The organism is Krasilnikoviella flava, from assembly GCF_900167525.1.
GTDB classification, from domain to species: Bacteria; Actinomycetota; Actinomycetes; order Actinomycetales; family Cellulomonadaceae; genus Isoptericola; species Isoptericola flavus.
This window is the reverse complement of sequence record NZ_FUZQ01000004.1, coordinates 293,838-349,266: the sequence shown is the minus strand read 5'-3', so window position 1 is coordinate 349,266 and position 55,429 is coordinate 293,838. Positions and strand designations below refer to the sequence as shown.

General features: G+C 74.3%; 54 protein-coding genes (2 of these 54 only partly in view). 22 read left to right on the top strand and 32 right to left on the bottom strand.

The annotated features are described in order from the left end of the window. The 8 genes from B5Y66_RS12530 to B5Y66_RS12495 all read right to left on the bottom strand — a co-directional run. Nucleotides 1-1,385: the 5' portion of a DUF3375 family protein gene (locus tag B5Y66_RS12530; protein ID WP_176168860.1), read on the bottom strand. Its footprint begins 235 nt before the window's first position; the window shows 1,385 of its 1,620 coding nt (coding positions 1-1,385); the start codon lies at nt 1,383-1,385; its stop codon lies off the left edge, out of view. 2 nt (nt 1,386-1,387) lie between these two features. Beyond that, nucleotides 1,388-4,333 (bottom strand): leucine--tRNA ligase, encoded by a 2,946-nt coding sequence (leuS, locus tag B5Y66_RS12525; RefSeq protein ID WP_079574815.1) that lies wholly within the window; start codon nt 4,331-4,333, stop codon nt 1,388-1,390. A gap of 43 nt (nt 4,334-4,376) precedes the next feature. Next, nucleotides 4,377-5,039 carry a vitamin K epoxide reductase family protein gene (locus tag B5Y66_RS12520; RefSeq protein ID WP_245807089.1) on the bottom strand — a complete coding sequence of 221 codons (663 nt, stop codon included), beginning with the start codon at nt 5,037-5,039 and terminating at the stop codon, nt 4,377-4,379. A 55-nt stretch (nt 5,040-5,094) separates the two neighbouring features. Then, a complete protein-coding gene (locus B5Y66_RS12515; RefSeq protein ID WP_079574814.1) occupies nt 5,095-6,312 on the bottom strand; it encodes an MFS transporter in 1,218 nt (405 codons plus the stop codon). Between the two features lie 105 nt (nt 6,313-6,417). Further along, nucleotides 6,418-7,128, bottom strand: coding sequence for a metal-dependent transcriptional regulator (locus B5Y66_RS12510; RefSeq protein WP_079574813.1), 711 nt, complete (start codon nt 7,126-7,128; stop codon nt 6,418-6,420). 9 nt (nt 7,129-7,137) lie between these two features. After that, entirely contained in the window at nt 7,138-7,365 is a 228-nt protein-coding gene (locus B5Y66_RS23275; RefSeq protein ID WP_245807088.1) for a tyrosine-protein phosphatase, read from the bottom strand. Between the two features lie 145 nt (nt 7,366-7,510). After that, nucleotides 7,511-9,217: a metallophosphoesterase family protein gene (locus B5Y66_RS12500; protein WP_079574811.1), complete on the bottom strand. Its 1,707-nt coding sequence runs from the start codon at nt 9,215-9,217 to the stop codon at nt 7,511-7,513. A gap of 82 nt (nt 9,218-9,299) precedes the next feature. Further along, nucleotides 9,300-10,856: an MFS transporter gene (locus B5Y66_RS12495; RefSeq protein ID WP_079574810.1), complete on the bottom strand. Its 1,557-nt coding sequence runs from the start codon at nt 10,854-10,856 to the stop codon at nt 9,300-9,302. 103 nt (nt 10,857-10,959) lie between these two features. On the opposite strand from B5Y66_RS12495, the gene B5Y66_RS12490 reads away from it, so the two are divergent. Beyond that, the gene (locus B5Y66_RS12490) at nt 10,960-11,517 is read left to right on the top strand and encodes a TetR/AcrR family transcriptional regulator (RefSeq protein ID WP_079574809.1); all 558 of its coding nucleotides are present in this window, start codon (nt 10,960-10,962) and stop codon (nt 11,515-11,517) included. A gap of 13 nt (nt 11,518-11,530) precedes the next feature. Here B5Y66_RS12490 and ku read toward each other — a convergent pair whose 3' ends face one another. From ku to B5Y66_RS12470, 4 genes are all read right to left on the bottom strand, one after another. Beyond that, nucleotides 11,531-12,523: a non-homologous end joining protein Ku gene (gene ku, locus B5Y66_RS12485; RefSeq protein ID WP_079574808.1), complete on the bottom strand. Its 993-nt coding sequence runs from the start codon at nt 12,521-12,523 to the stop codon at nt 11,531-11,533. 90 nt (nt 12,524-12,613) lie between these two features. Further along, entirely contained in the window at nt 12,614-12,835 is a 222-nt protein-coding gene (locus tag B5Y66_RS12480; protein WP_079574807.1) for an SCO4848 family membrane protein, read from the bottom strand. A gap of 41 nt (nt 12,836-12,876) precedes the next feature. Then, nucleotides 12,877-13,569, bottom strand: coding sequence for a response regulator (locus B5Y66_RS12475; protein ID WP_245807087.1), 693 nt, complete (start codon nt 13,567-13,569; stop codon nt 12,877-12,879). Then, the gene (locus B5Y66_RS12470) at nt 13,566-14,696 is read right to left on the bottom strand and encodes a sensor histidine kinase (RefSeq protein WP_079575029.1); all 1,131 of its coding nucleotides are present in this window, start codon (nt 14,694-14,696) and stop codon (nt 13,566-13,568) included. The genes B5Y66_RS12475 and B5Y66_RS12470 overlap by 4 nt, the downstream gene beginning before the upstream one ends. 113 nt (nt 14,697-14,809) lie before the next feature. On the opposite strand from B5Y66_RS12470, the gene B5Y66_RS12465 reads away from it, so the two are divergent. Continuing rightward, nucleotides 14,810-15,769 (top strand): ABC transporter ATP-binding protein, encoded by a 960-nt coding sequence (locus B5Y66_RS12465; protein ID WP_079575028.1) that lies wholly within the window; start codon nt 14,810-14,812, stop codon nt 15,767-15,769. After that, nucleotides 15,766-16,614, top strand: a complete 849-nt coding sequence (locus tag B5Y66_RS12460; protein ID WP_079574806.1) for an ABC transporter permease — start codon at nt 15,766-15,768, stop codon at nt 16,612-16,614. The genes B5Y66_RS12465 and B5Y66_RS12460 overlap by 4 nt, the downstream gene beginning before the upstream one ends. A 38-nt stretch (nt 16,615-16,652) precedes the next feature. Here the strand turns inward: B5Y66_RS12460 and B5Y66_RS12455 are convergent, their stop codons facing one another. From B5Y66_RS12455 to B5Y66_RS12440, 4 genes are all read right to left on the bottom strand, one after another. Beyond that, a complete protein-coding gene (locus tag B5Y66_RS12455; RefSeq protein WP_079575027.1) occupies nt 16,653-16,931 on the bottom strand; it encodes a glutaredoxin family protein in 279 nt (92 codons plus the stop codon). Nucleotides 16,932-16,987: 56 nt separating this feature from the next. After that, entirely contained in the window at nt 16,988-17,764 is a 777-nt protein-coding gene (locus tag B5Y66_RS12450) for an SDR family NAD(P)-dependent oxidoreductase (RefSeq protein ID WP_245807086.1), read from the bottom strand. 169 nt (nt 17,765-17,933) lie between these two features. After that, entirely contained in the window at nt 17,934-18,818 is an 885-nt protein-coding gene (locus B5Y66_RS12445; protein WP_079574804.1) for an LLM class flavin-dependent oxidoreductase, read from the bottom strand. Then, the gene (locus B5Y66_RS12440; protein ID WP_079574803.1) at nt 18,815-20,203 is read right to left on the bottom strand and encodes an MFS transporter; all 1,389 of its coding nucleotides are present in this window, start codon (nt 20,201-20,203) and stop codon (nt 18,815-18,817) included. The genes B5Y66_RS12445 and B5Y66_RS12440 overlap by 4 nt, the downstream gene beginning before the upstream one ends. Before the next feature lie 50 nt (nt 20,204-20,253). Between B5Y66_RS12440 and B5Y66_RS12435 the strand changes: the two genes are divergently transcribed. Beyond that, nucleotides 20,254-20,730, top strand: coding sequence for a MarR family winged helix-turn-helix transcriptional regulator (locus tag B5Y66_RS12435; protein ID WP_079575026.1), 477 nt, complete (start codon nt 20,254-20,256; stop codon nt 20,728-20,730). Nucleotides 20,731-21,129: 399 nt separating this feature from the next. On the opposite strand, the gene B5Y66_RS12430 is transcribed toward B5Y66_RS12435, so the two are convergent. Further along, entirely contained in the window at nt 21,130-22,242 is a 1,113-nt protein-coding gene (locus tag B5Y66_RS12430) for a serine hydrolase domain-containing protein (protein ID WP_079574802.1), read from the bottom strand. A gap of 214 nt (nt 22,243-22,456) precedes the next feature. Between B5Y66_RS12430 and B5Y66_RS12425 the strand changes: the two genes are divergently transcribed. Together B5Y66_RS12425 and B5Y66_RS12420 are read left to right on the top strand one after the other, a co-directional pair. Continuing rightward, nucleotides 22,457-23,170: a class I SAM-dependent methyltransferase gene (locus tag B5Y66_RS12425; protein WP_079574801.1), complete on the top strand. Its 714-nt coding sequence runs from the start codon at nt 22,457-22,459 to the stop codon at nt 23,168-23,170. Nucleotides 23,171-23,258: 88 nt separating this feature from the next. After that, nucleotides 23,259-23,801, top strand: coding sequence for a DUF402 domain-containing protein (locus B5Y66_RS12420; protein WP_079574800.1), 543 nt, complete (start codon nt 23,259-23,261; stop codon nt 23,799-23,801). A gap of 368 nt (nt 23,802-24,169) precedes the next feature. Here B5Y66_RS12420 and B5Y66_RS12415 read toward each other — a convergent pair whose 3' ends face one another. The 4 genes from B5Y66_RS12415 to B5Y66_RS12400 are packed head-to-tail and all read right to left on the bottom strand — an operon-like array spanning nt 24,170 to nt 27,777. Further along, nucleotides 24,170-24,856, bottom strand: a complete 687-nt coding sequence (locus B5Y66_RS12415; RefSeq protein WP_079574799.1) for a response regulator — start codon at nt 24,854-24,856, stop codon at nt 24,170-24,172. Between the two features lie 5 nt (nt 24,857-24,861). Beyond that, nucleotides 24,862-26,067: a sensor histidine kinase gene (locus tag B5Y66_RS12410; RefSeq protein WP_079574798.1), complete on the bottom strand. Its 1,206-nt coding sequence runs from the start codon at nt 26,065-26,067 to the stop codon at nt 24,862-24,864. Nucleotides 26,068-26,077: 10 nt separating this feature from the next. Next, entirely contained in the window at nt 26,078-26,851 is a 774-nt protein-coding gene (locus tag B5Y66_RS12405) for a hypothetical protein (protein ID WP_079574797.1), read from the bottom strand. Beyond that, on the bottom strand, nt 26,851-27,777 hold the full coding sequence (locus B5Y66_RS12400; RefSeq protein WP_079575025.1) for an ABC transporter ATP-binding protein: 927 nt from the start codon (nt 27,775-27,777) through the stop codon (nt 26,851-26,853). The genes B5Y66_RS12405 and B5Y66_RS12400 overlap by 1 nt, the downstream gene beginning before the upstream one ends. A 114-nt stretch (nt 27,778-27,891) precedes the next feature. On the opposite strand from B5Y66_RS12400, the gene B5Y66_RS12395 reads away from it, so the two are divergent. Further along, a complete protein-coding gene (locus tag B5Y66_RS12395) occupies nt 27,892-30,498 on the top strand; it encodes an ATP-dependent DNA ligase (protein ID WP_079574796.1) in 2,607 nt (868 codons plus the stop codon). Between the two features lie 12 nt (nt 30,499-30,510). Here B5Y66_RS12395 and B5Y66_RS12390 read toward each other — a convergent pair whose 3' ends face one another. From B5Y66_RS12390 to B5Y66_RS12380, 3 genes are all read right to left on the bottom strand, one after another. Then, entirely contained in the window at nt 30,511-31,140 is a 630-nt protein-coding gene (locus tag B5Y66_RS12390; RefSeq protein WP_079574795.1) for a response regulator, read from the bottom strand. Further along, complete coding sequence (locus tag B5Y66_RS12385; protein WP_217700794.1) at nt 31,137-32,294, bottom strand: sensor histidine kinase; 1,158 nt, start codon at nt 32,292-32,294, stop codon at nt 31,137-31,139. The genes B5Y66_RS12390 and B5Y66_RS12385 overlap by 4 nt, the downstream gene beginning before the upstream one ends. Nucleotides 32,295-32,441: 147 nt before the next feature. After that, the gene (locus tag B5Y66_RS12380; RefSeq protein ID WP_079574794.1) at nt 32,442-33,086 is read right to left on the bottom strand and encodes a GntR family transcriptional regulator; all 645 of its coding nucleotides are present in this window, start codon (nt 33,084-33,086) and stop codon (nt 32,442-32,444) included. Nucleotides 33,087-33,136: 50 nt separating this feature from the next. On the opposite strand from B5Y66_RS12380, the gene B5Y66_RS12375 reads away from it, so the two are divergent. After that, complete coding sequence (locus tag B5Y66_RS12375) at nt 33,137-34,345, top strand: YncE family protein (protein ID WP_139820868.1); 1,209 nt, start codon at nt 33,137-33,139, stop codon at nt 34,343-34,345. Then, nucleotides 34,342-35,556 (top strand): amidohydrolase, encoded by a 1,215-nt coding sequence (locus B5Y66_RS12370; RefSeq protein WP_079574792.1) that lies wholly within the window; start codon nt 34,342-34,344, stop codon nt 35,554-35,556. The genes B5Y66_RS12375 and B5Y66_RS12370 overlap by 4 nt, the downstream gene beginning before the upstream one ends. Before the next feature lie 22 nt (nt 35,557-35,578). Here the strand turns inward: B5Y66_RS12370 and B5Y66_RS12365 are convergent, their stop codons facing one another. Then, complete coding sequence (locus B5Y66_RS12365; RefSeq protein ID WP_079574791.1) at nt 35,579-36,187, bottom strand: isochorismatase family protein; 609 nt, start codon at nt 36,185-36,187, stop codon at nt 35,579-35,581. A gap of 113 nt (nt 36,188-36,300) precedes the next feature. Between B5Y66_RS12365 and B5Y66_RS12360 the strand changes: the two genes are divergently transcribed. The 3 genes from B5Y66_RS12360 (at nt 36,301) to B5Y66_RS12350 (ending at nt 39,464) form a co-directional block, all read left to right on the top strand. After that, nucleotides 36,301-37,284: a GlxA family transcriptional regulator gene (locus B5Y66_RS12360; RefSeq protein ID WP_079574790.1), complete on the top strand. Its 984-nt coding sequence runs from the start codon at nt 36,301-36,303 to the stop codon at nt 37,282-37,284. Nucleotides 37,285-37,354: 70 nt separating this feature from the next. After that, the gene (locus B5Y66_RS12355; RefSeq protein WP_079574789.1) at nt 37,355-38,278 is read left to right on the top strand and encodes an NADP-dependent oxidoreductase; all 924 of its coding nucleotides are present in this window, start codon (nt 37,355-37,357) and stop codon (nt 38,276-38,278) included. A 40-nt stretch (nt 38,279-38,318) separates the two neighbouring features. Then, on the top strand, nt 38,319-39,464 hold the full coding sequence (locus tag B5Y66_RS12350) for an aminopeptidase P family protein (protein WP_079574788.1): 1,146 nt from the start codon (nt 38,319-38,321) through the stop codon (nt 39,462-39,464). Nucleotides 39,465-39,476: 12 nt separating this feature from the next. On the opposite strand, the gene B5Y66_RS12345 is transcribed toward B5Y66_RS12350, so the two are convergent. Next, nucleotides 39,477-40,346, bottom strand: a complete 870-nt coding sequence (locus B5Y66_RS12345) for a siderophore-interacting protein (RefSeq protein WP_245807085.1) — start codon at nt 40,344-40,346, stop codon at nt 39,477-39,479. 59 nt (nt 40,347-40,405) lie between these two features. Here B5Y66_RS12345 and B5Y66_RS22730 point away from each other — a divergent pair, with 59 nt between their 5' ends. Genes B5Y66_RS22730 through B5Y66_RS12330 form a run of 3 tightly spaced genes read left to right on the top strand, consistent with a single transcriptional unit; the run spans nt 40,406 to nt 42,200 of the window. Then, on the top strand, nt 40,406-41,257 hold the full coding sequence (locus B5Y66_RS22730) for a DUF2599 domain-containing protein (RefSeq protein ID WP_245807084.1): 852 nt from the start codon (nt 40,406-40,408) through the stop codon (nt 41,255-41,257). A gap of 30 nt (nt 41,258-41,287) precedes the next feature. After that, the gene (locus B5Y66_RS12335; RefSeq protein ID WP_079574787.1) at nt 41,288-41,641 is read left to right on the top strand and encodes an ArsR/SmtB family transcription factor; all 354 of its coding nucleotides are present in this window, start codon (nt 41,288-41,290) and stop codon (nt 41,639-41,641) included. Nucleotides 41,642-41,699: 58 nt separating this feature from the next. Continuing rightward, nucleotides 41,700-42,200: an SRPBCC family protein gene (locus B5Y66_RS12330; RefSeq protein WP_079574786.1), complete on the top strand. Its 501-nt coding sequence runs from the start codon at nt 41,700-41,702 to the stop codon at nt 42,198-42,200. Nucleotides 42,201-42,282: 82 nt separating this feature from the next. Here B5Y66_RS12330 and B5Y66_RS12325 read toward each other — a convergent pair whose 3' ends face one another. Next, nucleotides 42,283-43,050: an SDR family NAD(P)-dependent oxidoreductase gene (locus B5Y66_RS12325; protein ID WP_079574785.1), complete on the bottom strand. Its 768-nt coding sequence runs from the start codon at nt 43,048-43,050 to the stop codon at nt 42,283-42,285. Nucleotides 43,051-43,222: 172 nt separating this feature from the next. After that, nucleotides 43,223-44,236 (bottom strand): NAD-dependent epimerase/dehydratase family protein, encoded by a 1,014-nt coding sequence (locus B5Y66_RS12320; protein WP_079575021.1) that lies wholly within the window; start codon nt 44,234-44,236, stop codon nt 43,223-43,225. Nucleotides 44,237-44,328: 92 nt separating this feature from the next. Here B5Y66_RS12320 and B5Y66_RS12315 point away from each other — a divergent pair, with 92 nt between their 5' ends. Continuing rightward, complete coding sequence (locus B5Y66_RS12315) at nt 44,329-44,916, top strand: HD domain-containing protein (RefSeq protein WP_079574784.1); 588 nt, start codon at nt 44,329-44,331, stop codon at nt 44,914-44,916. Nucleotides 44,917-44,945: 29 nt separating this feature from the next. Here B5Y66_RS12315 and B5Y66_RS12310 read toward each other — a convergent pair whose 3' ends face one another. Next, nucleotides 44,946-46,010 (bottom strand): DUF2804 domain-containing protein, encoded by a 1,065-nt coding sequence (locus tag B5Y66_RS12310; RefSeq protein WP_245807083.1) that lies wholly within the window; start codon nt 46,008-46,010, stop codon nt 44,946-44,948. 35 nt (nt 46,011-46,045) lie between these two features. On the opposite strand from B5Y66_RS12310, the gene B5Y66_RS12305 reads away from it, so the two are divergent. Continuing rightward, nucleotides 46,046-46,510, top strand: coding sequence for a GNAT family N-acetyltransferase (locus B5Y66_RS12305; RefSeq protein WP_079574783.1), 465 nt, complete (start codon nt 46,046-46,048; stop codon nt 46,508-46,510). Here the strand turns inward: B5Y66_RS12305 and B5Y66_RS12300 are convergent. Further along, nucleotides 46,494-47,909 (bottom strand): MFS transporter, encoded by a 1,416-nt coding sequence (locus B5Y66_RS12300; protein WP_176168848.1) that lies wholly within the window; start codon nt 47,907-47,909, stop codon nt 46,494-46,496. The two genes, B5Y66_RS12305 and B5Y66_RS12300, sit on opposite strands and share 17 nt — an antisense overlap. 61 nt (nt 47,910-47,970) lie before the next feature. Here B5Y66_RS12300 and B5Y66_RS12295 point away from each other — a divergent pair, with 61 nt between their 5' ends. The 5 genes from B5Y66_RS12295 to mqo all read left to right on the top strand — a co-directional run bounded on the left by B5Y66_RS12295 (nt 47,971) and on the right by mqo (nt 52,905). Beyond that, on the top strand, nt 47,971-49,200 hold the full coding sequence (locus B5Y66_RS12295) for a GNAT family N-acetyltransferase (RefSeq protein ID WP_176168859.1): 1,230 nt from the start codon (nt 47,971-47,973) through the stop codon (nt 49,198-49,200). Nucleotides 49,201-49,250: 50 nt separating this feature from the next. Continuing rightward, nucleotides 49,251-49,835 (top strand): TetR/AcrR family transcriptional regulator, encoded by a 585-nt coding sequence (locus B5Y66_RS12290; RefSeq protein WP_079574781.1) that lies wholly within the window; start codon nt 49,251-49,253, stop codon nt 49,833-49,835. After that, nucleotides 49,832-50,521, top strand: coding sequence for a pyridoxine/pyridoxamine 5'-phosphate oxidase (locus tag B5Y66_RS12285; RefSeq protein ID WP_079574780.1), 690 nt, complete (start codon nt 49,832-49,834; stop codon nt 50,519-50,521). Before B5Y66_RS12290 ends, B5Y66_RS12285 begins: the two co-directional genes overlap by 4 nt. Further along, nucleotides 50,518-51,240, top strand: a complete 723-nt coding sequence (locus B5Y66_RS12280; RefSeq protein WP_176168858.1) for a maleylpyruvate isomerase family mycothiol-dependent enzyme — start codon at nt 50,518-50,520, stop codon at nt 51,238-51,240. The genes B5Y66_RS12285 and B5Y66_RS12280 overlap by 4 nt, the downstream gene beginning before the upstream one ends. Nucleotides 51,241-51,348: 108 nt before the next feature. Continuing rightward, the gene (gene mqo / locus B5Y66_RS12275; RefSeq protein ID WP_281252001.1) at nt 51,349-52,905 is read left to right on the top strand and encodes a malate dehydrogenase (quinone); all 1,557 of its coding nucleotides are present in this window, start codon (nt 51,349-51,351) and stop codon (nt 52,903-52,905) included. 39 nt (nt 52,906-52,944) lie between these two features. Here the strand turns inward: mqo and pntB are convergent, their stop codons facing one another. Continuing rightward, nucleotides 52,945-54,375: a Re/Si-specific NAD(P)(+) transhydrogenase subunit beta gene (pntB, locus tag B5Y66_RS12270; protein ID WP_079574777.1), complete on the bottom strand. Its 1,431-nt coding sequence runs from the start codon at nt 54,373-54,375 to the stop codon at nt 52,945-52,947. After that, nucleotides 54,372-55,429 carry the 3' portion of a Re/Si-specific NAD(P)(+) transhydrogenase subunit alpha gene (locus B5Y66_RS12265; protein ID WP_079574776.1) on the bottom strand. The gene runs 508 nt beyond the window's last position, so 1,058 of the gene's 1,566 nt are visible here — the last part of the coding sequence; its start codon lies off the right edge, out of view; the stop codon is at nt 54,372-54,374. Before B5Y66_RS12265 ends, pntB begins: the two co-directional genes overlap by 4 nt.

The following is a 55,429-nucleotide window of genomic DNA, read 5'->3' as shown; positions in this document are numbered from 1 at the left end:
ACGGGCCGGCGGAGCTCCGCGGGCGCCGCGGAGAACACCTCGTCCGCCGTCGCGTCGCCGCGCTCGCGCAGCACCCGCACCGCGTGGGCCGTCGTCTCGTCGTAGCGCGGGCCGCCCATACCCAGCAGGCCGCCCAGGATCTCCCGGGGCTCGCCGCCCGCGTCGTGGCCGGGGTCGTCGAGGTCCGCCAGCGCGTCGGGCGGCGTGTCGGGGCGCAGGTCGTGCAGCTGGGCGCGGAACCGCCCGAGGCGCGCACGCTCCAGCCAGCGCAGAGGCTCCACGCGCGCGGCGCGGCCCGACACCGGGAACCATTCGGCCATCGCCGCGGTGGCCTCGCGCAGCGCGGAGTCCAGCTCGCGGTCGCGCAGCGGGTTGTGCACCGTGAGCTGCTGCGTGATGGTGCGCGAGGCGCGCGCCTGGGCGTCGAGGACGCCGTCGACGGCGGCCAGGAGCTGCGAGTACAGGGCACGCACGGACTCGCGGCGGTCGGCGGGCAGGTCCCCGGCGAACGGGTGCGCCAGGACGGCCCGCACCCGCTCGTCCACCTGGCCGAGGAGCTGCGGGTCGCGCAGCAGCTCCATCGCGCCGGAGAAGGCGCGGCCCTCGGGCGTGCGCTGCATGAGGGTGTCGGAGGCGTCGAGGTAGGCGCCCAGCACCTCGCCGGTCGGGCGCTCGTCCTGGCGCAGGCTGGTGACGATGCTGCGCTGCAGCTCGGCGATCGACTCGGCCACGCGGGCGAAGTCGGCGGGAAGCTCGCGCACCAGCGCGGCCACGTTGTCGAACTGCTCGACCAGGCGTTCCGTCGGCGCCTGCACGACGGGACCGCCGGCGTCGAGCCGCGCCAGCTCGGCCTCGGCGGCCGCGATCTCGTCGCGGGCGCGCGCGGCCTGCTCCCGCAGCGCCCGCTGCTGCGACTCGCGGTCGGGGCGGGCGTCTCGCGCGAGCCCGTCCAGGGCCACGAGCAGGGTGCGGATGCGCGACTCGCTCACCAGGGCGCGCGCGCCCTGGGTGCGGTCGACGAACGCCAGCGCCTCGGCCGCGTGCGAGCTCACCTGGTACTGCTCGACGCCGTCGTCGTCGAGCGCCCGCACCAGCCAGCGGCCGGCAACCCAGCGCGAGCACAGCGCGCGGGCGGCGTCGTCGGGCAGCTCGTGACCGGCGGACCGCGCCTCGGCGAGCAGGTCCTCGACCTCCACGTGCATCTGCTCGGTCGGCACGGTGGCCCGACCGGGCGTGAAGATGAGGGACAGCAGGGCCACGACCAGCGGCCCCTCCTTGCGGTGCAGCAGGGCGAGCGCGGGCGTGCCGAAGGCGCCCTGGCTGCGTGCCAGGGCGCCCTCGAGTCGGGACCCCGCCGTCCGGCGGCCCGTCAACGGCGTCGACAAGCTCAGACGACGATGTTGACGAGCTTCGGTGCGCGCACGATCACCTTGCGCACCGGGGCACCGTCGATCGCGCGGACCACGTTCGGCTCCGCCAGCGCGGCGGCCTCCAGGTCGGCGTCCGAGATGGACGGCGGCACCTCGAGGCGCCCGCGCACCTTGCCCTTGACCTGCACGACGCACGTCACCGTGTCCTCGACCAGGTACTGCTCGTCGGCCGCCGGGAACGGCTCGCGCGCCAGCGAGCCGTCGTGCCCGAGCCGCAGCCACAGCTCCTCCGCGATGTGCGGGGCGATCGGCGCGACCATCAGCACGAGCGGCTCGACCGCCGCGCGCGGCACCCGGTCCAGGGACGTCAGGTGGTTGTTGTACGTGATGAGCTTCGCGATCGCCGTGTTGGGTCGCATGTGCTCCATCTCGACGTGCACGTCCGCGATCGCGCGGTGCATGGCACGCAGCGTGGCGGTGTCGGGCTCGTCGTCCGTCACGACGAGAGCGCCCGTCTCCTCGTCCACGACGTTGCGCCACAGACGCTGCAGGAAGCGCTGCGAACCGACGACGGCGCGAGTCTCCCACGGCCGCGACAGGTCCAGCGGGCCCATCGACATCTCGTACACCCGGAACGTGTCCGCGCCGTACTTCTCGTACATCTCGTCCGGCGTGACGACGTTCTTCAGGGACTTGCCCATCTTCCCGTACTCGCGGTCGACGGGGCTGCCCTCGAAGGTGAAGCCGGCCTGCTCGTCCCCCTCGACCTCCGCGGCGGGCACGTAGAAGCCCCGGTCGTCCGTGAAGGCGTACGCCTGGACGTAGCCCTGGTTGAACAGCTTGCCGAACGGCTCCAGCGAGGACACGTATCCGAGGTCCAGCAGCACCTTGTGCCAGAACCGCGCGTACAGCAGGTGCAGCACGGCGTGCTCGACGCCGCCCACGTACAGGTCGACGCCGCCGGCCGGGCCGGAGGTCGCGTTGTGGCGCGGGCCCATCCAGTACGACTCCAGCTCGGGGTCGACCACCGCGGTGCCGTCCGACGGGCCGTCGGTGGAGTCCGTGGGGTCCAGGTAGCGCAGGTAGTACCAGCACGACCCGGCCCAGTTCGGCATGGTGTTGGTGTCCCGGCGGTACTGCTGCGGCCCGTCGCCGAGGTCCAGGGTGACGTGCACCCAGTCCTCGTTGCGGCCCAGCGGTGCCTCGGGCGTGGAGCCGGCGTCCTGCGGGTCGAAGGTGCGCGGCGCGAAGTCGGGCACCTCGGGCAGCTCGACCGGCAGCAGGTGGCGCGGGATGGCGACCGGGCGGTCGTCCGCGTCCCACAGGATGGGGAACGGCTCACCCCAGTAGCGCTGGCGGCTGAACAGCCAGTCGCGCAGGCGGTACGTGGTGGTGCCCTCGCCCGCGCCGCGGGCCTGCAGCCACGCGACGATCCGCTCCTTGGCCTCGGCCACGCCCAGCCCGTCCAGGCTGACCTCGTCGTTCGTCGAGTTCACCGCCACGCCGTCGCCGGTGTACGCGCCGGCGAAGTCCTCGGGCAGCCCGCCCGCGGGCTCGACGGTGCGGATCACCGGCAGCGCGAACGCCTCGGCGAAGTCGAAGTCGCGCTGGTCCCCGCCCGGCACGGCCATGATGGCGCCGGTGCCGTAGCCCATCAGCACGTAGTCGGCCGTGAACACCGGGACGGTCGACCCGCTGACGGGGTTGACGGCCAGGTGCCCGGTGAAGACGCCGGTCTTCTTGCCAGCGTCGGCCTGTCGCTCGACGGCTGTCTTCGAGGCCGCTTCGCGGCGGTACGCCGCGACGGCCTCGGCCGGCGTCGCGTGCCCGCCGGTCCACACGTCGCGGGTGCCGTCGGGCCATGCCGCCGGCACCTCGTCCAGCAGCGGGTGCTCGGGCGCCACGACCATGAAGGTCGCGCCGAACAGCGTGTCCGGGCGGGTGGTGAACACCTCGACCTGCGCGCCCGCGCCGGCCGCGTCGTACTCGCCGGCGACGACGTCGAAACGGACGTTCGCGCCCGTGGACCGGCCGATCCAGTTGCGCTGCATGGACTTGACCTTCTCCGGCCAGTCGATGAGCTCCAGGTCGTCGGTCAGGCGGTCCGCGTAGGCCGTGATCCGCATCTTCCACTGGCGCAGGCTGCGCTGGAAGACCGGGAAGTTGCCGCGCTCGGAGCGACCGTCGGAGGTGACCTCCTCGTTCGCGAGCACCGTACCCAGGCCGGGGCACCAGTTCACGACGGACTCGTCCACGTACGCCAGCCGCTGCGCGTCGAGCACGTCGCGCCGCTCGACGTCGGACAGCGCGGCCCACGACCGGCCGTCGGGCAGCGCGCGAACGCCCGAGGCGTACTCCGCCTCCAGCTCGGGGATGCGGCGCGCGCGACCCTGGCCACCGTCGGCCTCGGTGTCGTACCAGGAGTCGAAGATCTGCAGGAAGATCCACTGCGTCCAGCGCACGTAGTCGCTGTCGATCGTCGCGAAGCTGCGGCGCGGGTCGTGCGCCAGCCCCATACGGCGCAGCTGGCGCTGGTAGACCTTGATGTTCCGCTCGGTCACCAGCCGCGGGTGCTCGCCGGTCTGCACCGCGTACTGCTCCGCCGGCAGCCCGAAGGCGTCGAACGCCATCGCGTGCAGTACGTTGTCGCCGCACATCATGCGGAACCGGCCCACCACGTCCGTGGCGATGAAGCCGAGCGGGTGCCCGACGTGCAGCCCCGCCCCCGAGGGGTACGGGAACATGTCCATGATGAAGTACGGGGAGCCGGCGGCCTGCGCGCCGTCGCCGTCCGTGAGCGCCCCCGACGGGTTGGCCGCCCAGAAGGTGCCCTGCTCCTCCCACAGGTCCTGCCAGCGCTCCTCGATCTGCTGCGCGAGGGCGGGCGTGTAGCGGTGTGCGGGCTCGTGGGACGAGGCGGCCGGAGCCTCGGATCGGGCGGGTGCGGTGTCGGGCGTGCTCACCCGGCGAGTCTAACGGCCGGGACCGCAGGCCCCGGCCGTGTTTTCACAGGCCGAACGACTCGACGAGCGGGCCTCCGACGGCCAGGAGCAGCCAGCCCACGGCGACCACGTAGCCGATGACCAGGACGAGCCCGCGGTTGCGCACGACGGCCCGGCGCAGCCCGTCGCTCGCGGGCAAGTGCCCCTCCTGCACGGCGTGCACCACCTGGAACCACAGCAGCGGCCACAGGATGGTCCACACCACCATGCAGGCCGGGCACAGCCGCACCAGCGCGTAGAAGCTCGACCACATGAGGAAGAAGATGAGCAGCTGGGCTGCGACCGTCACGGCGAGCAGGCTCCGGTGGTACCACCGCGGCAGCCGGGCACCCGTGAGCAGCACCACGCCCGTGGTGATCACCACGGGGAAGGCCGCCACGCCGAGGTACGGGTTGGGGAAGCCCAGCAGCGTGCCCTGCCACGACGCCATCGCGACGCCGCAGTCGAGGAAGACGTTGAAGCTGCAACTCGTGACGCGGTTCGGGTCGAGCAGCTTGAGGTACTCCTCGATCGCCAGCCACGACGCCGCGCCGAAACCGATCGCGCCCAGCACCGTCAGCAGCGTCGCGTAGGCGCGGGACGACAGGCCGCGCGGGCCTGCCGGGAGGACCGCCCCGGCGTCGTCGGGGGTGTCGTCGTGGGTCTCGTCGCGCACGCTCGGGCTCACGGGCGCGACGGTACCGCACGTTCCTGGGGCCGCCCGCCCGTGGCCTTCGACGCCGTCAGGCCGCGTGCGTCACACGCTGGCGCCCGAACGCGAGCACCATCGCCAGGCCCACGAGGGTGAGCGCGAGGCCGACCCATGCCGGCGCGAGGTAGCCGTAGCCCGCGGCGATGACGAGGCCCCCGAAGAACGCGCCGCTCGCGTTGCCGACGTTCAGCGCGGAGTGGCACAGGGCGGCGCCGAGGGACTGCGCCCGCGGCGAGAGGTCCATGAGCCGGGTCTGCATCGCGAGGCCGAGGGTCTGGGAGGTGACGGCGATCGCGAACAGGCCCAGCACCGCCGGGACCGGGGAGGTGCCGACCAGGGCGAACAGCACCAGGGACAGCGCCGTGGCGACGAACCCCCCGATCACGGTGCGCAGCACGTTCCGGTCGACGAGGCGGCCGCCGAGCAGCGTGCCCACGGTCATGCCGACGCCGAAGACGGCGAGCACCCAGGGCACGGCGCTCTCGGGCATGCCCGCCACCTTGGTGACGGTGGGCGCGACGTAGGTGTAGACGGCGAACAGCCCGCCGAAACCGATGGCGCCGGCGGCGAAGGAGATCCACAGCGGCCCGTTGCGCAGGGTGCCCAGCTCCTGCCGGACGCTGGAGTCCACGGGCCCGTGCTCGGGCACGAAGCGCCAGATGCCGAGCAGCGTGACGAGCCCGAGGACCCCGATCACGACAAAGGCGGCGCGCCAGCCGAGGTTCTGGCCCACGGCGGTCGACAGGGGCACGCCGACGACGTTCGCGATCGTGAGGCCGGTCATCATCATGGACACGGCGTGCCCGCGGCGCCCGGGCCCGGCCACCGCGGCGCCCACGGCGGCCCCGACGCCGAAGAACGCGCCGTGCGGCAGGCCGGCGAGGAACCGCCCCACGACGAGGCTCTCGATGCCGGGCGCGGCGGCCGACAGCACGTTGGCCACCGTGTAGAAGCCCATGAGGCACAGCAGCAGCCGCTTGCGCGACATCCGCGCCGCGGCGACGGTCAGCAGCGGCGCACCGACGACGACCCCGACGGCGTACGCGGTGATCGCGTGGCCGACCACCGGGTCGCTGACACCCAGGTCCGCGCCGATCTGCGGCAGCAGGCCCATGGTGGCGAACTCGGTGGTGCCGATCGTGAACCCGCCGACGGCGAGCGCGAAGAGCGCCGCCCCGACGTGCTCGGGGCGGGGTGCGCGGCCGGCGCCGGCCGCGGCGCCGCTCGCGGACGTGGTCGTCGAGGTCACTCGCCTCTCCTCGTGAGTGGGACCGCGGACGGTCGAATCGTTTCGAGACGGGGCGGCGACGACGGTGCGCCGTCAGCGCTCACGTCGTCGGGGAACCGGGACAGCCTACGCGCGCACGACCCAGATGCGCGACGCCGCCAGCAGCCCGAGGTCCACCGTGACCTCACGGCCGTCGGCCTCCCACGCCACGCCGACCGTCCCCGCGAACTCCCGGCGCGACGTCAGCCGCACCGGCAGGTCCAGGTCGATGCCGAGGTCGGCCAGGTACCGCAGGGCCTCCGGGTCGGCGTCGGAGATCCGGGCGACGACGCCCGACTCCCCCGCGCCGAGATCGACGAGCGGCACGGCCTCGGGCCGCAGGACCTGGCCGTCGGGGAACGGGATCGGGTCGCCGTGCGGGTCACGCTCCGGATGACCGAGCCGCGCGGCGATGCGCTCCACGAGGCGGTCCGAGACGGCGTGCTCCAGCACCTCGGCCTCGTCGTGCACCTCGTCCCACGCGTACCCGAGGTCGCGCACCAGCCACGTCTCCAGCAGCCGGTGCCGTCGCACCATCACCAGCGCATAGCGTCGGCCGAGCTCGGTGAGCCACACCCCGCCGTACGGCTCGTGGCCCAGCAGGCCCTGCGTCGTCAGGCGGCGCACCGTCTCCGAGACGGTGGACGGGCCCACGCCCAGCCGGTCGGCCAGCAGCCCGGTCGTGACCTTCTCGTCCGACCACTCCTGCGCGGACCACACCGCCTTGAGGTAGTCCTGGGCGACGGGGGTCAGCTCGTCCGGGTCGACGGTCGGGGCGGGTGAGGTGGGATCGGGCACGGTCCGAGCCTATCCGCCACGATCCACGTGCTTCCCGGTCAGCGGCGCGCGGACGCCATCGGCGCCGACACCGGCGACAGCCAGCATCAGCGCGACGAGGACGCCTGTCCGGTCCTTGCCGGCCTGACAGTGCACGACGACGGTCCCGGCGGGTGCGTCGGCGACGGTGCAGAGCGCCCTGCCGATCCGCCGCCGTTGGTGGTCCACCATCGGGGCACAGGTGTCCGGGTCGGGCACGTACGCCAGCGTGCCGCCCAGCACGGGCACGTGCCGATAGACGGCGTCTGCGACGAACGGGCTCGGCCGCTCGTCGCACTCCCGTCGACGGTCGGGACGCCGCCGAGGTCGCGGGCGTTGCGACATCCTGACCAGTCGACGACGGTCACGACCCGAGCGCGTCGTCGGCGGGCGGCACGACGTCGGGCACCGGCTCGCGCTCGCCGACCGTCGCCGCGCCGTCGGGCGTGACGCTCACGACCTGCACGTCGACCATCGTGCGCGTCGCGGGGTCGAACCGCAGCACCGTCATCTCGGCGGTGCCGTGCAGCGGCCCGACGGTCGGCTGGCTGGGCGCCGCCCCGGCCGTGGAGCCGTTGACGTACCGGATCCCCTGCCCGACCTGCCCCGGCCCGGACCGGCTGTGGGTGTGGCCGGAGACCTGGAACGGCACGCATCCCGTCTCGAGGGCGTCGAGGCCCACGGCCGGCGTGTGGATCAGCAGCAGGTCGACACCGTCGTCGTCGCAGGCCGTCGTCGCGAGGTCGGCGGCCTGCTGCTCGGGGGTCCGCTCGCGGGCGACGTTGGTCCCCTCGCCGACCCGGGTCTCGAGCGCGTCCCGGTCGCCGAGGATGCGCATGCCGTCGACCTCGACCACCTGGCCGTCGAGGATCGTCTGGCCGTGCGCGGCCTCCTGGTCCGACGTGATCTGCGAGTCGTGGTTGCCGTCCGCCACGACCATCGGCACGCCGCGCGGGACGGCCGACGCGAACGAGTCGACGCACACCTTCTCCACCGACGTGCCGTTCATGGTGGTGTCGCCCGCGTTGAGCACCACGTCGGCGCCCGAGCGCTCGACCGTCGTGCGGATCAGCGGCGTCATGCCGGTGTTGCAGTGCAGGTCGGAGATGACGACGAGCGTGACGAGGCCCTCCTCGGCGCTCCCGCCGGGCACGGCGCGCGGCGGCGCCACCGGCGCGGTGGGCTCGGCCGGGGCCGGCGAGGCGAACAGGGTCCCCGCGTCCGCGGCCGACGTCACCGCCTCGGAGGCCAACCGTGCGTCCCACGCGGCGGACAGGGCGTCGTCCGCGCCGGTGTAGAAGTTCTCGTTGTCCTCGTAGAGCTTCACGAGCTGCCCGCCGTAGGTGTCGATCACCCCGGCGAGGCGGCCCGTGATCCGCGCGCCCTCGAGCGCGGTGCCGGCGAAGACCGGTGACGCGGGCTGCCCCTGGCCGGCGCTGCCGGCGCCGGCGGACGAGAGCGTCGTCACGACGAGCCCGACGACCACCACGCCGGCCGCGATCTCCCCCGTCCGGGGACCGAGCGAGTCGGCGAGCTCGCGCCGGCGCAGGGGCCCGAGCAGCCAGCGCAGGGCGAACCCGGCCCCGACCAGCACGGCGGCGGCTCCCAAGGAGCGCCAGAGCGCGTTCTCGATCAGCGCGAGCGCGACGCTGCGCACCGCGACGTCCGGGCTGGAGAAGAACTGCAGGTAGCTCTCGAGGTCCTCGCCCAGGGCGGCGAGGGTGTTGGCCGCGCCCACCGTGGTCAGGTCGGCGGGGATCTCCTTGACCTCCACGTCCACGCCCAGCCCGAGCGGGAGCGGCGAGTCGATCTCGAGGGTGCCGAGGGGGCCGAGGTCGACCACGACCTGGCTGTCGTTGGTCACCGAGTACACGGCCTCGTGCGGCCCGAAGCCGAGCTGCGCGGTGGCGGTGCTCACCCCGAAGACGAGGCATGCCACGGCCGCGGTCACGCCGGCGAGGGTCCAGCGCACCCAGCGCGGGGGTGTCCGGCGGCGGCGCACCGGCCGCTCCCCGTGCGACGTCTTCTCGTCCCCGTCCGCCGGGGTGGGCTCGTCGTGCTCGTCGCTCATCGCGTCCCACCCTCGCCGAACACGCACGGCGGCGCCACCGTCCTCGCCGGTGGCGCCGCCGTCGCGCGGTGTGACCGTCGCCTCAGGAGCGCACGTCGCGGAGCGTGGTCAGCGCGATCCCGGCGGCGACGAGCACCGCCACGAAGCCGATCGCGGACGTCACGACGACCCCGCTGCCGAACGCGGCGTGAGCGGAGTCGAGCAGCGCCTGCGCCTGGCCGGCCGGAAGGTCGGCCGCGACGCTCGTCGCGCCGCCGAGCGTCTCGGCCGCCGACGCCGCGTCGGCGGCGGGCACGCCCGCGGGCACCACGACGTTCGCGTGGTACGACCCGGTGAGGATCCCGCCGAGGACCGCCGTGCCGAGCACGGCGCCGACCTCGTACGCGGTCTCCGAGATCGCCGAGGCCGCGCCCGCCTTGGCGGCGGGCACCGTCGAGACGATGAGGTCGTTCGACACCGTCTCGGCCGAGCCGACGCCGATCGCGAGGACGACGAACGCGAGCCCGAGCCAGCCGGCCTCGCCGCGCCCGGCGACGAGCGCCGTGACGAGGTAGCCGACGGCGGACAGCGCCAGCCCGGCGGCGACGACGCGTGACGGCCGCACGCGACGCACGACCTTCACCACGGACAGCCCCGCGACGACCATCGCCACGGTCCCCGGCAGCAGCACGAGGCCCGCCTGCACCGGCGACAGGCCGATGACGAGCTGCAGGTCCTGCGAGACGAAGAACAGGAAGCCGACCAGCGAGAACACCGACAGCAGGTTCACCAGCACGCTGCCGGTGAACGCCGGCACCGCGAACAGCCGCACGTCGAGCATGGGGTTCCGGCGCCGCAGCTGGCGGCGCACGAAGAGCACGCCCATGAGCAGGCCGACGGCGATCGCGGCGAGGCCCAGCGAGGGCAGCGAGCCCTTCGCGAGCGTCTTGATGCCGAAGACGACCGGCACCATCGCGGCCATGACCATGACGATCGAGACCGGGTCGACCGGGCCCGGGGCCGGGTCGCGCGACTCGGGCACGAAGACCGGCGCGAGCACGAGCAGGAGCGCCAGCACGGGCACCGCGAGGAGGAACACGGAGCCCCACCAGAAGTGCTCGAGCAGCAGCCCGCCGACGATCGGCCCCACGGCCGAGCCCGCAGCGAAGCCGGCGGCCCAGATCGCGATGGCGAGACGTCGCTCGTCGCGGTCGGTGAACACGTTGCGCAGCAGCGACAGCGTGGAGGGCATGAGCATCGCGCCGAAGAAGCCGAGGCCGGCCCGCGCGGCGATCAGCGCGCCCGCGGTGGGCGCGAAGGCGGCGACGGCGGACACGGCGGCGAAGCCGACCGCCCCGACCAGGAGCAGGCGGCGGCGTCCGACGCGGTCCGCGACGGAGCCCATCGGCACGAGGAGGCCGGCGAGGACGAGCGGGTACACGTCGACGATCCACAGCAGCTGCGTGCCGCCCGGGGCGAGCGACTCCGAGATCTGCGGCAGGGCGAAGCTGAGGACCGTGTTGTCGATCGAGACGAGCAGCACCGGCAGCATCAGCACGGCGAGGGCCGCCCAGCGCCGCCCGGCGCCGGCGGGGCGCGCGGGGACGGGACGGGTCGTCGCCGAGGAGGTGGGGTGCGTCGTCACCTGGGTCTGAGCCATGAGGTGCCTTTCACACACTGCGGACGGCCGGGGCGACGTCGTCGACGTCGAGCTTCCGCACCGTCCAGCCGGTACAGTAACACCTCGCCACTAGGCTGTCGACATGCCCCCTCCCCCCGCCGCCCGAGCCAAGGTCCTGCGCGCGTTCGCCGAGCTCCTCGTCGAGTCCGGGGAACGGTCGGCGACCCTCGAGGCCGTCGCGGACCGGGCCGGCGTCTCCAAGGGCGGTCTGCTCTATCACTTCCCGTCCAAGGACGCGCTCGTCGACGGCCTCCTCGACCAGCTCGGCCAGCTCACCTCGGCCGACGTCGAGACGATGCGCCGCGCGCCCGAGGGCGCGGCCGACTACCTGCTGCGCACGTCCACGGTCATCGACGGCGAGTTCGGCGTGGTCTACCTCGCCGCGTCGCGTCTCGCCCAGGGCGCCTACCCGCGCGCCCGCGACGTCCTCGACGAGGCCCAGGCCGCCTGGACCGCCACCGTGCGCGAGGAGGTCGGCGACCCCGTGCTCTCCCGGGCGGTGTCGCTCATGGGCGAGGGCCTGTACGCGCTGGCGTCGTTCGGCGCGTCGAGCCTCGACGACCGGGACATCGACGACCTGCTCGTGCTCGTGCGCGAGGCGGCGGCCGCCCGCGCCGCCGGCACCGACGCCCCGGCCTGACGGGCCGGGCGGCTCAGCCCGTCTTGCGCTGCGGTGACGACGACTTCGCGGCCGCCTTCTTCGCGGGCGCGGCCTTCTTCGCCGGTGCCTTCTTCTTCGCGGGAGCCTTCTCCGTCGCCGGCGCCTTCGCCGCCGACTTCTTCGGCGCGGACTTCGTCGCCGGGGACTTCGCGGACCCGGACCGCTTCGCCGGTGCCGACTCGTCGGACGCGCCCTTCGCGCCGGCCTTCGAGCCCCCGACGCTGCGCCGCAGCGCCTCCATGAGGTCGATGACCTCGGCGTCCCCCTTCTCCTCCTGCTCGCCGAAGGTCTCGGAGGTGTCGAGCGCGTCGCCCTGCTCGATCTTGGCGTCGATGAGCTGGCGCAGCTGCACCTGGTACTCGTCCTCGTACTCCTCGGGCGCGAAGTCCGCCTCGTAGCTGGCGACGAGCTGGCCCGACATCGCCAGCTCCTTGTCCGAGACGTTCACCGAGCCGTCCAGCGACGGGAACGCCGCCTCGCGCACCTCGTCGGCCCACAGCAGGGTCTGCATCACCAGCACCTCGTCGCGCACCCGCATCGCCGCCAGCCGGGTGCGCTGGCGCAGCGCGAACTTCACGATCGCCGTGCGGTCCGTCTCCTCCAGGGTGCGGCGCAGCAGCACGTAGGCCTTCGGGCTCTTCGAGTCCGGCTCCAGGTAATAGGTGCGGTCGAGCATGATCGGGTCGATCTGGTCGCTCGGCACGAACTCGACGACCTCGATCTCCCGGTTCGCCTCCGCCGGCAGCGCGGCGAAGTCGTCCTTGGTGAGCACCACGGTGCGTTCGCCGTCGTCATACGCGCGGTCGATGTGCTGGTAGGCCACCTCCTCGCCGTCCAGCTCGCACACGCGCTTGTAGCGGATGCGCCCGCCGTCCTCGTCGTGCACCTGGTGCAACGGCACGTCGTGGTCCTCGGTCGCGCTGTACAGCTTGATCGGCACGTTGACGAGACCGAACGTCACGGCGCCCTTCCAGATCGCCCTCATGTGACCATCGTCACGCGACCTGCGGATACGCGCCAGCGCCCGGCGTCGCGGATCCCGCGCTCGACCGCCGCGCCGTCGTCAGCCGCGACGTCAGCCGACGAGGCCGAGCACTCCCACGACGCCGACGAGCACGGCCAGGACCATCGAGACGCCCACCAGCACGGCGTGCACGGTGAAGAAGCGGGTGGGGCGGCCGGCGGCGTCGCGCGCTCGCGGGTCCTTGGTCACCCGACGCCAGAACGACGGCCACACCGCCAGGTTCCACAGGGCGGCGACGAGCAGGACGACGGACCAGACGACGGGAATCTCCACGGCGTCGAGTATGCCCCGGGCCGCGGGCCGCCCTGCACCGCTCAGGCCAGCAGGCCCGTCTGCAGGGCGAGCAGCACGGCCCGGGTACGGTCCTTGGCGCCGAGCTTGAGCAGCACGTTCGAGACATGATTCTTCACCGTGCCCTCGGCCAGGTAGAGCGCGTCCGCGATCTCCCGGTTCGACCACCCCTGGGCCATGAGCCGCAGCACCTCCCGCTCGCGCTCCGTGAGGTCGGCCGGAGCCACGTCGGCGGGCGCGGGCCCCGACCGGACCGCGCGCAGGAGCCGGGCCGTGACCGCGGGCTGCACCAGCGTCGCGCCGTCGGCGAGAGTCCGCACCGCGCCCGCGAGCTGCTCGAGCGTCACGTCCTTGAGCAGGTAGCCGCGCGCCCCGGCCTGCAGCGCGCGCAGGACGAGCGCGTCGTCGTCGAAGGTGGTCAGCACGAGCACGGCGACGTCGAGGCCGTTCGCCTGCAGCGTCTCCAGCGCCCAGATCCCGTCGCGGCCGGGCATCCGCAGGTCCAGCAGGAGGACGTCGGGCTCGTGCTCCAGCACCGCCGCGACGGCCGCCGCGCCGTCGTCCGCCTCGGCGACGACGTCGATGCCCCCGGCGATCTCCAGGAGGCTGCGGATGCCGTGCCGCACCAGGGTCTGGTCGTCGGCGAGCACGAGGCGCACCCGCTGCGGCGCCTCGGCGGCGCCCGCGTCCGCGCCCACGCTCACGACCCCCGTCACGACGCCACCCGCCCGGCGAGCCGCGCCTCGACCGTGAACCCCGCCGACGCGTCGAACGTCGCGCCGCCACCGAGGGCCTCGGCACGCTCCACGATGCCGGCCAGCCCGTGACCGAGCCGCACCGGCCCGGAGGTGAGGCCGTCGTCGCGGGCCAGGAACGTCAGCACGCCGTCCTCGCCCGTGCCGACCTCGATGCGCAGCACCGTGGCCATCTCGGCGTGCCGGACCGCGTTGGTCACGACCTCCTGGGTGACACGCACCAGGGCCGCCGTCTGCTCCTCGTCCGCGACGACGTCGTCGGCGACGGAGACCTCGACCCGCGGGGACGGCACGGCGGCGGCGACCGTGTCGAGGGCCGCGCGCAGGTCGGGGGCGCGACGACGGAGCTCGCCGACGGTGGCCCGCACGTCGCCCAGCAGCGCGCGGGCCACCGCGCGGGCACGCTCGACGTGCGCGGCCCCGCGCTCGCCGGGCAGGTGCGCGGCGGACTCCAGCTCGAGCGTGAGCACGGTGAGCTGGTGCCCGATGAGGTCGTGCAGCTCGCGCGAGATGCGCAGCCGCTCGGACGCCCGGGTCGCCTCCTGGTCCCGCACGGCCGCGGCCGCCAGCTCGGCGTGCGCGACGGTGAGCTCGGTGCGCATGCGCTGCTCGCGCTGCAGCGCGATGCTCACGGCGGCGCTCGCCACCTGGAGCAGCAGGTACAGCCCCAGCGACAGCACGATCTCGAAGGCGCGCGCCTGCCCGGGCGCGAGCAGGAAGGCGACGAGCAAGGCCGCCGTGTTGATCACGACCACGGCGACGACCACCCGCGTCGGCCCCACGTACGTGCTCAGCGCGGCGCCGAAGACCAGCAGGATCGGCAGCCAGCCGATCCCCGGCACCGTGACGACGAGGGCCGCGGTGAGCAGGGTCTGGGCCGCGAGCGCCACGTAGGCGGCACGGGTGCGGGGCGGCTGCAGGACGGCGACGGCGGTCGCGGCGAACCAGGCGACCGCCAGCAGCAGCCAGACTGCGAGGGGCACCAGCATCCGGTCCGGCTCGGCCACGAACGGTACGGGCACGACGACGGCCAGGCAGACGACGAGGATCGTCAGCCCGGACATCTCCTCGGGTCCCAGCCGGCGCACGGACACCACGCTAACGGGCCGCACCGCGTCGCGACCCGTGCCGGAAGTCACGGGTACGGGTCGTGACCGGCGGCACGCGCGGCGGCGTGGGCCGCGTCCCTAGCGTCGTCGGCATGACCGCACTCGTGGCGCAGCACCTGCGCAAGACGTACCGCTCCCGGGGTCGCGGCCGCCCGCCGGTGGTCGCCCTCGACGACGTGAGCCTGACGGTGGGGCCCGGCGAGGTGGCCGGCGTGCTCGGCCGCAACGGCGCCGGCAAGTCCACGACGGTGGAGCTCCTGGCCGGTGCACGCACCCCGGACTCCGGGCAGGTCCGCGTGCTCGGCCTCGACCCGCGCACGGACCGCGGGCGGGTGCGCGGCGTCCTCGGGGTGCAGCTGCAGGGCGCGTCCCTGCACGGCGCGCTGACCGTGCGCGAGCTGGTGCGCCTGTACCGGTCGTTCTACGCCCGCGGCCTCGACCCCGACCGGCTCGTCGAGCGGGTGGGCCTCGGCTCGTCACGCGACACCCGTTTCGAGAAGCTGTCGGGCGGCCAGCAGCAGCGCGTCTCGATCGCGCTCGCCCTCGTGGGCGCACCGCGCGCCGTCATCCTCGACGAGCTCACCACCGGGCTGGACCCCGAGGCGCGGCGCACCATGTGGGCGCTGGTCGAGGACCTGCGCGCCGACGGCGTCACCGTGCTGCTGGTGAGCCACCTCATGGAGGAGGTGGAGCGGCTGTGCGACCACGTGACGATCCTCGACGCCGGACGCGTCGTCTCGCGCGGCACCGCCGCCCAGCTCGTCGAACGGGCGGGGCTGCGGCCCACCGTCACCCTGCGGACCGACGATCCCACCGCGGCCGACCTCCTGGCGCGGCTGGCCGCCGTCGAACGCGTCGACGCGGCGGGGCCGCGGCTCACCGTCACCGGCGCCTCGTCCGGGCCGCAGGACCCGCGGCACGGCGACCTGCTGCACGAGGTGGGGGCGGCCCTGGCGGCGGCGGGCGTCGTCGCGACCGAGACGCAGCTGCGCCGCCCCACCCTCGACGACGCGTTCCTCACCCTCACCGGAAGCCCTCTGGAGGCAGCATGACCGCCCAGCGCACCATCCGTGACCACGGGTCCCGCGACGACCTGCCCGGCGTGCTGGAGCTGCCGGAGCCGGGCGCGCCCCCACGCGCGGTGCGGCCGGGTGCCGGTGCCTGGCTCGCACTCACCGTCGCCGAGGCCCGGATGGTGGCCCGCGACACCGCGGGGCTCGTGATCCCGCTCGGCATGCCGCTGCTCATCCTGGTGATGAACGGGCTGGCCCCGGGCCTGGACCAGGTCGTCCCGGGGACCGGCGGGCGCACGGCGCTGGACGTCTCCGTGATCCCGCTGACGTTGACGATGGTGGTCGCCACGGTCGGGGTGATCAACATGCCGAGCTTCCTCGCCTACTACCGCCGCACCGGCGTCCTGAGGCGCCTCGGTGTCACCCCCGCGTCCCCGGCGATGGTGCTCGGTGCGCAGGCCTTCGTCGGGGTGGCGCAGATCCTGCTCGGCATCGCCCTCGCGCTCGGCGTCGCGTTCGTGTGGTTGGGCGCCTCGCCGCCGGCCGACCCGTGGGTGGCAGCGGGCGTGCTGGCGCTGGCGATCGCCGCGATGTACGCGGTCGGGATGCTCGTGGCCGCCGTCGCGCCGACGCCGGGGTCGGCGGTGGCGATCGGCCTCGTCGCCTTCTTCGCGCTCGCCGCGCTCGGCGGGATGTTCGGGTCCCGCGAGAACCTGCCCGACGCGCTCGCCACCCTGGGCGGCTGGCTCCCGTTCGGCGCCGCCGTCGACGCGCTCGGCGGGGCGTGGGCGGGGCTGGCGGTGCCCCTGCCCGCCCTGGTCGGGCTCGGCGCGGGCACCGTCGTCGCGGGCGGCGCGGCCGCCGTCTGGTTCCGCTGGGACTGAGGAGGCCGGGCGGCGTTCTCGCCGCCCGGCCCCGTGGCTCAGAGGCCGGCGGCGTCCAGCTTCGCGGTGAGCTCCGCGTCCGTGGGCTCGACGAAGAAGTCGCCGTCGGGGAACACGACCACCGGGATGTTCTTGCGACCGCTGATCGACTCGGCGTCGTCGGCCCGGGTCGGGTCGGCCACGAGGTCCACGTTCACGTACTCCACGCCGCGGGAGTCGAGCACGCGCTTGGCGCGTCGGCAGTCGCCGCACCACGTCGCCCCGTACATCGTGAGGGTGGCGGGGCGGCGGAGGTCGGTCGTGGTGGTGTCGGTCATGGCCAGCACCATACCCCCCAGGGGTGAGGGTTACGGAATCCCGGGGGCCGGGGGGCTCAGTGCACCGAGAAGCCGCCGTCCACGTGCAGCGCCTGGCCGGTGACGTAGGCCGAGGCGCTGCTGGCCAGGAAGACGGCGGCGCCCGTGAAGTCCTCGGCAAGCCCGTTGCGGCCCACCATCGTGCGGGCCGCGAGCGCCTCGACCCGCGCAGGGTCGGACTGCAGGCGCGCGTTGAGCGGCGTGAGCACGAAGCCCGGCACCAGCGTGTTCGCGGTGACCCCGCGACCCGACCATGCCTCGGCCTGCGACCGCGCGAGCGACTCGAGCCCGCCCTTGGACACCCCGTAGACGCCCGACTGCACGAACGCCCGGTGCGCCTGCTGGGAGGACACGTGGATCAGGCGGCCGAAGCCGCGCTCCGCCATCCCGGGCCCGAACCGCTGCCCCAGCAGGTACGGCGCCTCGAGGTTGACCGCCATCGTCGCGTCCCAGGTGGCGTCGTCCGTCTCGCCCAGCGGCGGGCGCAGGTTGATGCCCGCGGAGCTGACCACGACGTCGGGCTCGCCGAAGACCGCGGCCGCGGCGTCCGCCGCCGCTCGCACGCCGTCCCGCGTGCCGAGGTCCGCGCTCACGCGGTCGGCGGTGCACCCGTCCGCGCGCAGCTCCGCGACCGTGTCGTCCAGCTCGGCCTCCCGGCGGGCCAGCACGACGACGCGCGCCCCGGCGTGGGCGAGCGCCCCGGCGATCGCCCGGCCGATGCCGGAGCTGCCCCCGGTCACCAGTGCGACCCGGCCGTCGAGGGAGAACAGGGAGGACAGGTACGCGTCGGTCACGCGGACACTGTGCCACGAGACGGCGTGCCGCCCGCGTATCGAGACGCCACCTCGATGGAGCGATCCTCCGGGTCGTCGAACTGGCCGGTCCTTGACCACGCGACGAGGGCTCGCGCAGGGCAGGGGCGCCAGGATCGAGACGGTCAGAAACCACCGCATGAGGGATCGATCAGCGTCGGGTCCTGGGCGTTTCGAGACCTCGATGGCTGCCGAGGGCCTTGCGGACGTGCGGCGCGACGTCTTCGGCGAAGCGCGTGATGGTGTCGTGGTCGTCGACGAAGAGGTTGAGGCCGCTGACGGCGTGGTCTGTGGCGAGCTTGATGAGCTGGTCTGCCCAGATCCGGTCGTGTCCGGAGGGTGGCGCGGAGATGTTGTAGAGGCGGCGGATCTTGGAGGGGTCGCGCCCAGCCGCACGGGCCGCGGCGTCGATGCGGGCGTTGGCGGCGTCGAGCCCGCTCGGAGGGATCCGGGTGGCCGAGGGGATCCAGCCGTCGCCGGTTCGGCCGACGAGTCTCAGCATCCGTGGTCCGACGGCCCCGATCCACAGTCCGATCGGGTGCGGGTGGGGTGGGCCGGGTGTCGCGTCGTGGAGCGCGTGGTGGCGGCCGTCGAGGGTGACGGGCGGCCCTGGCGTGGTGAGGCTGCGGATGACGTGGACGGCTTCGGCGAAGGCGTCGATCCGCTCACCGATGGGGAGGTCGGGTCCGCCTTCGCTGTGGATGGCGTCGCCGTGGCCGCCGGCGCCGAGGCCGAGCTCGACGCGGCCGCCGCTCAGAGCGTCGAGAGACGCGGCGGCGCGGGCGAGCCCGGCGGGCGGCCGTAGCGGGAGGTTGGCGACGTTCGGCATGACAGTGATGCTGTGCGTGCGGGCGGCGATCCAGGCGAGCAGGGTCCAGGCGTCCAGGAACCGTGGGTGGTACTGATGGTCCGAGACGCTGACGAGATCGAGCCCGGCATGCTCGGCATGGATGGCGAGGTCGACGGTTCGTGCGGGGTCGGTGGCGTCAGGGGTGAGGATGACGCCGAACAGGGGGTCGTGTCCGTAGCCGGTCATCGCCTGGCCTTTCGGGTCCCGCCGAGGAGGCCGGCAAGGGCCGCGAGCACGAGCGAGATCGCGGAGACGGCGAAGGCGATGGTGTAGCCGGCGGGGTCGGGGTGGCCGGTGCTGGTCAGGTGGGCGGTGACGATGGCGGCGGCGGTCTGGGCGCCGATCGCGCCACCGATGGTGCGGACGATGGTGTTCACACCGGTGGCTTCCCCGGTCTCGTGTGGTTCGACGGCGGCGACGACCACGTTGGCAAGGACCGAGAAGGCAAGGCCGATGCCGATGCCGATGATCCCGGCGCCGGTGGCGATCGCCCAGCCTTGGTCGAGGCCGATCGCCAGGAGGCCGAAGCCGACGGCGCTGATGAGGCAGGCGATCACGAGGGTGGTGGTGTAGCCGATGCGAGGGCCGAGGCGTCCGGCGACAGGTCCGGCGAACAACATGGTCACGGCCATCGGCAGCAGATAGAGGCCGGACGAGGTGACCGTGGCGCCGAATCCGTAGCCGGCGCTGACGGGGGTCTGCACGAGTTGCGGGACGAGGGTGAATGCTCCGTACATTCCGAATCCGATGATGAGCGCGGTCAGGTTTGCTGCGGCGACGGGGCGTCGGCGCAGCACGCCGAGGTTCATCAGCGGCGCGGGTACGCGCCGCTCGAGGAGCACGAACACGATGAACGCGACCACCGCGAGGACGATGAGCTGCATGGTCGCGAGGGCTCCCCAGGTGCGGGCCTGGCTGATGCCGAGCAGCAGCGCGACGAGCGCGACCGACAGCACCGTGGCACCTGCCCAGTCGATCTGGCCTGCGCCTGCGTGGCGGGCGGCGGGTATGAACGCGAGGACGGCGGCGGCCGCGACGGCGACCAGAATCAGGGAGACCCAGAACAGCGACGGCCAGCCGAATGCGTCGATGAGTGGGCCCGGTGCGACCAGGCCCACGCCGAACCCGATGCCGAACGCCGCGCTGATCGTGCCGATCACTACCGGCACCCGCTCCTTGGTGAACAGCTCCCGCACCAGCCCGAACGCGAGCGGGAAGGTGCCGGCGCCCAGACCCTGGACTGCGCGGGCGGCGATGAGCAGGCCGAGCGATTCGGACAGGGCCGCCAGCAGCGAGCCGGCGGCGAGGATGCCAAGGCTGACAAGCAGCAGCCGCTTGCGGCCGAAGATGTCACCCAGCCGTCCCAGGATCACGGTGCCGACGGACGAGGCGACCAGGAACGCGCTGATCAGCCATGACGCGCCGCCGGTATCAGCATGCAGGTCGCGTTCCAGTGCCGGCAGCGCCGGGACGATGAGGGTTTGCAGCAGGGAGAACGACAAGACCGCCAGCAGCAGCGCCGCGAAGGCGCCGCCGGTCGATCGGGACGGGTGGACGGACCGGGATGACATGGAGGCATCATTACATGACGACACGATTACGTCACGGTACGATGAGGACCATGACGTCTGTACGGCCCCCGACCCTGCTGAGCCTGCCCTCCTACCTGGCCGGTCACGTCTCCCGGATCGGGAATCGGACCCTGGTCGAGGAGCTGACGGGGCACGGGCTGCGGCTGCCGCACTTCGCGGTGCTCGCGGGGCTGCACGACTTCGGACCGATCGCTCAACATGAGCTCGCTGATCGACTCGGACTGAACCGGAGCCACCTCGTCGGTTACCTCGACCATCTCGAACAGGACGGCTACACCACCCGCTCACGCGATGCCGACGACCGGCGTCGCCTGTTCGTGAAGCTCACCCCCTCCGGCACCCGGCTCGCCGACGAGCTCGTCGCGACCGCGCAGGCCGTCGAGCGCGGGCAGCTCGATTCACTGAACACCGAGGAACTGGCAACGCTGACACGGCTGTTGCGGCGCGTCCTCGAGGATGACGATGCTGCGGCAGCACGGCCCGAGGCGAACGGGCGCCGCCCCTGAACCGACGCGATGACCGCCGGACAGGGGACCCGAGGCTCCTGTGGCGAGCGCTCCCCGGCGTGACGCGACCGAGCCCTTGACCGCCCAGGGCACGCGTCAGACCGTCGTCACGACGGGGCCGACGAGGGGTCGGTCCTGGGGATACGGACGCCAGCCGTGCGGAGCTTGGGATCGAAGAGCGCGGACAGCCGCAGCATGGCCGGTGTCAGGCTGTCACCGTGCCCGGCGATCATGGCGTACCGAGCCGCAGCGTCGGTCCCTGCCTGCATGCTGCAGGGCATGTTCGAACTGGTTCAGGAAGTCGTCGAAGCCTCCGGGCACCAGGGCCCGGGCCAGCACGAGCCTGAGCAGATCGCATGATCCGTACCGCCGGTAGGGCCGATCACTGTTCGCGTCTGCTCACGCGCGCCCGCTGCCGAACACCGCATGGAGGAGTCGTTGCTGGGCGGCCTGGAATGCCGCGGCGACGGTGAGGTTCGCGTCGTCCACGCAGTTCAGGGCGGCGGTCAACGTCCGGGACCCGTCAGGCAGGGCGTACATGAGCGCCGCGTGGCCGACCGAGGCGCCGTTGTGGGAGATCACGGTGGCGCCGTCGTCGGTGGTCACCACGAACACGCCGAGGCCGTAGCCCATGTGCGGGATGCCGGTCTCGCGCGGGGTGAACATCTCGTCGCGCAGGTGGTCGGGGAGCAGCTCTCCGCTGGTGAGCGCGGCGATGAAGGTGCTCAGATCCTCGGTTGTCGAGATCATGTCGCCGCCGGCGGAGATCCATGAAGGATTCTGACGGGTGACGTCGACCGTGCACGCCTCGCCGTCTTCGTCGTACCGGTAGTAGGCGTGGGCGTGCGGTTCGGCGATCTCCGCGCCGGTCGGAACCACGGTGTGCGACATGCCGAGCGGGGTCAGGATCAGCCGCTGCAGCTCCTCGGTGATGGTGCGGCCGGTGATCTGCTCGATGAGCAGGCGGGCCAGGACGTAGTTGGTGTTGGAGTAGCTCCAGCCTGTTCCGGGTTCGAACCGTGCGGGCTTGGACAGGGCGAGCTCGACCAGCTCTTCCGGGCGAAACGTCGTGAACCGGTTGTCGAGCCACTCTCGGCCGTGAGGGCCGTACGGCATGGGGATGCCGAGCACCATCGAGCCGTCCTCGTAGACCTCACCGGTGAAGTTGAACAGGCCGCTGGTGTGCTGGAGCAGCATCCGGACCGTGATCCGCCGGTCGATACCGATCTTGGGCAGGTGGTGGGCCACAAGGTCGTCCAGGCCGACCTTGCCCTCGGCCACGAGCTGCAGCACGAGCGTGGCGGTGAAGGTCTTGGTGTTGCTGCCGATCCGGACGTGGCCGTCGGCGGGCGGCTTCGCGGCTCCGCCCAGTTCGGCCGCACCGGCGCTACCGACCCACACGCCCTGCTCGTCCTGGACGCGAACCGACAGGCCGATGATGCCGGGATCGACGACCGACTCGATCGTCTGCTGAAAGTGATCGGCAGTCTGGCCGGTAACGGTGGTGGTCATGGTGGCTCGCTCCTTCTCAAAGCGGTCGGTTCCTTGGGGCGATCAACGCCGATGCGGTCACCATTCACCTTGACCTTGGGTCAAGGTCAAACGTGATGCCCATCACAGGTTCCCGGCGCAGCCAAGGCCTCTCGGCGACCGGTCCCGGTCTCGGGCCGGGCCGGGCCGGGCCGGGCCGGGCCGGGCCGGGCCGGGCCGACCCTAGGGTGCACACATGTCCACAACTCCATTCGCTAGCTATGACGCCTTCGCGGACTGGTATGACAACTGGTTGGGCGACGGCATCTCCCTGGGCGACGACCCCTTCGCGCTGCCCTTGCTCGAGCTCATCGGTCCCGTCACCGGCCTGCGCGTCTGTGACCTGGCCTGTGGGCAAGGACGGATGACCCGACACCTCGCCGACCAAGGTGCCACCGTGGTCGGTATCGACGCGTCGAGAAGGATGCTCGAGATCGCCGGCACCTACCCGACCCCAGCGTCCGTGACGTACCGGTGCGACGACGCGCACGCTTTGGGAAGCTGTGCCGAAGCCGAGTTCGATGGGGTGCTGTGCAATATGGCGTTGATGGACATCGCAGACCTGGACGCCGCCTTCACCAGCGCCGCGCGGGTCCTTCGCCCCGGCGGATGGTTCGGGTTCTCCGCGTTCCACCCGTGCTTCAACACACCGTTGAGCGACCAGGTGCTGGACGAGGCGGGCCGAACTCACCGCACTGTCACTGGGTACTACACCGAGGGCTACTGGAAGTCCGACCTGCGCAACGGCCCGCCCGGCAAGATCGGGGCCTACCACCGCACCCTGGCCACGTTCCTCAATGGTCTGACCCGAGCGGGGTTCGACCTGGCGAAGGTCCTCGAGATCCCCGCCCCGACACCGTCCCCGCCCGAAGTCCCGTTCGTGATCGCGGTCGTAGCCACGCGCAGGTAGGCCCCACACGGAGGAGGTCCATCGTCGGGGCTGTCGGTGGATCTTCCCGCCCCGAGGTCGGCCCCGGAGGCTCCGATAGCCTCGAGCGATGGCAGACGACGACGTCCGGATCGTGTGGCGCAAGTTCGACGGCAGCCTGCACTGGCACCACCCCATGACACGCCTCGGCCAGGACGAGTTCGGTGTGTGGCTCGGCGCGCCGGCCGGGACGGTCTACACCCGGGGCGAGCGGGACCTGGTCGTGACCGTCGAGGACGACCGGGTGGTGCTCTTCCCCCGCGACGGGTGGTGGACGGCCGAGTTCCAGGCGGCACCGGCGCGGCTGGACGCGTACTGCGACGTCGCTACCCCGGCGGTGTGGTCGGCCGGCGAGGTCACGATGGTCGACCTGGACCTCGACGTCTGCCGCGTCCGGGAGGACATGTCCGTCTACGTCGACGACGAGGACGAGTTCGCCGTCCACCAGGTGCGGTACGGCTACCCGGCCGACGTCGTCGAGAAGGCGGAGGCGGCGGCCGTCTGGCTGACCGCAGCCCTGCGCGACGGCGTCGAGCCGTTCGGCAGCCACTACCGTTCCTGGCTCGACCGGCTCTCCGTGGTCGCCGGGGCCGCGAACCTTCGGCCGGCCTGACTCGTCGGGGTCGGCGAGCTGGTCGCGTCACTCGTCGCCCAGGACCAGGTGGACCTCCGGCAGATCCTCGCGCGACGTGGCACGCGGTGGCCCCGCTGCTGGCGAACGACCACACGGTGGTGTGGCCACGACGTGCGGGGCTGCGAGGGGCTCTGCCGCACGACGCACCCGACCGCGCCCCGTCCAGCAAGCGGGCGATGGCGCGGGACGTCGTCGGCCTGATGGACGCCTTGGGCACGACCGCTTCGCCGTGGTGGGCCACGACCGCAGGGCTCCCGGAGCGGTGGCTGCGGCCCTACGGGAGTTCCTCACCGAGACGTGACCGGGGTTCGCCCGCCTGCGAGCGCGCCGGCGACCCCGCCCGAGCCTCAGCCCTCCACCGCCGCCGACAACCACAGGAGCCACGCGAGCTCGACCCGGTTGCGCACGCCCGCACGGTCGATCGCCGCGCTCACGTAGGCCTTGACCGTGGACTCTGCCAGGTGGAGCTGCCCGGCGATCTCGGCGTTGGTGGCGCCCTCCGCCAGCGCCGCGACGACGTCACGTTCGCGCGGGGTCAGGGCACCGAGTCGTCGTGCGGCGTCCGCACCGGCCTGGCGCCGGGCACGGCCTCGCCTGAGCTCGGCGGCTGCCATGTGTGCGACGCCGGGCGAGAGGTAGGTCTCGGCGTCGGACCGCCCGTGAACCGCACGCAGCAGGTCGTGGGGGTCGCCCGACTTGAGGAGGAACCCGTCCACGCCCAGCTCGATGGCCTCACGGACGTACTCGGACTCCCCGAAGCTGGTCAGGATCAGCACCCGGGGGGTGTCCGGTCGGGCCCGGAGCAGGCGGAGGGTGGCGATGCCGTCCAGGACCGGCATGCGCACGTCCAGGACGACGACCTCCGTGGCCCAGCGGTCGAGCAGTGCCAGCGCCTCCCGGCCGTCGCCCGCCTCGCCGACGACGGAGATGCTCGGGTCGCTGGCCAGGATCTCGCGCAGGGTCTGCCGGACCCGGGGGTCGTCGTCGACGATGGCGACCCGGACGGCGCGGGCCTCGGCGGCAGCGGTCGTCACAGGAGTCACAGGAGCGGCATCTCACTCAGGTCGGTCACTCGCACGACGGTGCCGCCGTCCGTGCACACCTCGAGCGTGGCCATCGCGAGCGGCACGTTGCCGTCGGTGTACTGCCGGCACTCCCATCCGGGCCCGGGTCCCGGCGCGCGGGCGAGCCGGACCGGCGCTTCCCGCACGGGCAGGTGCTCCGCCGCCTCGGCGGCGGGCATACCGACCCGGACGGCGACCGCGTCCACCGGTTCGACGGTGGCGTCGTGCGACGCCCACGCCCAGTAGGCGGCCCCACCCAGCAGCACCAGGACCGCGGGAAGCACGAGCGGCCCGACGAGCGCCACGAACGGCCGGCGTGCGCGGGAGGTCTCGGGAGCGGCCCCAGAGGCGACCTCAGGCTCCGGCTCGAGCGTGGCGCGCACAGGCAGCCGCGCGACCACCCGGTGCCCGTCGGCGCCCGTGTCCACCTGCCAGGTCCCACCGATCGCCTGGACACGGCGGCGCAGGGACTCCAGGCCACCGCCCCGCCGGTCGTCGCGGTCGACGGCGGGCGAGGGATCGCCGGACCCGTGGGTCCGGACCTCGAGGGTCACCACGTCGTCCGCGCGCCGGACCACGACGGTCACCGCGTCGCCGGGTGCGTGCCGGGCCGAGTTCGTCAGTGCCTCGAGCACCACCCGGTGCGCGGTGACGCGCGTCGCCACCGACGCCCGGGTCAGCACGTCCGGGTCGCCGACGAGGTGCACGTCCGCGCCCGCGCGTCGGAACCGCTCGATCACCGCGGCGACGTCTGCCTCAGCCGGATCGGTCCAGGGCGTGCGGTGCAGCGTGGCCACCGTCTCGTGCAGCATCACGACGGCCCGCTCCGCGTCGCTGCGCACCTGGCCGGCGAGCACCGACTCGTCCCCGGTGGTGCGGAGCTGCAGCAGGGCGGCCCGCATCCCGATCACGCTCAGCTCGTGGCCGACCAGGTCGTGCACCTCGTCGGCGAGCTGCCGGCGTTCGGCGAGTCGGCGCGCCACCTCCCGCTCCCGCCGGTAGCGATCCCGGAGGTCGCGGTAGCGGACCACGCCGTACAGAGCGGTCCCACCGACCAGCAGGGCGAGCTCGCCGAACGCGAGCAGGATCCAGCTCCGGGACTGCCACGCCAACGCGCCCACGACGACCTGGGCTGCGACCAGGAGCACCGGCAGCCAGCGTGCTGCACCCGACTGAGCCATGGGGACGAGGTTAGGCGTCACGCCGCTCGACGCTCACCACGGCCGCGCCCACGCTCGCGACGACCCAGGCGAGGAGCACCAGCAGGGCCGCCCACCGGGCGTACGGGTCACCGGTGCCGGAGACGAGCGCGCTGCCCGCCACCCCCGGGAACACCTTGCCCGTCGCCGCGGGGGCCGCCAGGGTGAGGACCAGCAGCACGAAGGCCACGCTCAGCGCGGCCACCCCGCTCCGCGTGAGGAACCCGAGGGCCACGGCGACCATCGCGGCGCACGCGAACACGCCCGCCGTCATGACGGCCGCCTCCGCCGCCGGGACCGTGGCCCGTGGCGCGTCCCCCAGGGCGAGCTCCGTCGCCGCGACGCACAGGGGGCCGGTCAGCAGGCCGGTGAGCCCGCCGAGGACCCCCGCGACGGCGGCCTTGGTGAGCACCACCACCCACCGGCGCGGGTGGGACAGGAACGTGGTGGCGATCTGGCCGCTGGCGTACTCGGGAGTCACGAGCTGGAGGGCCGCCAGGACGACGACCATCTGCGCGAACATGACGGACGACGCCAGGATCTCCGCGACGGGCACCAGGGTGCCGACGGGGATCTCCCCGGTCTGCATCGCGCGGACCTGGTCGTTCGCCAGGGTGAACGCCGTGCCCGCGGCGAGCAGCACCGCCCCCGCCAGGCAGGCGGCCGGCGCGCGCACCGACCACGCCTTCCCCCACTCCGAGCGGATCAGAGCGACCAGGGCCGACGACGTGGCTCCCACCTCGATGGTGGCGTTCCGCCCGGACATCAGCGGGCCTCCACGCTGTCGACCTGCTGACCCCGGTCGCCGACCAGCGTCAGGTACCCCGCCTCGAGGTCCGCCGTCTCCCGCGCCAGGTGCAGCACCGTGAGATCGGCGCCGCGCGCCGCGAGCCCCACCTCCCGCTCGGACGCGCCGGTGACCCGCCACGCCCCGTCGTCGCACTGGTCGTCAACGGGCCGGATCGCGGCGTCGGGCAGCAGCGCCCGCAGCCGATCGTCCGCGCCGTGCTCCGCCGTCCGCAGCACCACCTCGTCACGAGCCCGACCCGCGAGCTCGGCGACCGTCGTGTCGGCGAGCAGGCGCCCGCCTCCGAGCACGACGACCCGGTCCGCCACCAGCTGCACCTCGCTCATCAGGTGGCTGGAGATCAGCACGGTGCGTCCCTGGTCGGCGAGCAGGCGCAACAGCTCCCGGATCCACCGGACGCCGTCGGTGTCCAGCCCGTTCACGGGCTCGTCCAGGACGAGGGCCGCCGGGTCGCCCAGCAGGGCGCCGGCGAGGCCCAGACGTTGACCCATGCCCAGGGAGAAGCCTCCCGCCGCGCGGTGCGCGACGTCTGCGAGCCCGGTCAGCTCCAGCACCTCGTCGACGCGCGCCCGCGCCAGGCCGTGGGTCAGCGCCACGCTCCTCAGGTGGGCACGGGCCGAACGACGGCGGTGCACCGGACGGCCGCCCAGGTGGGTGCCGATCACCCGCAGCGGCCAGCGCAGGTCCCGGTAGCGATGGCCGGCCACGGTCGCGGACCCGCTGGTGGGACGGTCGAGACCCACCAGCAGCCGCATGAGCGTCGACTTGCCCGCCCCGTTGGGCCCGAGGAGCCCGGTCACCGTCCCCTCCTCGACGCGGAACGAGACGTGGTCCAGTGCCGTCACCGGCCCATAGCGTTTGCTGATCTCTGCGAACTGAAGCATGGGCACCACGATGACGGGCCCGCTCTGGCGCCCGGTACCGACGAAAGTACGGAACGCCGGCCGGCGCGCCCGGTCGTCGATGCGCACAGGACCGACGCGCGCGACGATGGCCGCATGGCACGCACCTCGTCGAGCAAGCCGCAGACCGTCACGGTCGACGACCGACGCCTGCAGCTGACCAACCTCGACAAGGTCTACTACCCCGCGACGGGGACGACGAAGGGCGAGGTGCTGCAGTACCTCGCCCAGGTCGCGCCCGCGCTGCTGCGGCACGCGTCCCACCGGCCCGCGACGCGCAAGCGCTGGCCGGACGGCGTCGCGGGGCAGATGTTCTTCCAGAAGAACCTGGACGCGTCCACGCCGTCTTGGGTGCCGCGGCGCTCCATCCGGCACCGCACGTCGACCAACGACTACGTGCTCGTCAACGACCTGGCCACGCTCACGTGGCTGGGGCAGACGGCCACCCTCGAGATCCACGTGCCGCAGTGGCGGTTCGGCCGCACGGGCACGCCCCTGCCGCCGGACCGGCTGGTGCTCGACCTCGACCCCGGGCCGGGCGCGGGCCTGGCCGAGTGTGCCGAGGTGGCGCGCCTGGCCCGCGACATCCTGCGCGGCATGGACCTCGAACCGCTGCCCGTGACCAGCGGCTCCAAGGGGATCCACCTGTACGCGGCGCTCACCGGTCACGACGAGTCGCTCACCGCCGACGCCGTCTCGGCCGTGGCGCACGAGCTCGCGCGGCACCTGGAGTCCGAGCACCCCGACCTGGTCGTCAGCGACATGAAGAAGTCGCTGCGCGCGGGCAAGGTGCTCGTGGACTGGTCGCAGAACAACGGCGCGAAGACGACGATCGCGCCGTACTCGCTGCGCGGGCGCGACGAGCCCACGGTCGCCGCGCCGCGCAGCTGGGCCGAGCTCGAGGACCCGGGCCTGCGCCAGCTCTCGTTCACGGAGGTCGTCGAGCGGCTGGAGCGCGACGGCGACCTGCTGGAGCCGCTCGCCGCCGGGCACCTGGCGCAGCTGGAGCCCACCCCCGAGCGGATGGCCACTTTCGAGCGCACCCCGGCCGAGAAGCTCGAGACCTACCGCGCCAAGCGCGACCCCGACAGGACCCCGGAGCCGTTCGGGGCACCGGACGTCGAGCCTGTCGAGACCCGGGTCTCGACAGGCTCGACCAACGGTGGCCCCACGTTCGTCATCCAGGAGCACCACGCCCGCCGCCTGCACTGGGACTTCCGGCTGGAGCACGAGGGCGTGCTCGTGAGCTGGGCGCTGCCGCGGGGCGAGCCCACCGACCCGAAGCAGAACCACCTCGCGGTGCAGACGGAGGACCACCCGCTCGAGTACGGGTCGTTCGAGGGCAGCATCCCCGCCGGCGAGTACGGCGGCGGCGAGGTGACGATCTGGGACGCCGGCACGTACGACCTCGAGAAGTGGCGCGAGGGCGAGGTGATCGCCACGCTCCACAGCGACCGGCGCGGCTCGCGGCGCCTCGCGCTCATCCGCACCGGCGGGCGCGGCGGCGACGACGAGAACTCGTGGCTCATCCACCGCACCAAGGCCCAGCCCGGCGACGAGGCGGGCGGCGACTCCGGCGACGGTGACGGTGACGGTGACGGTGACGACGACGGCGCGCCCCCGGGACGCCGCGAGCGCCCGACGCCCGCCGCACCCGCCGCGGCACCGCGACCGATGCTCGCCACCACCGCGCCGGCGGGCGAGCTGGCCCGGCTCGACCCGGAGGACTGGTCGTTCGAGGTCAAGTGGGACGGCTTCCGCGCGGTGGTGGAGGTGCTGCAGGTGAGCTCGGACGGCGATGACGAGCGCACGGTGCGGCTCACGTCCCGCTCGGGGCAGGACCTCACGGTGACGTTCCCGGAGCTGCAGGCGCTCGGGGACATGGTGTCGGGTGACGACCTGCCGCTGGCGCTGGACGGCGAGATCGTCGCCCTCGACGCGGACGGCCGCCCGTCGTTCCGCCGCCTGCAGCAGCGTGCGAACCTCACCAGGCCGCGCGACGTCGAGAAGGCGCGCCGCGGGGTCGGGGTCGACCTCGTGCTGTTCGACGCGCTGGTCGTGGGCGGGCGGGCGCTGACAGGCCGGCCGTACACCGAGCGCCGCGCGGAGCTGGCGCGGGTCGTGGACCCGCGGCGCCCGGTGCACGTACCGGACCCGCTGGAGGGCACGCTCGACGAGGCTCTGGAGACGAGCCGCCTCATGCGGCTCGAGGGGGTGGTGGCCAAGCGGCGCGGGTCGCAGTACACGCCGGGCCACCGGTCGCGCGACTGGCTGAAGATCAAGCACGCCCGCACCCAGGAGGTGGTCGTCGTGGGCTGGCGGCCGCTCCACGCGGGCACCGGCCGCGAGGACGCGCGCGTGGCCGGGTCGCTGCTGCTGGCCGTGCCCGACGACGGCGGCGTGCTGCGCTACGTCGGCAAGGTCGGCACGGGCTTCAAGGAGGCGGACCGGCGGGACGTGGTCCGCCGGCTGCGGCCCGTGGACGACGCCCCGCTGGCCGGGGTGCCCCGCGCGGAGGCCGTGCACGCGCGGTGGGCCGCGCCGGAGCGCGTGGCCGAGGTGACCTACGGCGACTGGACGAGCGACCCCGCCGACCTGGGCGCGGCGGACGAGGTCGGCGACGAGGGCCCACGGCTGCGGCACTCGGTGTGGCGCGGCTGGCGCGAGGACAAGCGCCCAGGGGACGTCGTCGTCGAACGCTAGGAGAGGCGGGCCTCAGCGCACGGTCTGCCCGCGCAGCGCGTGCGCGACGGCCGCTGCGCGGGAGTCGACGCCGAGCTTCGCGTACACGTGCGCGAGGTGGGTCTTGACGGTGGCCTCGGAGATGAACAGCCGTCGGCCGAGCTCCCGGTTGCTGAGGCCCTGCGCGAGCAGGGTGAGCAGCTCCGCCTCGCGCGGGGTCAGGGCGCTGCCCGGGTTCTGCGCCTGCTGCATCAGCCGGGACGCGACCGGTGGGGACAGCACGCTGCGGCCGACGACGGCGCCGCGCACGGCGGCGAAGATCTCGGCGGGCGGCGCGTCCTTGAGCACGTAGCCGATGGCGCCGGCGTCCACGACGCGCACCACGTCCGCGTCGGTGTCGTAGGCGCTGAACACGAGCACGGGCACGCCCGGGTGGGCGGCACGGATGCGGCGGGTGGCGGCCACGCCGTCCTCCTCGGCGCCGAGCTCGAGGTCCATGACGACGAGCGCCGGAGCCAGGCTCCCGACGGCGTCGAGGGCCTCGACCGCCGAGCCCGCCTCGCCCACCACGGTGAGGTCCGGCTGGGAGTCGAGCAGGGCGCGCAGCCCGGCACGCACGACGTGGTGGTCGTCCACGAGCAGGACGGTGATCCGGTCGCTCATGCGTCCTCCTTGGTCCCGTGCCGCGGCGGCGAGGTGGTCCCCGGTACCGGCAGCTGCACCCCGACCACGGTCCCCTCCCCCGGCCCGCTCTCCACGGTGATCGTGCCACCGAGCTGCTCGACCCGCTGGCGCATGGCCCGCAGCCCGAACCCGCCGTCGGGGCCCACGGCCCGCGACGCGACCCCGGCGACGTCGAACCCGCGGCCGTCGTCGAACACGTCGAGCGCGACGGCCTCGGGCAGGTACGTGAGGGTGAGACCGAGCCGCGCCGGGCCGGCGTGCCGGTGCACGTTGGCGACGGCGCTCTGCGCGATGCGCGCGAGGGCGTGCGCCGTCTCGGCTCCCACGGGCACCGGGTCGCCCACCACGGTGAGCTCCGCGGCGGGGACGTGGCGACGCGCCGCCGTCCGGATCGCGGCCCCGAGGTCGGCCGGCGCCACCCCGCCGGCTGCCGGGGACGGGTCCACCAGGTCGTGCACGAGGTCGCGCGTCTGGCCGAGGCTGGCGCGCACGGCGACCGCGGCCTGGCGGGCGTCGTCGCGCGCGGCGCCCGGCTCGGCGTCCCAGCGCTGGTCGGCGGCCTCGAGGCGCAGCACCGCCGACGAGAGGGACTGGGCGACGGTGTCGTGGATCTCCCGCGCCATACGCTCGCGCTCCGCCAGCACGGCGACCTCGCGCTGCAGCCGCACCCGCTCGCCGGCCTGCCGGACGATCGCGTCGTACGCGAGGCTGAGCAGCACGGCCACGACCAGCGGCGCGACGGCGGCCGCCCAGTCGCTGCGTCCGGACAGGCCGAAGAGCGCGACACCGGTCACCACCGCGACGGCGCCGACCAGGACGTGCGCCGCGGGCGCCGGCACGAGGGTGCGGCAGACGAAGAACAGCGGGATCGCAGACCACGCGAAGCTCGGCGCGACGAGGACGAGCACGCCCCAGGCGAGGAGCAGGACTCCCAGCACGACGCGTCGTGCCGTCGGGCGGGGCCGCCGCGCGAGCACCACGAGCGCCGCGTACGCGGCGGCCACCACCGCGACGAGCACGATGACCAGCCACCACCGGCCGTCCAGGCCGTGGTGGGTGAGGTAGCGCGCGGCCGACGTCGCGACGAGGGCCGCGAAGGCGAGGTGGACGCCGCGCGTGAGGGATCCGGGCACGGACAGCCACGCTAGCCGGGCGCGACCGGTCCGCACCTCCACCGTTCGGATGAGACCGCGCGCCCCGGAGGTCCGATGCGTCGGCGGCACTCCGCCGACGAGCCTGGAGTCATGACCGACCGTCGACGTGACCGCCGGGGCGAGCCGTCAGCCCCGGCGCTCCGTCGCCGCGGTCCGGCTGGTGCCGAGGTGCTCGCGCGCGACCCGGGCCGCCGCTTCCTCGTCCCCGTCGCGGACGGCCGCCAGCAGCCCGCGGTGCTCGTCCGCCATCGCCACGAGGTCCGTGTGCTGGCCCAGCAGCCAGCGGACACGGCTCGCCGTGACGCCGTGCAGCTCGGCCAGCACCGGGTTGCCCGCGGCGTCGACCACCCGCTCGTGGAAGTCCGCGCCCGCACGACGGGCGCCCGGGGCGTCGCCGGCCCTGGCCGCCGCGTCCTCCCGCTCCCACGCCTCGGCGAGCGCCTCGAGCTGCGCGGCGCTCCGGCGTCGCGCAGCCAGCCGGAACTGCAGCGGTTCGGTGGCCTCGCGCACCTCCTGCAGCTGGGCGACGTCCGCGTCGGAGAACTCCCGCACCACCGCCCACGTGCGGGGGCGCGGGGTCACGAGGCCCTCGGCGACGAGCGTGCGCAGCGCGTCCCGGACGGGGATGCGGCTCACCCCCAGCTCCGCCGCCAGGTCGCGCTCGACCAGCCGGCTTCCCGGCCTCCGCGTGCCGTCCACGATCTGCTCGCGGACGACGCGCGCCACCCGCACGGACTCGGGCTCGAACGCTGCCGAGAGCTCGGACGACATGCGCTCATCCTGCCAGCCACCCGGAGGACCAAATGGCATACCATCTGCCGGTGACCCTGCCCCGCCCCGCGCGCCGTCGGGCCCGCGCCGCCGGAGCGGTCGTGTCCGTCGCCACCCTGCTCGCCCTCGGTGCGTGCGCCGCGCCCGAGGCCCCCGCCGCGGCGGGCGGACCGGGCACGCCGGCCGCACCGACGCCGACGTCAACTCCGACACCGTCGCCGTCGCCGTCGCGAAAGCCCGAGCCTCCGCAGCTGCTGCTGGTCACGCAGGCCGCGCGCGACACCCTCGCGGTGGTCGACCCGACCGACCGCCGCGGCTCCGCCGTCGTCGACGAGATCGCCGTCGGCGCCGCGCCGTGGGACGTCGCGGTCGACGAGGGCTCCCGGCGCGCGTACGTCTCCACCGCGGAGGGCATCGCCGTCGTGGACCTCGGTACCCGTGAGCGCACCGACCTCTTCCCCTATGCGCACCAGCCCGACCGCGTCGCGTTCGGGGAGTACCGCCGCGGCGGGCTCGGCCTGGCCGTCTCCCCCGACGGCGGACGCGTGCACGTCGCGGTGAGCACCGGTGACGCCACGTTCCTCGAGACCCTCGACGCGGACAGCGGCGAGGTCGTCTCCTCCGTGCCCGTGGGCCTGCGCCCCTTCGACGTCCTCGTGAGCGACGACGGCGACGAGGTGTACACGGTGGACCACGACGGCTTCACCGTGACGGTCGTCGACCCCGAGCGCGAGCGCGCCCGCGCGATCGAGGTGGCGCCGTTCGGCCGCGAGGGCGGCCTGGCGTCGTTCGAGAAGCCGCACTACGCCGTGCTCGACGACGCGGGAGACCTGCTGCTGCCGTACCAGGGCCGGTTGCTCGCTCGCGTGGACCCCGCCACCGGCGTGGTCACGACCACCGAGCTGACGGCGGACTCCCACCAGCACGGGGTGGCCCGCGCCGACGACGGCACGCTGGTGATCGCCGGCAACGGCCCGTTCGGCAACGCCGGGTCGGGGCCGAGCATCGAGGTCGTCGGCCCGGACGGCACCGACGTCGTGCTCGCCACCGACCGGCGGCACGAGACTGTGGCCGTCTGGCGCGGCCGGGACGGGGAGACGTACGGCGTCCTCGCCGGCGGCTACACCCAGCAGGAGGCGTGGGACGGCGCCACCGTCATCCCGCTCGACGCGGCGCTCGACGGCGCCGACGAGAGCTACGAGATCACCATCCCCGGACGACCCCAGGCGGTCGTCCCTGTCAAGGAGGACCGTCCATGACCGACAGCGTGACCACCGCCAGCCCCGTCTCCGTGATCCGCGACGTGCGGCCCTGGGGCGGCGACCGCTCCGACATGCACGTCGCGGACGGCGTGATCACCGCCGTCGTGCCGCACGACGCGACAGCGGCCGCCCCTCCGGGCGGCGTCGACGGGCGGGGCCTGCTGGCGCTGCCCGGGCTGGTCAACGCCCACGCGCACATCGACAAGTCGTGGTGGGGCAAGCCGTGGGTGAGCTACGGCGGCGAGCCCGGCACGCAGGGCCGCATCGCGCACGAGCGCGCGCACCGCGACGAGCTCGGCATCCCCGGCGTGGAGGTCACGCTGGCCGTGCTGCGCGAGTCCGTGCGCACCGGCACGACGGCGGTGCGCACGCACGTGGACGTCGACCTCGGCGTCGGGCTGCGCGGCATCGAGGTCGTGCGCGAGGCGGTCGCCGCCCTCGGCGGCGCCGTGCACGCCGAGATCGTCGCGTTCCCGCAGGACGGCGTGCTGCGGCGCCCGGGCGTGCTGGACCTGCTCGACCGGGCCGCCGCGGCCGGGGCCGAGCACATCGGCGGCCTGGACCCGGCGTCGATCGATCGCGACCCGGTGGGCCAGCTCGACGGGCTGTTCGCGATCGCCGAGAAGCGCGGCGTCGGGATCGACGTGCACCTGCACGACGGGGGCGAGCTCGGCGTGTTCCAGATCGAGCTGATGATCGAGCGCACCCTGCGCGCGGGGCTGCAGGGCAAGGTCAACGTGGCGCACGGGTTCGCCGTCGGTCAGCTGTCCGGGTCGCGCCAGGCGGACCTGGTCGCGGCGATGGGCGAGGCCGGGATCACCATGACCACCGTGGCCCCGATCGGCGCCGCTCCCCTGCCGCTCCTCGCGCTGCGCGACGCCGGCGTGCCGGTCGGCCTGGGCACCGACGGCATCCGCGACCTGTGGTCCCCCTACGGCACCGGCGACCTGCTGACGCTCACCACGCAGCTCGCCCGCCTGTCGGGCCTCCGGCACGACGAGGACCTCGTCACCGCGGCACGGGTGGCGTCGTCCGACGCCGCGCGGTTCGTGGGGCGACCGGTGCACGACCTCGTGGCCGGCGCCCCGGCGGACGTCGTGCTCGTCGAGGCCCAGAACGTGCCCGACGCCGTGGTGCGCGCGCCGCGTCGGGCGCTCGTCGTCGCGGGCGGCCGGGTGGTCGCCCGCGACGGCGAGGTGCTGGTCTGACGCGGCTGAGCGGCCTGCCCGGTCAGGCCGCCTGCGCCTGCCCGGCCAGGTCGTCGGCCGACGCCACGACGACGCCGTACGCGTCGGCGACGGTCGCCAGCGCCGCGTGGTGGAGCTCCTCCGCCGACACCTGAGCGACCGCGGTGGCGAGCGGCCGGGTGGCGCAGGCCTGGGCGACCACGGTGGGCCGGTTGCCCCGCAGCGCCGCGCCCTGGGACGTGAAGGCCACGCACATGTGGGTCATGAACCCGACCACCACGACGTCGTCGTGCCCGGCGGCGTCCACGAGGTCGCCCAGGTCGGTGCCGCGGAACGAGTCCGGCGCGGTCTTGGTGACCAACGCCTCACCGGGAGCGGGCGCGACGCGCGGGTGGATCTGCCCGAGCTCGGTGTCCAGGTCGTACGGCGAGCCCGTACCGCCGTCGTGCTGCACGTGGATCACCGTGGACCTCGCCGCCCGCGCGCGGGCCAGGAGGTCCGCCGCCGCGTCCAGAGCCGGCCCCCAGCCGTGGAGCTCCATCACGCCGCGCGTGTAGGTGTTCTGGTAGTCGACGAGGATCACGGTCGCGTCGGCCAGGTCGGCCGGCGTCTGGTCGCTGCCGCTGAGCTCGCGCAGGGTCGTGCTGGTCATGGGGTTCCTTCCGCAGGAGGTCAGGGGTCGCCACCGGTGGGCGGCTCGCCTCGACGCTACGGCCCGGCTATCGTGTCGGCAATGTCGTGCAACCCGCAGATTCGGACATTGCCATGATCGAGCGCCTGATGGTGGTCACCCTGTTCGACGGCGTCGACCTGCTCGACGTCACCGGGCCGGCCGAGGTGTTCGCCCTGGTGCCGCGGGTGACCACCGATCCGCCTGGGTACCAGGTGGTCCTCGCCGCGGAGACCCTCGACCCGGTGACCACGTCCGCGGGCGTGCGCGTGCTGCCCGACGCCACGTTCGACGACCTCGCGGGACGCGCCGTGGACACCCTCGTCGTGCCGGGCGCCGTCGAGCTCGACGACGAGCGCCGGGTGCGCGCCGTCGTCGACCCCGGCGTGGTGGAGCGGGTGCGCGAGCTGGCCCCGCGCACCCGGCGGCTGGCGTCCGTCTGCGTCGGGGCGCACGTGCTCGCCGACGCCGGGCTCCTCGACGGCGTGCGCGCCACCACGCACTGGTCCACCGCCCAACAGCTTGCCGACGAGCACCCCCGGGTGCGCGTCGACCCGGACCCGATCTTCGTCCGCGACGGCGACACCTGGACGGGCGCGGGCCTCACGGCGTGCCTCGACCTCACGCTCGCGCTGGTCGCCGACGACCACGGGCAGGAGGTCGCGCTGCGCGTCGCCCGGCAGCTCGTGATGTACCTCAAGCGGCCGGGCGGGCAGAGCCAGTTCTCCGTCTCGACGGACCCGCGGGCGACGTCCCGCCGCATCGAGGACCTCCGCCATCACGTGCAGCGCCACGTCGCGTCGCCGCTGACGGTCGCCGACCTGGCCGCGCACGCGCACCTCAGCGAGCGCCAGGTCACCCGGCTCTTCAGGACCGAGCTGGGCACCACGCCGGCGGCCTACGTCGAGTCGGTCCGCGTCGAGGTCGCGCGGCAGCGGCTCGAGACCACCGACGACACGCTGGAGCGCGTCGCGACCGCCTGCGGGTTCGGCACGACCGACACGCTCGCCCGGGCGTTCCGGCGTCGGCTGGACACCACCCCGGCGCAGTACCGCGCCCGGTTCCGCCTCGCGAGCTGAGCCGCGCACCTCACACCGGCCGGGGCCGGGTCGCGGGATGGCTCGCGACCCGGCCCGTGTTGTGCCCGGCATGCGAGCCATCACCTACAGCCAGTTCGGCAGCGCCGACGTCCTCGAGCTCACCGAGCAGCCCGACCCGCACCCCGGGGCCGACGTCGTCGTCGTGCGCGTGCGCGCCGCGTCCGTCAACCCGGTCGACTGGGTGGTCCGCCAGGGCTACCTCGAGGGCGTGCTCGACACCCAGTTCCCGGCGATCCCGGGCTGGGACGTGGCGGGCGTCGTCGAGCAGGTCGGCCTCGACACCCCCGAGCTCCAGGTGGGCGACGAGGTCTACGGCTACGTGCGCAAGGACTGGGTGCACGGCGGCACGTTCGCCGAGCTGGTCGCCGCGCCGGTGCGGACCCTGGCCCGCAAGCCCGCGTCGCTGAGCTTCGAGGAGGCCGCGGCCGTGCCGCTCGCCGGGCTCACGGCCTACCAGTCGATCCTGCGGTCCGGCGTCCGCGAGGGCCAGACCGTGCTGGTGCACGCGGCGGCCGGCGGAGTAGGCTCGTTCGCCGTCCAGATCGCCCGCAGCCTGGGCGCGCGCGTCATCGGGACGGCGAGCGAGGCCAACCACGACTTCCTGCGCGGTCTCGGGGTCGAGCCCGTGGCGTACGGCGACGGTCTCGTCGAGCGCGTGCGGGCGCTGGCTCCCCAGGGGGTCGACGTCGCCCTCGACTACGCCGGCGGCGACGCCGTCGCGGCGAGCGCGCAGCTGCTCGCCCCCGGCGGCACGATCACGTCCATCACGGACGCCGCCGCCCGGACCGAGCACGGCGGGCACTACGTCTGGGTGCGCCCCTCGAGCGCGGACCTCGAGGCCCTCGGCGCGCTCATCGACGCCGGCAAGGTCGCCGTCGAGGTGGGTCAGGTCTTCGACCTCGCCGACACGGCCGACGCGCACCGGGCCAGCGAGACCCGGCACGGGCGCGGCAAGATCGTCGTGCGCGTCTGATCGTGGTGCAGGCCGCGGTCCGAGGCGGCACGCTGGGCTCATGACGCCCTTCTCCCCCGCCGTGTACGCCGACCGCCGCCGCAGGGCCGCCGCACAGGCGGCCGCCGCTGGCCTCTCCGGGGTGCTGGTGACGCCCGGCCCCGACCTGCGCTACTTCCTCGGCTACACCCCGTCGGCCGACACCGAGCGGCTCACGCTGCTCACGATCCCGGCCGACGGCGGCTCCGACCCCGTCGCCGTCGTGCCGAAGCTGGAGGCGCACGACCTCGAGGTGGGCGCCGTCGGCGGCATCGAGGCGATCGCCTGGTCGGACGGCGAGGACGAGCACGCCGTCGCCGCCCGGCTGCTGCGCCCCGACGGGCGGTACGCCATCAGCGACGCCGCCTGGGCGCTGCACGTGCTGGGCCTGCAGCGCACCTTGCCCGCCTCGTCGTACGCCGCCGTGACGACGGCGCTGCCGATGCTGCGGGCGGCCAAGTCGCCCGATGAGGTCGCGCGGCTCGCGGCCGCGGGAGCGGGGGCGGACGCGGTGTTCGCGGAGATCGTCACGCGCCGGTTCGCCGGCCGCGCGGAGCGCGAGGTGTCCGACGACCTCGACGCGCTGCTGCGCTCCCACGGTCACGAGCAGGTGGACTTCACCCTCGTGTGCGCGGGCGAGAACGGTGCCGACCCGCATCACGAGGCGGGCGACCGCGTGATCCGCCCGGGCGACATGGTGGTCATGGACTTCGGCGGCCTCGCCGACGGCTACGGCTCCGACACCACCCGCACCGTGCACGTGGGCGAGCCCACCGCCCGCGAGCAGGAGGTGCACGACGTGGTGCGCGTCGCCCAACAGGCCGGCGTCGACGCCGTGCGACCCGGCGCGACCTGCCAGGACGTGGACCGCGCGTCGCGCGCCGTCATCACGGACGCCGGCTTCGGCGAGTACTTCGTGCACCGCACGGGCCACGGCATCGGCCTGACGACGCACGAGCCGCCGTACATGGTGGAGGGCGAGGAGACGCCGATCGAGGCGGGGATGTGCTTCTCCGTGGAGCCCGGGATCTACCTGCCGGGCGAGTTCGGCGTGCGCATCGAGGACATCGTCGTCGCGTTCCCGTCCGGGGTGCCCGGCCTGGCGGACGCCCCCGACGGCGGCGTGCGCCTCAACACCTCACGGCACGAGGTCGTCGTCGTCGAGTAGCCCCGCGCACCCTCAGCTGGGCGACGCCTTGCCGTGCCGCCAGTACCCGATGAAGTCGACGTGCGCCTTCGGCCACTGCCGGTCGTTCACCAGGTGCCGACGCACCCCGGCGGCGAGCGCCTGCTCCCCCGCGACGAGCGCGTAGCCGTCGCGGGCGGGCAGCCCCGCCTCGTGGAACGTGTCGCGGACGAACGCGAGGGCCGCCCGGCCGGGCACCTCCCCGAGGGCCGCGTCGTCGGCCGCGGCACGCTCGCGCACCACCCACCGCAGGTCGACGCCGTCGGGCACACGGAAGTCCTGGCGGTCGTCCGCGGTGGGCACCTCGACGACGGCGACGCCGCGCGCGTCGTCGGGGAGCGACTCGCAGATGCCGGCGACGGCGGGCAGGCCGCTCTCGTCCGCGACGAGCAGCGTCCAGGCGCACCCGGGCCGCGGCCGGTGGTACGCCCCCTGGTCGAGGATGCCGACCCGGTCGCCCGGCCGGGCCGCCGCCGCGAACCCGGCGCCCGGCCCGGTCGGCGCGGCGGGGTCGGCACCGTCGTCGTGCCCGTGCAGCACGAAGTCGACGTCGATCTCCCCGAGGTCCGGCCGCGCGGCACGGATCGTGTAGTTGCGCACCAGCGGGCGCCGGGCCCGCGGCGTCGCGAGGTACTGCGCGTACCAGCCGAGGTTCGACGTGCGCGTCGGGAGCTTCAGCGCGTCCTGGCCGGGGCGCGGGAGGAACAGGCGGAACCACTGGTCGTCGCCCACGAGCGTGAGGCGGTCGATGTCGTCGATGCCGAGCGTGACCCGGCGCAGGTGGGGGCTCACCTGCTTGGTCGTCACCACCTCGGCCACGAGGACGTGCGGGTCGACCGGCTTGCGCAGACTGGAGGTGCTCACGAAGGTAAGGTTAGGCGACCCTCACTTCTATGACCAGACCCGTGCCGGACACTGGACACGTGCCCCGTCGACACCCGCGCGCCCGGTCCCGCGCGACGCCCACCCGCCGGCCGGCCGCGGTGCTGGCCGCGCCGGCCGTGCTGGCCGTGCTGGCCCTGCTCACGCTGGGCGCGTGCACACCGTCGGACCCCACGCCGACCGCGCCGGCGACGCCCTCGGCCTCCCCCACCCCGACGACGAGCTCGACGGCGGACACGACCGCCGGCGTCCAGGTCGCCGCCGGGGACGTGACGCTGGAGGTGACGGCGCCGGGAGCGACGGTCGACGACCCGCGCGTGCGCACCTCCCCCGGGCCGGACGCCACCACCGCCACCGTGACGATCGGGGCGCCGCCCCACGACACCGACGCCGCGAGCCCCCCGGCGGCGCCGCGGGTGGCACTGACGTCGCCCGGGACGCTCTCCCCGAACGTCGACGGCAGCGTCACCGTGCTCGACGACGGCGGCGCGGCCGTGGGCGGTCTCACCGTCCCGCAGGGAGCACGGCTCGTCGCGCTGGACGGCACCCATCTCGAGGTGCGCACCACGGCGTCGGGCGCCGAGCGCGACGAGGTCACGACCACCCTCGGCACGGCCGCCGTCGCGGGGACCGACTGGGGTGAGCGCGAGGGCGGCCGCTCGCTCGCGGTCGAGCCGACGGACTGGGCGCGCGGCGCCGGCCAGGCCGGTGTCGACCTCGTCTGGGCCGAGCTCGTCGCGACCGACCCCGCGGTGGACGTCCCGACGATGCGCGACCAGCTCGAGTGCCATGCGATCGGGGCGCCGGACAAGGACACGTGGAACCTCGAGCCCTGGCGGCCCGACGTCGGCCTGGTCGCGACGATGGCGGCCCGCTGCAACCCCACCCCTTGACACATTCCGATATCGGCATACATTGGGTCTGTGGCACGTGCAGCGACGACGACGGACGCGTTCAACGCGGTGGCCGAGCCCCGGCGCCGCGAGATCCTCGACGCCCTGGCGCACCAGGAGCGCAGCGTCGGTGAGCTCGCCGAGCTGCTCCACGTCGCCCAGCCCGTGGTCTCCAAGCACCTCAAGGTGCTGCGGGAGGTCGGGCTGGTCGAGGTCCGCGACGACGGTCGTCGTCGCCTCTACCGCGTCGACAGCCGGCCCCTGCGGGAGATCCACGCCTGGGCCGGCCGGTACGAGCGGCTCTGGGAAGAGCGGTTCGCGCTGGTCGACGAGGTGCTCGCCGAGCTGGCGCTCGAGAGCCCGGACGACGCGGGTCGGCAGTAGCCCATCTGAGGCACCACCAGGCACCACGAGGCACCACGAGGCACCACGAGGAGTCACCATGGCCAGCACCACCACCGGCAGCGCCGTCCTGACGCTGCCGAACGACACGGACATCCGGGTCGTCCGCCGGTTCGCCGCCCCCGCGGCCGCCGTCTGGCGCGTCTTCACCGAGCCCGACCTCATCGCCCGCTGGTGGGCCGGGCAGCGCGGCACCGTCACCAGCGTCGAGATCGACCCGCGACCGGGCGGCACGTACCGCTACGTCATGCAGGCCGAGGGCGGCTTCGAGGTCGCCTTCCACGGCGAGTTCACCGAGGTGGTCCCCACCGAGCGCCTCGTGCACACGGAGGTCTACGAGGGGATGCCCGACGGCGACACCGCGGCCACCCTGAACACCTACACGTTCGCCGAGGACGGCGGCGCCACCACGCTCACGCTCGTCACGCGTGCGCCCAGCCGTGAGGTGCGCGACGCGATCGTCGGATCCGGCATGGAGGGCGGCCTCCAGGAGGGCTTCGACCTCGTCGACGAGCTCGCCGCGGCCCTCGCCTCCCGCTGACCGGGGCGGCCCCGTCGGTCGAGCCTGTCGAGACCTCCGGAACGTTCCGGGTCGTCTCGACGGGCTCGACCGGCGTCCGGGGTCAGACGGCGGTGTAACCGCCGTCGACCAGCCAGTACGCGCCGGTGACGAACGACGCGTCGTCGGACAGCAGGAACCGCACGACGGCCGCCACCTCCTGCGCGGTGCCGAGACGCCCGAGCACGTGCTTGCCCTCCAGCGACCGGCGCGCCTCGGGCGAGAGGCTGGACTCGACCAGAGGCGTCTTGATGTAGCCGGGGCCGACGGCGTTGACGCGCAGCCCCTGCGCGCCGTACTCGGCGGCGGCGTTCTTCGTGATGCCGACGACGCCGTGCTTGGCGGCCGTGTAGGCGCCGTTGCCGATCGCGGCGACCGTGCCGTGGATCGACGCCATGTTGACGATCGCGCTCTCGCCCGCGCCCCGCTCGAGCATCGCCGGGATCTGCGCCCGCATGCCGTAGAGCACGCCGTTGAGGTTGATGTCGATGACGCGGTCCCAGTCGTCCAGGTCGGTCTCGCCGGCCGGTGCCTGCTTGCCGCCGATGCCGGCGTTGTTCACGGCATAGTTGAGCCCGCCGAACGTGGCCTTCGCGAACTCCACCGCCTTCGTCGAGTCCTCCTTCACCGCGGTGTTCTGCTCGAACGGCGCGGCCTCGCCGCCGGCGGCGACGATCTCGTCGGCCACACGCTGGGCCGCGTCCAGCCGGATGTCGGTGACCACGACCTTGGCGCCGTGCGCCGCGAGCTCCTTGCTCACCGCCTCGCCGATGCCCGATCCGCCGCCCGTCACGAGCGCGACCCGTCCCTGGAAGCTGCCGCCTGTCGCCATGTCCGTACTCCTTCGCATCACGCCCCGGCGGGCGGGGGCGCGCGGTTGCGTGACGACGGCCCGGACGGGACGAACGACCGCCCCGTCGACCTCGTGGGTCAGGGGCGCTGACCCTTCGACCGTAAGCCCGCGCGACGGACGTCGAGCCCCGGTCGGGGCCGAGAGTGACGCACTAGACGCCGGCGTCAGCACCCTCCGGAGCCCGGTGGAGATCGGCCAGGACCTCGGCCTCCTCCGCGCCGGTCAGGCCGGTGACGACGGCGTCGGGGGTCGCGCGCAGCCACGCGAGCGTGTCGCGGGCGGTGTCCTCGACCGGCCGCGGGTCCAGCCCCGCTGCGATCGCGGGCGCGGAGTCGTGCGCCGGCATCCCGGCGTACTCGGGCCTCGGCAGCCACAGCGGCAGCGACCGTTCCCCGGACCACGGTCGGACGTCGGCCGCCTCGAGGGCGGCGTCGTCCGCCCACACCCAGCGCGGCTCGGCACCGACACCGCGCGCCACCGCGGCGAGCAGCTCGCCGACCGGGGCGAGCGGCCCGACGGCGTCGTAGGTCCCCTCCGTCCGTCGCGCGGCGAGGTCCACGACCCAGGCCGCGAGGTCGCGGACGTCGATCACCTGCACCGGGTCGTCCGGGTCGCCCGGCGCCAGGACGTCGGTGGCACCCTCGGGCACCCTGGCCAGGCGCGCCGGCCAGTACGCGAACCGTCCGCTCGGGTCGCCCGGGCCCACGATCAGCCCCGGGCGCACGACCGCCGCGGTCGCCGCTCCCGCGCGGACGAGCTCCTCGCACGCGACCTTCATCGCACCGTAGGCCTCCGGGCCCTCCGCCCCGTCGACGTCGTCGGGCTGGGGCTCGCGCAGCCGCCCGACCCCGGGTCCGCCCGGGTCGGCGTCGTCCGCGTAGACGTTGACCGTCGACACGAACACCCAGTGCGCGTCAGACAGCGCCGCGACCGCGCGTCGCACGTGCGACGGCGTGCGCGACACGTCCACGACGGCGTCGAAGCGCCCGGTCGCCAGGGCCTCCGGGAACGGGTCGGCCCGGTCCAGCGTCACGTGCCGCACCCCGTCCGGGACCGGACCCGACCGGCCGCGGTTCGCGGCCACCACCTCGTGCCCGCGCGCCACGGCGTCCGCCGCCACCGCCCTCGACAGGAACACCGACCCACCCAGCACCAGCAGCCTCATGAGCACCACCTTGGCGCACCGCGACGCCGCGCGCCCCGCCTTCTGCCCGCGGCAGAACATCCCGGGACGCCGACGCGCTAGCGTCCGGTGACATGACCGACGAGCTGCCCGACGAGCTGCCCCGATCCGTACCTGTCCGCGCGGCGTTCGACGTGCTCGTGCGCTTCTCCCCCGCGGCGCTCGTGTACCACTCCGTGCGCTCCACGCTGCTGGCGGCCGACCTCGGGCGCCGGCTCCGCCTCCCCGTCGACGACGAGGTGCTCGCCGTCGCGGGCCTCCTGCACGACACCGGCCTCACGGCCGCCTTCGACGCGCACGCCGAGCCGTTCGAGGTCGCGGGCGGCAACGTGGCCTGGGCGGTCACCGCGGGCGCCGGCTGGAGCACGCAGCGCCGTGACCGCGCTGCGCGGGCGGTCGTCGACCACATGCTCGACGACGACGACGTCCCGCCGGGAGAGCGCCCCGAGGGGTACCTGCTCGCCCGGTCCACAGGCGCCGACGTCAGCGGCCGCGGCCTCGAGCACTGGCCCACGACGCTCCGCACCGACCTCGAGGCCCGGTGGCCACGGCTCGACTTCCGCGACACGTTCAGCGCCTGCCTCCGGGACCAGGCCGCGCGCAAGGCCGGGTCGGTCGTGGCCGGCTACGTCGCCGCGGGTGGTGCCGACCGGGTCCGTTGACCGTCCCGTCGTCGACGGCAGTGCGACGCTCACCAGCGCTGCGCGACGTCCTCGGCCCAGCCGTCGAGCCCGTCGATCTCGAGGCGCGCACCGTCGTCGGTCGTGATCCAGCCCGACCACGACCCGAAGCACTGATGCGTCGACGACGCGACGAGGCCGAGCTGCGTCCTGCTCACGCGGTCGTGGGCAGGGAGGAACGTGAGGTCCAGCCGGTCGCCGCGCACGCGCCAGGGCTCCAGGTGGGCGCCGCGGTCGAACGCCCAGTCGAGCTCGTCGTGGAGCTTGTGCACGCGCCCGTCCACGAGCACGCCGTTCTCGGTGGTCGCACCGGAGCGCGTCCACGTCCCGCCCAGCTGCAGCGCCACCTCGTGCCGCGCGCCGTCGGCGGCGACGCCGTCGCCGAAACCCACGCCCCACTGCCACGCGGCGCGGTACGGCCACCGGCCACGGCCGTGGTCCAGCACGGCCCACGAGCCCTCCGGCACTGACCTCACCGCGCCGTCGACCCGGAGCGTGCCGGTGGCCGGCAGCCCGACGTCCTTCACCGTGTACTGGAACCGCCGGTCCGACCAGGGCACGACCACGCCCACCAGCTCTCGGCCCACCGGCCGGGCCACCGTCACGTCGAGGTCCACGTGGGACGTCCGGGCACGCAGGCGCGTGCCGCCTGGCCCCTCGTCGACGGCGATGGCCACGGCCCGCGTGCGCGACCGGACCGGGCCGGACCCGAGGCGACCGGGCAGCGTCGCCGACCGGTTCGACGGCGAGATCGCGACCGCGTCGATCTCCTCGCCCGACGCCCGGTCCAGCGCCCACACCTGGTGCAGCGCCGCATAGTCCAGCGCGGACGTGGTGAGCGCGACGACATGGTCCGGCGTCACGACGGCCCAGTACTCCCACCGCTTGTTCCGACCGAGGCCCCGCAGGCCACGACCGATACCGGACGTGTCGTGCAGCGACGTCCGCGACCACCCGATCGCGTCGGGGTTCAGGCGCCCGTCCGGGAGGCAGAGGGCGACGTCGGCGGTGATCTCGCGCTCGGTCCGCCCTTCGGTCAGCCGCTCGCTCGGACGCTCGCTCGGATGGTCGGTCACGGGGCGAGGCTAGCGCCGCCTGCTAGCGTCCCGGCGTGCCCGACTCCCGCGCTTCCGCCGTCACGTTCCGCCCCGCCACCCGCGACGACCTGCCGCGCGTCGTCGAGCTCATCGCCGACGACGCCGTCGCCGCCGCCCGCACCGGGTCGTTCGGGCCGGCCCACGTCGCGGGCTTCGAGGCGATCGAGGCCAGCCCGAACGACGAGCTGGTCGTGGCCGAGCTGGACGGCTCGGTGGTCGGCGTCATGCAGCTGACGTTCGTGCCCGGCATCTCCCGCAACGGCGCCACCCGGCTGCTGGTCGAGGCCGTGCGCGTCGACGCGGCACTGCGCGGCCGGGGGCTGGGCCGGGCGCTGATGGAGCACGCGCACGAGCGCGGCCGCGAGCGCGGCTGCGTGATGGCCCAGCTCACCTCGGACAAGCAGCGCCCGGACGCCCACCGCTTCTACCGCTCGCTGGGCTACGCGCAGTCGCACGAGGGCTTCAAGCTGCCCCTGTGACCTCGGGACCGCCGGCCGTCGGTGCCGTGGGGGCCGGGGGCCGGCGCACGTCGCGGATGCCGACCATGCTCACCAGTCCGCCCAGCACCAGCAGCCCGGCGGTGACCAGCAGCGCACGGTGGAACGACGCGACGTCGAGCACCCCGCCGAGGATGACGCCCGCGAACGCGACGGTCAGCAGCCCCGCCACGCGCGAGACGGCGTTGTTCACGGCCGAGGCGATGCCCGCGTCCGCGGGCGGCGCCGCGCCCAGGATCGCCGCCGTCAGCGGCGCGACGGTGATGGACAGGCCGAGGCCGAACACCAGCAGCCCTGGCAGCACCTGGGTGACGTAGGTCGCGCTCTCGTCCATCGTGAGGAGCAACAGGTAGCCGGCGCCCGCGACGACGGGCCCGACGGTCATGAACCAGCGCGCCCCGTACCGTGCCGCGAGCGTGCCGAACCTGGTCGACAGGGCGAGCATCGCGAGCGTCGACGGCAGCTGCGCCACCCCGGCGGCGGTGGCCGAGTAGCCCGCCACCTGCTGCAGGAACAGCCCCAGCACGAACCCGCCCAGCGAGAGGGCCCCGTAGACGGCGAACGTCGCGACGTTGCCCCACGCGAAGTTGCGGGCCGCGAACAGCCGGGGCGGCATCATCGGGTCGCGCGCCCGCCGCTCGTACACGACGAACACGATCAGCAGCGCGACCCCGACGCCCACGAACGCCCAGGTCCGTTCGATCAGCCCGTACACGCCCGCCGCCAGGCCGGTGGCGGCGAGCACGGCGCCCGGCACGTCGAGCCGCCGCCCGGTCTCGAGACGCACCTCGGGCACGGGGCGCAGCAGGACCAGCGTGACCACGACGACGGGCAGGTTGATCCAGAACACCCACCGCCACGACAGCAGGTCCACCAGCCCGCCGCCCACGAACGGGCCGACGATCATCGCCGTCCCCGTCCAGGCCGTCCACCGCCCGATGGCGCGTCCCTGCGCCTCGCCGTCGAACGTCGAGATGATCAGCGCCAGCGAGCTCGGCACGAGCAGCGCCCCGGCCACGCCCTGCAGCAGCCGGGCCCCCACGAGCACGGGTCCCGTCGGCGCGATCGCGCACAGCACCGACGCCGCGGCGAACCCCACGAGCCCGGCGACCAGCACGCGCCGCCGCCCGTACAGGTCCGACAACGAGCCGGCGAGCAGGATGAGCGAGCCGAGCGTCACCAGGTAGCCGTCCACCACCCACTGCTGCAGCCCGAGGCGGGCCTCCCCCGTGCCGCCCAGCTCGTCCCCGATGGCGGGCAGCGCCACGTTGACGACCGTGCCGTCGAGGAACGACACGAACGAGGCGAGGATCGCGACCACCAGGACGCGGCTGCGCAGCCTGGCCTCGGGCGTCGCGTCGGGCACGGACGGCGGGCTCACCGGTTCACGGTACGGCGCAATGCCGGTGACGCGCCGTGCGGGGGACGCTAGCGTCGCCGACGTGACCCTCGAATTCCGCCGCACCACCTTCGCCGACGTCCCTGCCTCCCGCCGCCTCGGCGCCGAGGCCTTCGGCGTCTCGCCGCACCCGCTGCCCGACCCCGACCCCGACGCGTGGCCGTTGCCGAACATCCGGCCCTGGGTGGCGACGGACGACGGCGAGGTGGTCGCAGGCCTGGGCGTGCGGTCGTTCACGTCGTGGTTCCACGGCGCCCGGCTGCCGACGGCGGGCTTCGCCGGCGTCACCGTCGCAGCCGAGCGCCGTGGCTCCGGTCTCCTGCGGCCGCTGATGGAGGCGGCGCTCGCGGAGGCCCGCGCCCTGGGCGACGTCGTCTCGACGCTCTACCCCTCGTCGGCGGGCATCTACCGCGGCCTGGGCTACGAGGTCGTCGGCGCGTTCGAGGACGTGCGCGTCCCGATGGCGGCCCTCGCGGCGGTGCCCCCGCCCGGGGGCGACGTGCGCGCGCGACGGGCGACCGCCGACGACGTCCCCGCGGTCCGGCACGTGTACGAGGCGTGGGCGTCCGCGCAGAACGGCCCTCTCTCCCGGGTCGAGGCCCCGTTCGCCATGGAGGCCGACGAGCTGGTCGGCCCCGGCTCCGACTACACCGGCGTCAGCCTCGCGGTGCGCGGCAGCGGGGCCGACGAGGAGGTGCTCGGCTTCGCGAGCTGGTCGCGCGGGCCGGGCTACGACCGGACCAACACCATCGAGGTCGACGACCTGGTCGCGCTCACGCCCGACGCGGCGCGGGTGCTGTGGCGGCTGCTCGGGTCGTTCGCGTCGGTCGCCGGCTGGGTGCAGGTCAGCACGTCGGGCGGCTGGTCCGGCCTCGACGCCGCACGGCTCGTGCTGCCCGACCACGCGTCCACCTCGGCCCCGCGTCCGTACATGCTGCGCCTGCTCGACGTGCCCGGGGCGCTCGGCGCCGCCCGGGTCGCCCCGGTGTCGGCCCGCGTGCCGTTCGCCGTCTCGGACGCGCGCACCCCGGACCTCGAGGGCGCGTGGACGCTCGAGGCCGCGCACGGCACGGTCCGCGTGGCGCCCGACGGCGCGGCCACGCCGGGAGATCGCCCGACCTTCACCTCGGCCGGGTTGGCGCAGTCGTACGCAGGCGCGCAGTCGTGCGCGAACCTGCGGCTCACGGGGGGCCTCGCCGGCCCCACCGACCACGACGCCGTGTGGGACGCCCTGTGGGGCGGACGCCAGGTGCATGTGCGCGACTACTTCTGAGGCGCGCACCGGAGCTCGCCACCATACCGAGAGGTAGGTATGGTGGCGACATGAATACATCGACCGACGCGCGCGGGCGGCTCGTGGCCGCCGCGCAGGAGATGTTCGCGGCCCAGGGCGTGGGGGCCACCAGCCCCCGCCAGGTCCTGGCGGCCAGCGGGGTGGGGCAGGGCAGCCTCTACCACCACTTCCCCACCAAGCACGACCTCGCCGCCGCCGCCGTCGGCGCCACCGTCGCCGACGCGCTCGCGGCGGCCCGGCGCGACCTCGACGACGCCCCGGACGGCGACCGCACGGACGCCCTCGCCCGCGTGGTCGCCTACCTCGAGCGCCCGCGCGACGCCCTCGCCGGCTGCAAGGTCGGGCGCCTCACCAGCGACCAGGCCGTCATGGACGACGACGGGCTGCGCGACGTCGTCACCGCCTACTTCGTCCGCCTGCTCGACGCCGTGGCCGCGACCCTGCGCGACGCAGGCCTGCCCGAGGGCGCCGCCCGGGACCGCGCGCACGCGGCCGTCGCCATCGTCCAGGGCGGGTACGTGCTCGCCCGCGCCACCGGCGACCCCGACGCGATGCGGGCCGCCGTGCGCGGTTTCGTGACGCTGCTGACCGACAACCCCGAGGAGACCGCATGACCTTCCGCGAACGCCTGCGCGCCCTGCCGACCTTCCCGCCAGGGCTGCCCCCGTTCGGCGTCGACCTCGACGACCTCACGACCGCCCCCGCCACGCCGCAGGAGCTGTTCGGCCGGTGGTTCGACGACGCGCTCGCGGCCGGCGTGGGCACCCCGCACGCCGCGACGCTCTCGACGGCGGACGCCGCCGGTCACGTGCACGCCCGGACGCTGGTGATCAAGGACGTCACCGACGACGGCTGGTGGTTCGCCGGGCACGCGACGAGCCCCAAGGGCCGCGACCTGGCACAGAACGCGCACGCGGCGCTCACCGTCTTCTGGCGCGACCTGGGGCGCCAGGTGCGCGTCACCGGCCGCGCGACCTCGGCCGGCGGCGAGGCCGGGGCCGCCGACTTCCGCGCGCGCCCGGACGGCTCGCGCGCCGCCGGCCTGGTCGGCCACCAGAGCGAGCCCCTGGGCTCGCAGCAGGAGTACTGGGACGCCTTCGCGGACCGCCTGGTCGAGGCCCGCGAACAGCCCGCGGCCGTCGCGCCCGCCTGGACCGCGTGGGCACTCGCGCCCGCCACGGTCGAGTTCTGGCAGGCCAGCGACGACCGCGGCCAGACCCGGCTGCGCTACCGCGCGACCGACCCGACCGCGGCGACCGAGACCGCCCCCACCTGGACCAAGGAGCTGCTGTGGCCGTGACCCGCCCTGACACCGCCCACACCCACCTCGTCGCGCACGCCCTCGCCGACGCGGACGCCGCGCTCGCCGCGCTGATCGACGTGGTGCGCGGCCTGCCCGACGACGCGGGCGCCGACCCGTCGCCCCTGGACGGGTGGAGCCGCGGCCACGTGCTGTCGCACGTGGCGAACGTGGGATCGGCGCTCGCCCGGCAGGCCGAGTTCGCGGCCCGCGGGGAGAAGGTCGCGCCGTACGACGGCGGGCGGACCGGCCGCGCTGCCGCGATCGAGGCGGGCGCGGACCGCTCCGCGGCTGAGCACGCGGCAGCCCTGGAGGTCTCGCGGGCCCGCCTCGCCGCGGCCTGGCCCGCACCGGGCGACGCGCTCTGGGCGGCCCCGGTCGCCTATCGGGACGGCGTCCTCGTCGACGCCCTGCTGGCCTGGTGGCGCGAGGCGCGCATCCACGCGGTCGACGCGACGGTGGGCGTCGACGCCGCGGGGCTGGGCTACGGGTCCTGGGACGACGCGTTCTGCGCGCACCTGCGCGACTTCCTCGCGGTGCGGCTGCCCGGTGCGGACGGCACCGGTGCCCGGCTGGAGCTCGTCGGCGACCCGCGCGACGTCGCGGCCTGGCTCGCCGGGCGCGAGCCGTCCGGCCCGGTCTCGGCGCTGCGGGACGGCGCGGCCGCGGCGCTGCCGGAGCTCGGGCCGTGGCCGTCGTCGTCGGCCCCGACGCGCTGACCTGCGGCTCCGAGAATCGGCGATGTGACCCACGTCACTGCAGGTCAGAGGGCCGTGTGAGGTTGCTCTCATTCTTTGTGACAGTTTTCACGCGCGGCGTATGGTGACGTGGTGACTTCGAGTGCTACGACTGCTGGGGCCCCCACTGGGGCCGACGTCGATGTCGTCCTCATCGGCGGCGGGATCATGAGCGCCACGCTCGGCACGCTGCTCCAGCAGCTCGAGCCGTCGTGGTCGATCCGTATCTACGAGCGGCTCGACGACGTGGCGCAGGAGTCGTCGAACCCGTGGAACAACGCGGGCACCGGGCACGCCGCGCTCTGCGAGCTCAACTACACGCCCGAGCGCAAGGACGGCTCGATCGACATCTCCAAGGCGGTGGCGATCAACGAGCAGTTCGAGATCTCGCGCGAGCTGTGGCAGCACCTGCTCGCCACCGGGCGCATCAAGGACGACTCGTTCCTCAGCAACACCCCGCACATGACGTTCGTGCGCGGCGAGAAGAACGTCGACTACCTGCGCCGCCGGTACGAGACGCTGCGCGTGCACCCCCTGTTCCGCGACCTCGAGTACAGCACCGACCGGGCCACCGTCGGCCGCTGGGCGCCCCTGCTGACCACCGAGCGGGACGCCGACGAGCCGATCGCCGCTACCCGCGCGACGTCGGGCACCGACGTCGACTTCGGCAACCTCACCCGTCAGCTCGTCGACGGCCTCCTCGCGAACGGCGCCGAGCTCAACCTGCAGCACGAGGTGAAGAGCCTCAAGCGCACCAAGGACGGCCGCTGGCGCCTGCGCGTCAAGGACCGGTCCTGGAACGCCCGGAACCGCACCAGCACCGTGACCGCGAAGTTCGTCTTCGTCGGCGCGGGCGGCGGCGCGCTCCCCCTGCTCCAGTCGGCCGGCATCCCGGAGATCAAGGGCTTCGGCGGCTTCCCGATCTCCGGCGAGTTCCTGCGCACCGACAACCCGGAGCTCGTCGCGCAGCACCAGGCCAAGGTGTACGGGAAGGCCGACGTCGGCGCCCCGCCGATGTCGGTGCCGCACCTCGACACCCGTGTGGTGGACGGCAAAACGTACCTCATGTTCGGCCCCTACGCCGGCTTCAGCCCCAAGTACCTCAAGAAGGGCAAGTACCTGGGCCTGATCACCTCGCTGCGGGCGAACAACGTCACGTCGATGCTCGGCGCGGGCCTCAAGAACCTCGACCTCACCCAGTACCTCGTGGGCCAGCTGATGGCCGCGCCGGAGACCAAGTTCCAGGCGCTGCAGCAGTTCATGCCGACCGCCCACCCCAAGGACTGGGAGAAGCTGACCGCCGGCCAGCGCGTGCAGGTCATCAAGCGCGACGCCGACGGCAAGGGCGTGCTGCAGTTCGGCACCGAGATCGTCACCGGCGCCGAGGGCTCCATCGCCGGCCTGCTCGGCGCCTCGCCGGGTGCCTCCACCGCCGCCTCCGCGATGGTGGACCTGCTGGAGCGGTGCTTCCCGTGGCGCTTCACCAAGTGGCGCGCGGAGCTGGCGAGCGTCATGCCCAGCCTCGACGGCGTGCCCGCCGACGCCAGCACGATCGACGCGACGCCGGTGCCCGAGACGCCGTACCTGCACGCCGACGGCGTCCTCGACGCCGCGGTCTACGACTCCCAGGCCGACTCCCGGATCTGACCGGGCCGGTCCCCGCCGCGACACCTCCTCTCGGCGGCGTCAGAGAGCCTGGACGATCTTGTCCACCTGCTCCCTGGCGTCGCCGAAGAGCATCCGGGTGTTCTCCCGGAAGAACAGCGGGTTCTGCACGCCCGCGTACCCGGTGGCGAGCGACCGCTTGAACACCACGACGTCGCGCGCCTTCCACGCCTCGATGACCGGCATGCCGGCGATCGGCGACGACGGGTCGTCCTGCGCCGCAGGGTTCACCGTGTCGTTGGCGCCGATGACGAGCACGACGTCGGTGGCCGGCAGGTCGGGGTTGACCTCCTCCATGCCCAGCACCAGGTCGTAGGGCACACGCGCCTCGGCGAGCAGCACGTTCATGTGCCCCGGCAGCCGCCCGGCCACCGGGTGCACGCCGAACCGCACCGTGACGCCGCGCTCCCGCAGGTGCTCCGCGAGGTCCGCCACGGGATGCTGCGCCTTCGCCACCGCCATGCCGTAGCCGGGCACGACGACGACCGACCGCGCCGCGGTGAGCAGGGCCGCCACCTCGTCGGGAGACGTCGCGCGCACCTCGCCGGCCTGGACCGCCTCGACCGCGGCGCCGCCGACCGGGCCGCCCGTCGCTCCCGCCCCGAAGCCGCCGAGGACCACCGACCAGAACGACCGGTTCATCGCCCGGCACATGAGGTAGCTGAGGATCGCACCGGAGGCGCCGACGAGCGCGCCCGTGATGATCAGCAGGTCGTTGCCGAGCGTGAAGCCCGCCGCCGCGGCGGCCCAGCCGGAGTACGAGTTGAGCATCGACACCACGACCGGCATGTCCCCGCCGCCGATCGCCGCGACGAGGTGCCAGCCGAGGGCGAGGGCCACGAGCGTCATGAGCAGCAGCGGGAGCACCGCGACGCCCCCGTCCGCGGCGACGAACCAGGCCAGCAGGCCGGCGCACGCGACGAGCGCCAGCAGGTTGAGCGCGTGCCGGCCCGGCAGGGTCAGTGGCGCCGACGGCAGCCGCCCGGACAGCTTGCCGAACGCGACGACCGAGCCCGTGAAGGTGACCGCGCCGATGAGCACGCCGAGGAAGACCTCGACCCGGTGCACGGTGTCCCCGCCCGCGGCTGCGGCGCCCACGGGCTCGGCGAGGAACGAGCCGTACCCCACCAGCACCGCCGAGAGCCCGACGAACGAGTGGAGCAGGGCGATGAGCTCCGGCATCTGGGTCATCTCGACGCGCCGCGCCCGCCACGACCCCACCGCCGCGCCCACCACGAGCACCAGCAGGATCAGCCCGGCCGTCACCGGCCACGGGCGCTGCGATCGGTCGAGGGCGAGCGCGATCGTGGCCACGATCGCGAGGCCCATGCCGAGCATGCCGAGCACGGTGCCGCGCCGCGCGGACTCCTGGGCCGACAGCCCGGCGAGGGACAGCACGAACAGCAGCCCCGCGATCACGTACGCGGCCTGTGCCACCGACGTCACCGTCATGCCGCGCCCCCGCCCGGGGTGTCGCGGCGGAACATGCCCAGCATCCGCCGGGTCACGAGGAAGCCGCCGAAGACGTTGACGCTCGCGAGCGCCGCCGCGACGACGGCGAGCGTCGTGACCAGGGGCGAGGAGTCCCCGATCTGCAGCAGCGCGCCCACCATGATGATGCCGCTGATCGCGTTGGTCTGGGCCATGAGCGGGGTGTGCAGGGCGTGCGTGACGTTCGAGATGACGTAGAAGCCCACCACCACGGCCAGCGCGAACACGGTGAGGTGCCCGACGGCGTCCGGCGGCGAGGCGGCGATCAGCAGGCCTACGGCGACGGCGCCGAGCGCGCCCAGCACCGTGCGGCGCATCGCGCGGCGACGCCCCTCGGCTGCGGGGTCCGCCACGGCCGCCGCGGCCGCCGGCTCCGGGGCGGGCGGGGGCGGCGCGGCCGACACGGCGACGGGCGGGGGCGGCCACGTCACCGCGCCCTCGTGGGTGACGGTCATGCCGCGGACCACCGGGTCGTCGAGGTCCAGCACCAACCGGCCGTCCTCCCCGGGCGTGAGCAGGGTGAGCAGGTTGACCACCACGGTGCCGAGCAGCCGGGAGCTGTGCTGGGGCAGGCGGGCGGCCAGGTCGGTGTACCCGAGCACGACGACTCCCCGGGCGGTGACGACCCGCTCCCCCGGCACGGTCGCCTCGCAGTTGCCGCCGCCGGGAGCGGCGAGGTCGACCACCACCGACCCCGGCCGCATCGCGTCGAGCATCGCGCGGGTGATCGTCGTGGGTGCCGTGCCGCGCACGAGGGCGGTCGTGACGACGACGTCCGCCTGCGCGGACTGCTCCGCGTACGCGCGCAGGGCGGCGGCCTCCTGGTCCGCGCTCTGCGCACTGGCGTACCCGTCGGCGCTGACCTGCTGGACGGCGTCGTCCGCGCCCACCACGCGGGCTCCGAGCGACTCGATCTGCTCCGCAGCCTCGGGCCGCACGTCGAAGGCGTGCACGTCGGCGCCCAGGCTCACGGCCGTGCCGACGGCGGCCAGCCCGGCGACGCCGGCGCCGATGA

Excerpts from the sequence above, each read along its gene's own strand:
- B5Y66_RS12500 (WP_079574811.1), bottom strand. The coding sequence starts at position 9,217 with ATGAGCGACGAGCACGACGAGCCCACCCCGGCGGACGGGGACGAGAAG.
- B5Y66_RS12495 (WP_079574810.1), bottom strand. The coding sequence starts at position 10,856 with ATGGCTCAGACCCAGGTGACGACGCACCCCACCTCCTCGGCGACGACC.
- B5Y66_RS12490 (WP_079574809.1), top strand. The coding sequence starts at position 10,960 with ATGCCCCCTCCCCCCGCCGCCCGAGCCAAGGTCCTGCGCGCGTTCGCC.
- ku (WP_079574808.1), bottom strand. The coding sequence starts at position 12,523 with ATGAGGGCGATCTGGAAGGGCGCCGTGACGTTCGGTCTCGTCAACGTG.
- B5Y66_RS12465 (WP_079575028.1), top strand. The coding sequence starts at position 14,810 with ATGACCGCACTCGTGGCGCAGCACCTGCGCAAGACGTACCGCTCCCGG.
- B5Y66_RS12460 (WP_079574806.1), top strand. The coding sequence starts at position 15,766 with ATGACCGCCCAGCGCACCATCCGTGACCACGGGTCCCGCGACGACCTG.
- B5Y66_RS12455 (WP_079575027.1), bottom strand. The coding sequence starts at position 16,931 with ATGACCGACACCACCACGACCGACCTCCGCCGCCCCGCCACCCTCACG.
- B5Y66_RS12445 (WP_079574804.1), bottom strand. The coding sequence starts at position 18,818 with ATGACCGGCTACGGACACGACCCCCTGTTCGGCGTCATCCTCACCCCT.
- B5Y66_RS12440 (WP_079574803.1), bottom strand. The coding sequence starts at position 20,203 with ATGTCATCCCGGTCCGTCCACCCGTCCCGATCGACCGGCGGCGCCTTC.
- B5Y66_RS12435 (WP_079575026.1), top strand. The coding sequence starts at position 20,254 with ATGACGTCTGTACGGCCCCCGACCCTGCTGAGCCTGCCCTCCTACCTG.
- B5Y66_RS12430 (WP_079574802.1), bottom strand. The coding sequence starts at position 22,242 with ATGACCACCACCGTTACCGGCCAGACTGCCGATCACTTTCAGCAGACG.
- B5Y66_RS12425 (WP_079574801.1), top strand. The coding sequence starts at position 22,457 with ATGTCCACAACTCCATTCGCTAGCTATGACGCCTTCGCGGACTGGTAT.
- B5Y66_RS12420 (WP_079574800.1), top strand. The coding sequence starts at position 23,259 with ATGGCAGACGACGACGTCCGGATCGTGTGGCGCAAGTTCGACGGCAGC.
- B5Y66_RS12410 (WP_079574798.1), bottom strand. The coding sequence starts at position 26,067 with ATGGCTCAGTCGGGTGCAGCACGCTGGCTGCCGGTGCTCCTGGTCGCA.
- B5Y66_RS12405 (WP_079574797.1), bottom strand. The coding sequence starts at position 26,851 with ATGTCCGGGCGGAACGCCACCATCGAGGTGGGAGCCACGTCGTCGGCC.
- B5Y66_RS12400 (WP_079575025.1), bottom strand. The coding sequence starts at position 27,777 with ATGCTTCAGTTCGCAGAGATCAGCAAACGCTATGGGCCGGTGACGGCA.
- B5Y66_RS12395 (WP_079574796.1), top strand. The coding sequence starts at position 27,892 with ATGGCACGCACCTCGTCGAGCAAGCCGCAGACCGTCACGGTCGACGAC.
- B5Y66_RS12390 (WP_079574795.1), bottom strand. The coding sequence starts at position 31,140 with ATGAGCGACCGGATCACCGTCCTGCTCGTGGACGACCACCACGTCGTG.
- B5Y66_RS12380 (WP_079574794.1), bottom strand. The coding sequence starts at position 33,086 with ATGTCGTCCGAGCTCTCGGCAGCGTTCGAGCCCGAGTCCGTGCGGGTG.
- B5Y66_RS12370 (WP_079574792.1), top strand. The coding sequence starts at position 34,342 with ATGACCGACAGCGTGACCACCGCCAGCCCCGTCTCCGTGATCCGCGAC.
- B5Y66_RS12365 (WP_079574791.1), bottom strand. The coding sequence starts at position 36,187 with ATGACCAGCACGACCCTGCGCGAGCTCAGCGGCAGCGACCAGACGCCG.
- B5Y66_RS12360 (WP_079574790.1), top strand. The coding sequence starts at position 36,301 with ATGATCGAGCGCCTGATGGTGGTCACCCTGTTCGACGGCGTCGACCTG.
- B5Y66_RS12355 (WP_079574789.1), top strand. The coding sequence starts at position 37,355 with ATGCGAGCCATCACCTACAGCCAGTTCGGCAGCGCCGACGTCCTCGAG.
- B5Y66_RS12350 (WP_079574788.1), top strand. The coding sequence starts at position 38,319 with ATGACGCCCTTCTCCCCCGCCGTGTACGCCGACCGCCGCCGCAGGGCC.
- B5Y66_RS12330 (WP_079574786.1), top strand. The coding sequence starts at position 41,700 with ATGGCCAGCACCACCACCGGCAGCGCCGTCCTGACGCTGCCGAACGAC.
- B5Y66_RS12325 (WP_079574785.1), bottom strand. The coding sequence starts at position 43,050 with ATGGCGACAGGCGGCAGCTTCCAGGGACGGGTCGCGCTCGTGACGGGC.
- B5Y66_RS12320 (WP_079575021.1), bottom strand. The coding sequence starts at position 44,236 with ATGAGGCTGCTGGTGCTGGGTGGGTCGGTGTTCCTGTCGAGGGCGGTG.
- B5Y66_RS12315 (WP_079574784.1), top strand. The coding sequence starts at position 44,329 with ATGACCGACGAGCTGCCCGACGAGCTGCCCCGATCCGTACCTGTCCGC.
- B5Y66_RS12290 (WP_079574781.1), top strand. The coding sequence starts at position 49,251 with ATGAATACATCGACCGACGCGCGCGGGCGGCTCGTGGCCGCCGCGCAG.
- B5Y66_RS12285 (WP_079574780.1), top strand. The coding sequence starts at position 49,832 with ATGACCTTCCGCGAACGCCTGCGCGCCCTGCCGACCTTCCCGCCAGGG.
- pntB (WP_079574777.1), bottom strand. The coding sequence starts at position 54,375 with ATGACGGTGACGTCGGTGGCACAGGCCGCGTACGTGATCGCGGGGCTG.